This window comes from Acidithrix sp. C25, assembly GCF_904848545.2.
In genome coordinates this window covers 519,043-576,713 of sequence record NZ_CAJHCI020000007.1, presented here as the reverse complement: position 1 = coordinate 576,713, position 57,671 = coordinate 519,043, and the positions used below count along the sequence as shown (strand labels likewise).

At 47.6% G+C, this 57,671-nt stretch carries 51 protein-coding genes and 2 pseudogenes (1 of these 53 running past the window's edge); 22 read left to right on the top strand and 31 right to left on the bottom strand.

Going from position 1 to position 57,671, the window contains the following annotated elements; all coding sequences use genetic code 11:
• Window positions 1-368: 368 nt before the first annotated feature.
• The 3 genes from ACIDITHRIX25_RS84085 to ACIDITHRIX25_RS84075 all read left to right on the top strand — a co-directional run bounded on the left by ACIDITHRIX25_RS84085 (window position 369) and on the right by ACIDITHRIX25_RS84075 (window position 2,019).
• Window positions 369-536 carry a hypothetical protein gene (locus ACIDITHRIX25_RS84085; RefSeq protein WP_201732038.1) on the top strand — a complete coding sequence of 56 codons (168 nt, stop codon included), beginning with the start codon at window positions 369-371 and terminating at the stop codon, window positions 534-536.
• A gap of 678 nt (window positions 537-1,214) precedes the next feature.
• The gene (locus tag ACIDITHRIX25_RS84080; RefSeq protein WP_201732037.1) at window positions 1,215-1,391 is read left to right on the top strand and encodes a hypothetical protein; all 177 of its coding nucleotides are present in this window, start codon (window positions 1,215-1,217) and stop codon (window positions 1,389-1,391) included.
• Between the two features lie 127 nt (window positions 1,392-1,518).
• Entirely contained in the window at window positions 1,519-2,019 is a 501-nt protein-coding gene (locus ACIDITHRIX25_RS84075) for a transposase (protein WP_283770445.1), read from the top strand.
• Window positions 2,020-2,889: 870 nt separating this feature from the next.
• Here ACIDITHRIX25_RS84075 and ACIDITHRIX25_RS84070 read toward each other — a convergent pair.
• The 4 genes and pseudogenes from ACIDITHRIX25_RS84070 to ACIDITHRIX25_RS84055 form a co-directional block, all read right to left on the bottom strand.
• Entirely contained in the window at window positions 2,890-3,303 is a 414-nt protein-coding gene (locus tag ACIDITHRIX25_RS84070; protein ID WP_052607177.1) for a hypothetical protein, read from the bottom strand.
• A gap of 529 nt (window positions 3,304-3,832) precedes the next feature.
• Window positions 3,833-4,057, bottom strand: coding sequence for a transposase (locus ACIDITHRIX25_RS84065; RefSeq protein ID WP_283770453.1), 225 nt, complete (start codon window positions 4,055-4,057; stop codon window positions 3,833-3,835).
• Window positions 4,058-4,309: 252 nt separating this feature from the next.
• Window positions 4,310-4,546: a hypothetical protein gene (locus ACIDITHRIX25_RS84060; RefSeq protein WP_201732035.1), complete on the bottom strand. Its 237-nt coding sequence runs from the start codon at window positions 4,544-4,546 to the stop codon at window positions 4,310-4,312.
• Window positions 4,492-5,313, bottom strand: a pseudogene (locus ACIDITHRIX25_RS84055) (transposase); the annotation flags it as partial. The gene ACIDITHRIX25_RS84060 and the pseudogene ACIDITHRIX25_RS84055, both read right to left, overlap by 55 nt.
• A gap of 137 nt (window positions 5,314-5,450) precedes the next feature.
• Here ACIDITHRIX25_RS84055 and ACIDITHRIX25_RS84050 point away from each other — a divergent pair.
• Window positions 5,451-6,584 carry an IS630 family transposase gene (locus ACIDITHRIX25_RS84050; RefSeq protein WP_249685821.1) on the top strand — a complete coding sequence of 378 codons (1,134 nt, stop codon included), beginning with the start codon at window positions 5,451-5,453 and terminating at the stop codon, window positions 6,582-6,584.
• A 187-nt stretch (window positions 6,585-6,771) separates the two neighbouring features.
• Here ACIDITHRIX25_RS84050 and ACIDITHRIX25_RS84045 read toward each other — a convergent pair whose 3' ends face one another.
• A complete protein-coding gene (locus tag ACIDITHRIX25_RS84045; RefSeq protein WP_052604058.1) occupies window positions 6,772-7,122 on the bottom strand; it encodes a hypothetical protein in 351 nt (116 codons plus the stop codon).
• 446 nt (window positions 7,123-7,568) lie between these two features.
• The gene (locus ACIDITHRIX25_RS84040) at window positions 7,569-8,672 is read right to left on the bottom strand and encodes an AI-2E family transporter (protein WP_052604059.1); all 1,104 of its coding nucleotides are present in this window, start codon (window positions 8,670-8,672) and stop codon (window positions 7,569-7,571) included.
• 181 nt (window positions 8,673-8,853) lie between these two features.
• On the opposite strand from ACIDITHRIX25_RS84040, the gene ACIDITHRIX25_RS84035 reads away from it, so the two are divergent.
• Window positions 8,854-10,026, top strand: coding sequence for a lysylphosphatidylglycerol synthase transmembrane domain-containing protein (locus tag ACIDITHRIX25_RS84035; RefSeq protein WP_052604060.1), 1,173 nt, complete (start codon window positions 8,854-8,856; stop codon window positions 10,024-10,026).
• Between the two features lie 399 nt (window positions 10,027-10,425).
• Here ACIDITHRIX25_RS84035 and ACIDITHRIX25_RS84030 read toward each other — a convergent pair whose 3' ends face one another.
• Complete coding sequence (locus ACIDITHRIX25_RS84030) at window positions 10,426-10,725, bottom strand: helix-turn-helix transcriptional regulator (RefSeq protein WP_052604061.1); 300 nt, start codon at window positions 10,723-10,725, stop codon at window positions 10,426-10,428.
• A gap of 941 nt (window positions 10,726-11,666) precedes the next feature.
• Between ACIDITHRIX25_RS84030 and ACIDITHRIX25_RS84025 the strand changes: the two genes are divergently transcribed.
• Window positions 11,667-13,262: a Ppx/GppA phosphatase family protein gene (locus ACIDITHRIX25_RS84025; protein ID WP_052604062.1), complete on the top strand. Its 1,596-nt coding sequence runs from the start codon at window positions 11,667-11,669 to the stop codon at window positions 13,260-13,262.
• Here the strand turns inward: ACIDITHRIX25_RS84025 and ACIDITHRIX25_RS84020 are convergent.
• Complete coding sequence (locus ACIDITHRIX25_RS84020; RefSeq protein WP_152625784.1) at window positions 13,231-13,776, bottom strand: Rv1352/Rv1906c domain-containing protein; 546 nt, start codon at window positions 13,774-13,776, stop codon at window positions 13,231-13,233. The two genes, ACIDITHRIX25_RS84025 and ACIDITHRIX25_RS84020, sit on opposite strands and share 32 nt — an antisense overlap.
• A 1,344-nt stretch (window positions 13,777-15,120) precedes the next feature.
• On the opposite strand from ACIDITHRIX25_RS84020, the gene ACIDITHRIX25_RS84015 reads away from it, so the two are divergent.
• The 6 genes from ACIDITHRIX25_RS84015 to hutG all read left to right on the top strand — a co-directional run bounded on the left by ACIDITHRIX25_RS84015 (window position 15,121) and on the right by hutG (window position 22,899).
• Entirely contained in the window at window positions 15,121-16,164 is a 1,044-nt protein-coding gene (locus tag ACIDITHRIX25_RS84015; protein ID WP_052604064.1) for an aminotransferase class V-fold PLP-dependent enzyme, read from the top strand.
• 527 nt (window positions 16,165-16,691) lie between these two features.
• On the top strand, window positions 16,692-18,227 hold the full coding sequence (hutH, locus tag ACIDITHRIX25_RS84010) for a histidine ammonia-lyase (RefSeq protein ID WP_249685819.1): 1,536 nt from the start codon (window positions 16,692-16,694) through the stop codon (window positions 18,225-18,227).
• On the top strand, window positions 18,194-18,928 hold the full coding sequence (gene hutC / locus ACIDITHRIX25_RS84005) for a histidine utilization transcriptional repressor HutC (protein ID WP_213333480.1): 735 nt from the start codon (window positions 18,194-18,196) through the stop codon (window positions 18,926-18,928). The genes hutH and hutC overlap by 34 nt, the downstream gene beginning before the upstream one ends.
• A 65-nt stretch (window positions 18,929-18,993) precedes the next feature.
• A complete protein-coding gene (hutU, locus tag ACIDITHRIX25_RS84000; RefSeq protein WP_052604068.1) occupies window positions 18,994-20,712 on the top strand; it encodes a urocanate hydratase in 1,719 nt (572 codons plus the stop codon).
• A complete protein-coding gene (gene hutI / locus ACIDITHRIX25_RS83995) occupies window positions 20,712-21,944 on the top strand; it encodes an imidazolonepropionase (protein WP_201732032.1) in 1,233 nt (410 codons plus the stop codon). Before hutU ends, hutI begins: the two co-directional genes overlap by 1 nt.
• Window positions 21,925-22,899, top strand: a complete 975-nt coding sequence (gene hutG, locus ACIDITHRIX25_RS83990) for a formimidoylglutamase (protein ID WP_201732031.1) — start codon at window positions 21,925-21,927, stop codon at window positions 22,897-22,899. Before hutI ends, hutG begins: the two co-directional genes overlap by 20 nt.
• A 27-nt stretch (window positions 22,900-22,926) precedes the next feature.
• Here hutG and ACIDITHRIX25_RS83985 read toward each other — a convergent pair whose 3' ends face one another.
• From ACIDITHRIX25_RS83985 to ACIDITHRIX25_RS83975, 3 genes are all read right to left on the bottom strand, one after another.
• Window positions 22,927-25,248, bottom strand: coding sequence for a [protein-PII] uridylyltransferase (locus tag ACIDITHRIX25_RS83985; RefSeq protein ID WP_201732030.1), 2,322 nt, complete (start codon window positions 25,246-25,248; stop codon window positions 22,927-22,929).
• A 256-nt stretch (window positions 25,249-25,504) separates the two neighbouring features.
• Window positions 25,505-25,843: a P-II family nitrogen regulator gene (locus ACIDITHRIX25_RS83980; protein WP_052604072.1), complete on the bottom strand. Its 339-nt coding sequence runs from the start codon at window positions 25,841-25,843 to the stop codon at window positions 25,505-25,507.
• Entirely contained in the window at window positions 25,840-27,189 is a 1,350-nt protein-coding gene (locus tag ACIDITHRIX25_RS83975; protein ID WP_052604073.1) for an ammonium transporter, read from the bottom strand. Before ACIDITHRIX25_RS83975 ends, ACIDITHRIX25_RS83980 begins: the two co-directional genes overlap by 4 nt.
• Window positions 27,190-27,424: 235 nt before the next feature.
• Here ACIDITHRIX25_RS83975 and ACIDITHRIX25_RS83970 point away from each other — a divergent pair, with 235 nt between their 5' ends.
• Window positions 27,425-27,631, top strand: coding sequence for a hypothetical protein (locus tag ACIDITHRIX25_RS83970; protein WP_052604074.1), 207 nt, complete (start codon window positions 27,425-27,427; stop codon window positions 27,629-27,631).
• Between the two features lie 135 nt (window positions 27,632-27,766).
• Here the strand turns inward: ACIDITHRIX25_RS83970 and ACIDITHRIX25_RS83960 are convergent.
• Window positions 27,767-28,248 (bottom strand): annotated as a pseudogene (locus ACIDITHRIX25_RS83960) (IS1595 family transposase); the annotation flags it as partial.
• A gap of 71 nt (window positions 28,249-28,319) precedes the next feature.
• Between ACIDITHRIX25_RS83960 and ACIDITHRIX25_RS83955 the strand changes: the two are divergent.
• Window positions 28,320-28,757: a hypothetical protein gene (locus ACIDITHRIX25_RS83955; RefSeq protein WP_052604075.1), complete on the top strand. Its 438-nt coding sequence runs from the start codon at window positions 28,320-28,322 to the stop codon at window positions 28,755-28,757.
• A gap of 107 nt (window positions 28,758-28,864) precedes the next feature.
• Window positions 28,865-29,170, top strand: a complete 306-nt coding sequence (locus ACIDITHRIX25_RS83950; protein ID WP_052604076.1) for an SHOCT domain-containing protein — start codon at window positions 28,865-28,867, stop codon at window positions 29,168-29,170.
• Window positions 29,171-29,307: 137 nt separating this feature from the next.
• On the opposite strand, the gene ACIDITHRIX25_RS83945 is transcribed toward ACIDITHRIX25_RS83950, so the two are convergent.
• The gene (locus ACIDITHRIX25_RS83945) at window positions 29,308-30,147 is read right to left on the bottom strand and encodes a fumarylacetoacetate hydrolase family protein (RefSeq protein ID WP_160291681.1); all 840 of its coding nucleotides are present in this window, start codon (window positions 30,145-30,147) and stop codon (window positions 29,308-29,310) included.
• A gap of 689 nt (window positions 30,148-30,836) precedes the next feature.
• Between ACIDITHRIX25_RS83945 and ACIDITHRIX25_RS83940 the strand changes: the two genes are divergently transcribed.
• The 4 genes from ACIDITHRIX25_RS83940 to ACIDITHRIX25_RS83925 all read left to right on the top strand — a co-directional run bounded on the left by ACIDITHRIX25_RS83940 (window position 30,837) and on the right by ACIDITHRIX25_RS83925 (window position 34,241).
• Window positions 30,837-31,964, top strand: a complete 1,128-nt coding sequence (locus ACIDITHRIX25_RS83940) for a DUF1800 domain-containing protein (RefSeq protein ID WP_201732029.1) — start codon at window positions 30,837-30,839, stop codon at window positions 31,962-31,964.
• A gap of 5 nt (window positions 31,965-31,969) precedes the next feature.
• Window positions 31,970-32,113 carry a hypothetical protein gene (locus ACIDITHRIX25_RS83935; protein ID WP_201732028.1) on the top strand — a complete coding sequence of 48 codons (144 nt, stop codon included), beginning with the start codon at window positions 31,970-31,972 and terminating at the stop codon, window positions 32,111-32,113.
• Window positions 32,114-32,193: 80 nt separating this feature from the next.
• The gene (locus tag ACIDITHRIX25_RS83930) at window positions 32,194-33,429 is read left to right on the top strand and encodes a DUF1501 domain-containing protein (protein WP_052604080.1); all 1,236 of its coding nucleotides are present in this window, start codon (window positions 32,194-32,196) and stop codon (window positions 33,427-33,429) included.
• Window positions 33,430-33,614: 185 nt separating this feature from the next.
• The gene (locus ACIDITHRIX25_RS83925) at window positions 33,615-34,241 is read left to right on the top strand and encodes a mycothiol-dependent nitroreductase Rv2466c family protein (RefSeq protein WP_052604081.1); all 627 of its coding nucleotides are present in this window, start codon (window positions 33,615-33,617) and stop codon (window positions 34,239-34,241) included.
• A gap of 444 nt (window positions 34,242-34,685) precedes the next feature.
• Here the strand turns inward: ACIDITHRIX25_RS83925 and rsfS are convergent, their stop codons facing one another.
• From rsfS to ACIDITHRIX25_RS83910, 3 genes are all read right to left on the bottom strand, one after another.
• On the bottom strand, window positions 34,686-35,060 hold the full coding sequence (gene rsfS / locus ACIDITHRIX25_RS83920; RefSeq protein ID WP_052604082.1) for a ribosome silencing factor: 375 nt from the start codon (window positions 35,058-35,060) through the stop codon (window positions 34,686-34,688).
• A gap of 78 nt (window positions 35,061-35,138) precedes the next feature.
• On the bottom strand, window positions 35,139-35,744 hold the full coding sequence (nadD, locus tag ACIDITHRIX25_RS83915) for a nicotinate-nucleotide adenylyltransferase (protein WP_160291682.1): 606 nt from the start codon (window positions 35,742-35,744) through the stop codon (window positions 35,139-35,141).
• A gap of 4 nt (window positions 35,745-35,748) precedes the next feature.
• A complete protein-coding gene (locus tag ACIDITHRIX25_RS83910) occupies window positions 35,749-36,681 on the bottom strand; it encodes a TIGR03621 family F420-dependent LLM class oxidoreductase (RefSeq protein WP_052604083.1) in 933 nt (310 codons plus the stop codon).
• Between the two features lie 221 nt (window positions 36,682-36,902).
• On the opposite strand from ACIDITHRIX25_RS83910, the gene ACIDITHRIX25_RS83905 reads away from it, so the two are divergent.
• The 3 genes from ACIDITHRIX25_RS83905 to ACIDITHRIX25_RS83895 all read left to right on the top strand — a co-directional run bounded on the left by ACIDITHRIX25_RS83905 (window position 36,903) and on the right by ACIDITHRIX25_RS83895 (window position 41,036).
• Complete coding sequence (locus ACIDITHRIX25_RS83905) at window positions 36,903-38,252, top strand: class II 3-deoxy-7-phosphoheptulonate synthase (protein ID WP_052604084.1); 1,350 nt, start codon at window positions 36,903-36,905, stop codon at window positions 38,250-38,252.
• 313 nt (window positions 38,253-38,565) lie between these two features.
• Complete coding sequence (locus ACIDITHRIX25_RS83900; protein WP_201732027.1) at window positions 38,566-40,200, top strand: glycoside hydrolase family 25 domain-containing protein; 1,635 nt, start codon at window positions 38,566-38,568, stop codon at window positions 40,198-40,200.
• A gap of 404 nt (window positions 40,201-40,604) precedes the next feature.
• Window positions 40,605-41,036: an SRPBCC family protein gene (locus ACIDITHRIX25_RS83895; protein WP_201732026.1), complete on the top strand. Its 432-nt coding sequence runs from the start codon at window positions 40,605-40,607 to the stop codon at window positions 41,034-41,036.
• 459 nt (window positions 41,037-41,495) lie between these two features.
• Here ACIDITHRIX25_RS83895 and ACIDITHRIX25_RS83890 read toward each other — a convergent pair whose 3' ends face one another.
• From ACIDITHRIX25_RS83890 to ACIDITHRIX25_RS83820, 15 genes are all read right to left on the bottom strand, one after another.
• Window positions 41,496-42,182: a histidine phosphatase family protein gene (locus ACIDITHRIX25_RS83890; RefSeq protein WP_201732025.1), complete on the bottom strand. Its 687-nt coding sequence runs from the start codon at window positions 42,180-42,182 to the stop codon at window positions 41,496-41,498.
• Window positions 42,183-42,241: 59 nt separating this feature from the next.
• Window positions 42,242-43,663, bottom strand: a complete 1,422-nt coding sequence (locus ACIDITHRIX25_RS83885; RefSeq protein WP_052604088.1) for a vWA domain-containing protein — start codon at window positions 43,661-43,663, stop codon at window positions 42,242-42,244.
• Window positions 43,664-43,672: 9 nt separating this feature from the next.
• Entirely contained in the window at window positions 43,673-44,512 is an 840-nt protein-coding gene (locus ACIDITHRIX25_RS83880; protein WP_349632178.1) for an AAA family ATPase, read from the bottom strand.
• Between the two features lie 73 nt (window positions 44,513-44,585).
• Window positions 44,586-45,848 carry a glutamate-5-semialdehyde dehydrogenase gene (locus ACIDITHRIX25_RS83875; RefSeq protein WP_201732023.1) on the bottom strand — a complete coding sequence of 421 codons (1,263 nt, stop codon included), beginning with the start codon at window positions 45,846-45,848 and terminating at the stop codon, window positions 44,586-44,588.
• 163 nt (window positions 45,849-46,011) lie between these two features.
• Complete coding sequence (gene proB / locus ACIDITHRIX25_RS83870) at window positions 46,012-47,103, bottom strand: glutamate 5-kinase (RefSeq protein ID WP_052604091.1); 1,092 nt, start codon at window positions 47,101-47,103, stop codon at window positions 46,012-46,014.
• A gap of 160 nt (window positions 47,104-47,263) precedes the next feature.
• A complete protein-coding gene (gene obgE, locus ACIDITHRIX25_RS83865; RefSeq protein WP_052604092.1) occupies window positions 47,264-48,544 on the bottom strand; it encodes a GTPase ObgE in 1,281 nt (426 codons plus the stop codon).
• Between the two features lie 94 nt (window positions 48,545-48,638).
• Complete coding sequence (gene rpmA / locus ACIDITHRIX25_RS83860; protein WP_052604093.1) at window positions 48,639-48,884, bottom strand: 50S ribosomal protein L27; 246 nt, start codon at window positions 48,882-48,884, stop codon at window positions 48,639-48,641.
• Window positions 48,885-48,961: 77 nt separating this feature from the next.
• Window positions 48,962-49,267 (bottom strand): 50S ribosomal protein L21, encoded by a 306-nt coding sequence (gene rplU / locus ACIDITHRIX25_RS83855; protein WP_052604094.1) that lies wholly within the window; start codon window positions 49,265-49,267, stop codon window positions 48,962-48,964.
• A 23-nt stretch (window positions 49,268-49,290) separates the two neighbouring features.
• Window positions 49,291-51,186 (bottom strand): Rne/Rng family ribonuclease, encoded by a 1,896-nt coding sequence (locus ACIDITHRIX25_RS83850; protein WP_052604095.1) that lies wholly within the window; start codon window positions 51,184-51,186, stop codon window positions 49,291-49,293.
• A gap of 432 nt (window positions 51,187-51,618) precedes the next feature.
• Window positions 51,619-53,712, bottom strand: a complete 2,094-nt coding sequence (gene mrdA / locus ACIDITHRIX25_RS83845; RefSeq protein ID WP_201732022.1) for a penicillin-binding protein 2 — start codon at window positions 53,710-53,712, stop codon at window positions 51,619-51,621.
• A gap of 19 nt (window positions 53,713-53,731) precedes the next feature.
• Window positions 53,732-54,265, bottom strand: coding sequence for a rod shape-determining protein MreD (gene mreD, locus ACIDITHRIX25_RS83840; protein ID WP_052604097.1), 534 nt, complete (start codon window positions 54,263-54,265; stop codon window positions 53,732-53,734).
• Window positions 54,262-55,101, bottom strand: a complete 840-nt coding sequence (gene mreC, locus ACIDITHRIX25_RS83835; protein ID WP_201732021.1) for a rod shape-determining protein MreC — start codon at window positions 55,099-55,101, stop codon at window positions 54,262-54,264. Before mreC ends, mreD begins: the two co-directional genes overlap by 4 nt.
• A 17-nt stretch (window positions 55,102-55,118) precedes the next feature.
• Window positions 55,119-56,147, bottom strand: coding sequence for a rod shape-determining protein (locus tag ACIDITHRIX25_RS83830; RefSeq protein ID WP_052604099.1), 1,029 nt, complete (start codon window positions 56,145-56,147; stop codon window positions 55,119-55,121).
• Window positions 56,148-56,295: 148 nt separating this feature from the next.
• Window positions 56,296-56,703, bottom strand: coding sequence for a nucleoside-diphosphate kinase (ndk, locus tag ACIDITHRIX25_RS83825; RefSeq protein ID WP_052604113.1), 408 nt, complete (start codon window positions 56,701-56,703; stop codon window positions 56,296-56,298).
• A 67-nt stretch (window positions 56,704-56,770) separates the two neighbouring features.
• Window positions 56,771-57,671, bottom strand: partial view of a bifunctional folylpolyglutamate synthase/dihydrofolate synthase gene (locus ACIDITHRIX25_RS83820; RefSeq protein ID WP_201732020.1) — the 3' portion only. Its footprint extends 386 nt past the window's final position; 901 of the gene's 1,287 nt are visible here — the last part of the coding sequence; its start codon lies beyond the right edge, outside the window; its stop codon occupies window positions 56,771-56,773.

Genomic DNA, 57,671 nt, shown 5'->3' with positions numbered 1-57,671 from the left:
CAACTAGTCAAACTCGATTAAGAGGCAGTTCAGTCAAACACTCTAAAGCACTAGTAGGTGCTTGCATCTAAAAGGAGTATCCTTATTTTACTAATAACAGCTTCTTTTTAATCCTTTGGATAAAGGATCATCACTCCTCGAATTCTCGCCCTATTGAGTTCTTCTTATTTTAAATGAGCAGATGCTAACCATCCTGACACCTAGGGTCGCCGCACAATCTAGGCAGCTCTGTATTATATAGCGGCATAATTGTGACGCTAAGATCTCAGTTGAAAGTCACAAGTGAAAGATGTTAAGTGAAAGCGATGTTATCATGACCGACCTAATAACTCCGCGACTCCAACTACACGCGATCGATGTGGCGGAGGGTGAACGTATCGTGTAGCGCAGTACGGGACCTTCTGACGCTTGGGCGCAAGATTATCCATTTGACGGTGACGTTATCGGGGTCGGGATGTTCCTCCGAGCAAGTGCGATATCCGCAGAACAACGACCATTCGGTTATTACCGAATTTCTCGTCTCTCAGATGGGTTAGCAATCGGAGGAATCGGTTTCAAGGGAGCGCCCCCACCGGAAGCTTTGTCGAAATTGGCTATGGTTTTGCACCCTCAGCCCGTGAACACGGTTTGGCCGCGGAGGCAATCATGATCCTTTTGAAAGTAGCCAATGAAAATGGACTTAAAAGGGGCTCTCCTAACCCTCATGTGGGTCACCAAGACCCCATAACCGATAAGTAACGCCAGCACGATAAGAACTTTTGGGTCTTTAAAAGCATTGAATGAAACGTGCACGGTTTGTGACCTCTAAATTTGAAGTTACTAACACACAGATTTAGGAGATCTAACCGTGCACGCTAACTCTCTAGTCAAGCAGTTGCTTGACGTTAAAGGTGTCATTGTCAACGATATTTTTATCTCAAAAGATGAAATTGTTGTAGATGTCAAACTTGCACGATCCAAACTCGCATGTCCACCGTGTTGTTGAATAAGCCGTAAATTCAAAACAAAATACCGCTACGACATCAGAACTTGTCAACTCACGCTGGAGACATCTTGACATGGGAATACGTCGTACTTGGATCTCTTGTGCCCTACGGAGACCGAAATGCCCCAATCATGGAGTAATCACTGAGTCAGTGCCATTTGGGTGACCGGTATCTGAATCTCGCTTCACGAGAGACTTTGAACATCTAGTTGCCGGCTCAACCGCAAAGATGGATAAAACAACAGTTACGAAGCTCACCCGGATTGCTCAGAAAACAGTTGGTACGATCTGTGAGAGAGTAGTAGCCAAAGAGATCGATCCAAAGCGACTAGAGAAGCTCTCAATAATAGAGGTAGATGAGATTGCCTATCGTAAACACCATAAGTACATAACCCAAGTTATTTAGAGCCCGTAACAGATCATGAAACTGGAAAGATCGTCTATGGAGCAGAAGGAAAAAGCGCTAAGAGTCTAGATGGGTTCTTATGTGAGCTTGGTTCGCAACGTTCCAAGCTCTCACACAAGTAGCAACAATGGACATGGGACCAGCTTTTGCTAAAGCTTTCGCTGATCGCACACCAGATACTCAAATCGCACTCGATCCTTTTCATGTCGTTAAATTGGGCACTGAGGCCCTGGAGGAGGTAAGATGCGACCTATGGCGCCAACTGAGAAAACTTCCTACTCCAGATTACGCCCGTAGGTTTGTGAGTGCAAGATGGGCATTACTAAAGAATCCTGGTGATTTGACTCAACGCCAAAATGAGACTCTACGTCAAATAAAGTCAACCGCTGCAATACTTCTAAAGCCCTTAGAGATGAAAGAATCCCTAAGAGGGATATTCGGTAGTGGATTATCCAATGACGAAGTAGCTGAGTTCTTGGATTCCTGGTGTGCTCGTGCTTCACGATCACAGATACCTAGCTTTGTCAGATTATCAAAGACAATTCGAATCCATAAAGCTGGAATTATGGCTGCTATTGAGCCCCCTAGCTTGAAAAGGGTGTCTCCAATGGAAGGCTTGAGGGTCTAAACAATATATTAGATCCGCCATTGCTAGATGCTATGGTCTTCACTCTGCAAAATCAACACTTGGCTTGGTGATGCTTTCATGCGGTCCGATTGATCTCAAGCTCCCCTACGAAAGGGTTGCTTGATCCACATCTATGTTAGGAGAGCCTTAAAAGGGTTACTGCCAATACAACTCCAGACAACATTGCTTCGCAGCGCTCCCTACTAAGTGCAGGATTCAGCCTTGAAAGCGTTGACTCTGAACTGTGCCATTTTGCGGTGACCTTCTAAGAGCTAGGCACTTTACAGTTGGGATGATCACTGAAACAATTCGTTTTCCGAACGTACAAGGGCACAATTGATGGCCCTGGTTGTTCCCAAAGCACTCTTAGTGTCAAATTTGCTTTCACTTGTGACGGACTACGGTTCAGCGATTTAATACCCATTGCCACCGCTTAGATATGGTTCGAAATACGAATATCCCTTTCAGGGCGTATTTTGCATCTCGCAAAAGCAGGGAAATCGGTAGAGTTGACTTCCTGGTTACCGATTGACCCCACATGGCTAACACTTGGGTGATTTTAAGGTTCTTCATCGCAACGTCGCTGGAGAACCTAGTGTTGCGCCATTCCTCTTAGGAGACGTGCAAAAAATAGCAATCGGTGCTTGGCATCCGTAATAGTATTTTGAGTCCGGGCTTTTGCAGCAAAAATTTCGAGGAAACTGCTCCGGCTAACAAACGCACAGAAGCATGAAATACAAATCCATGCCCGCATCACCCACCTGCCAGTTGAAGTAATTGCGAACGCCTTCGAAATACACAAGGGTCAGACTCCCAATTTCAACGAAGGTCGAAGACTGAAGTTTTGGGGGCTTCAATCAGCCGAAGTGACTACTTAGAGACTAAGTGAACTATATCGACAATTACAAGGTACGAAACGAGTCCCATCACCATTAGGTAAATAGTTGTCATTTGCCACTTGTAACGATAACCAATAGCCCAGAATCTACGGATACCCCGAGCATCAAAGGCTAAAGCTATAACACCGACCGGTATTCCAATCGCGGGACCAACTCCAGCCGTTGCCCCTACTCCAAACAAGGGAAGGACAAAAGGGAGTATGACATAGCTCAAGATGCAACGAAATCCTGAGATAACCATCGAAACACTAAAGAGCTTTTGAGCAGCTTCTTGCTGGTTACTTGTCTTATCTACCGCCTTGATGCGTAGGAATTTGTTAACCGCGCCATCTACTGATGTTGGCTCTGAACTGCGGTCCTCAAAGTTTTCCTTTGTGCTTGCCATACCTTCGATATCCCATCAAATGATTAGTAACGTGTAAACGCCTTTGCCTACTCTCACAACAACCTCAGCTGAATTAAATTCGCTTCTTGATCCATCTCTTACTCTGATCATGCACCGTCGATCGCCAATCTGGCTCACCGAATGACCTAGCGGCATAAGAGGCTTCCCGTCGCATAAGCAAAGTTGTGACAACTTTTCTATTATTACAGAATAGTGCGCCTTCCCCATATGTGCCAAAATTAGTGCCTTGTCAAGCTCACCTTGGTAGCGTAATGCCTACAGAACTTCCAGCTAGCCACCACCGAGCAGCTATTTTGATCAAAGAATTGAACCAACGGGAGCGCAATCGGTTTCCGTGAGGGAGCGGTCAAGCGACCTCGTTCTTTCTCGGTCTACCTGATTTACCTCTTGGGAGTATCTGGTTCTCTATGTACTTTCCCACCGTCTCTAATGGGTTCCCACCGCAAGACACTACCGACTATGAGGGTGGCCAAAAGCACTTCCCCCACATGGCATCTCGGACTTCCGGCTAGTTTTTTAGCTTTGCTCTTATGGCTGAGAGCGTCTTCATAGACATCGGCAATCTTGAGAGAACAACTTTAGCTGCGTTGGTTATCGACAGGTGAGCATGATCGCCCTCTGTCTCAAAAGCATCGGAGATGGAATCAAAACGAGTACACACTTCAAGAATCGCGGGTTTGATCTCGTCAATTACTCTGTTTGTCATTACATAACGGCGATATTTAGCCTGAATCCACAGAAATGGACCAGCTTGAGCCCTTCGGTGTGACTCTGAGTCGGTTTTTAGGAACTGATTTAGGTTTGACGGAGGGTCTATGGCTTAAATCTGGTTTCAGAGTGCCAAATATGACCTAATCCCTTTGTGGTTGAGCCTGTTTGGTCATTTTTGAGATTGTGAAATCTCATTTTGGGTATAGTGACCTAATCCCTTGTCTTCTAGAGCAGTTCCTTCAAGTAATATTCAGTGTGTTAGGTAACCAGATGTTCAGGTGATGGCGATCTCAAACTTTCTGATCCGATCAAGAGCCTCTAAGAACTTATCCTTATAGTGCCAGTGTTCTTCAAGATGCAGTATTACTTTTCTAGCTGAACGAGTGATATGTCCTGCGATCTGAAAGTAACACCGTCGAAGCTTTGGTGTGGTTATTACAGTTTCTGTAATAGCACCTATTCGTGCCAGGTTGTGTGCAGTTGCACCGTGCCAGGTTGTGTGCAGTTGCACCGTGCCAGGTTGTGTGCACTTGCACCGTGCCAGGTTGTGTGCAGTTGCACCGTGCCAGGTTGTGTGCAGTTGCACCGTGTCGGGTTGTGCAGTTGCACCGTGTCGGGTTGTGCAGTTGCACCGTGTCGGGTTGTGCAGTTGCACCGTGCCAGGTTGTGTTCAATTGCACCAATGGCTAACCAGACCAGAGCTAACCAGACCAGAGCCAACCAAACGGCATTAGCGTTCATGTATCTGGATGGAACATGATTCCATCTAGAACCTCCTTTGAGATCCTTGATGACTAGTTCGATCTGGGCATGTACTCGGTGATCAGCCTCAAGAAAGAGCGTTTCGCCTTGTCGATCGGTAATAAATGCGTGATAGTCATAGTCTCTAAATAGTGCCAGCTGAGACCCTGGAGTAGGCTTGACCCTTCGTACGATAAGACGAACGTCTTGTCTATCTCTTGCAAATGCGCGATATTTCACTTCTGCTACATCAGCTCCACCTTCAAGCCAGTAGGGAATTGAAGTCCAGGCATCCTCTTGGATATCGGAGATGATACCTTTTAGTCTCTTGGACATCCGTGTTGTAATGCAAATGCGAACATCACCCGCACTAGCTGCGTCTCTAACGGCTCTTGAGAAGAACCCAGAGTCAAAACGCATGGTTATTTCACCAGTTGCTCCAGCGGCTCTGGCATTGTTGATTACCTGGGTTACAAACTCCCCGGCACCACGGGCGGTATTGGCATTGCCTTCACGTGTCACTATTCCAAGAATGTCACCTGTCTTGCCAACAGCTGCTACTAGTGTCCCCTCTCATAATTTCCCTGAAACTGAGGAATTAATCCCTTCGTAAGGTTGTTCTCCTTCGTAAGGTTGTTCTCCTTGGTAAGGACATAACCTTGCAAGGGAGAACGATGCAAAGTCACACCATTTCAGAGGAGCCAAACATTGATGCCAACCAGAGCAAGCCGCCCAAGAAGAGATCTGGACGACAAGCTTCGGTGGTTCCGCTCAGTCCCAAAGAACGTAGCGAATTAGAAGCAGTGGTAAGAAAGTCCACAGCTCCCATAGGACAGGTGGCAAGGGCCAGCATTGCCCTATGGAGTAACGAAGGGGTTGGAACCAACGAGATCGCGCAAAGACTTCAGATATCTACAGAGACGGTATGCAAATGGAAGCGGCGTTTTATCAACTACGGAGTGGAACTTCTCGATGACGCACCGAGAAGTGGAAAACCGAGAAGCATTGATGACGAAAAGATCGCCGAGATTCTAAGGATCACTTTGGAAGAAGAGCCCCCGCTTGCTACCCAGTGGTCGACGTCTTCAATGTCCAAGCGGATCGGGGTATCACCAGCGAGCATCTCACGTATCTGGAGAACCTTTGGCCTCAAGCCCCATGTCTTGGGATACTTCAACATCAGTACCGATCCGGCCTTTACCGAAAAGGTCCGCGACATAACTGGGATCTATCTCAATCCCCCTGATGCTGCACTGGTACTATGTATTGACGAAAAGACACAGATCCAGGCGTTGGATAGAACCCAGCCACTGCTTCCCATGAGACCTTTTGTTCCAGAGCGGCAAACACATGACTACAAACGCAACGGCACAACAAATCTCTTTGCAGCACTTGATGTTGCCTCTGGCAAGGTGATCACCAACACCACAAAGGCTCATCGGGCGATCGAGTTCATAGCCTTTTTGGATCAGGTGAAAAAAGAAGTTCCAAAAGAACTCGAAGTCCATATCATCCTGGACAATTATGCAACGCATAAAACCGATGCTGTACGGGCCTGGCTCATAAAAAACCCCAGATTCCACTTCCATTTTACACCCACCTACTCCTCGTGGATGAACCTGGTTGAGAGATGGTTCTCGGAACTGACTACCAAAATGCTCCACACATCCACCCATAAGTCACAAAAGCAACTCGTTGCTTCGATCAACACCTGGGCAGAGCGCTGGAACCAAGACCCAACACCATTTAGGTGGGTAAAGACAGCTGACGAGATATTCGCATCGATGGCAAAGTATCTGGGGAACTAGAACTCAGGGAACTTATGAGAGGGGATACTAGTGGGTGATACCCCCTTAGGTTGGTATAACCAAAGTAAGCTCCTTCTTTTTTGTTTCCATATACCTGACATACTGTGGAATCAACATCAATGGTAAGCGGCTCATCACCTCGACCTGCTCCAGCGAGCCAGGCTCGTTTTAGCAACAAAGCTGCAACTCATTCAACATCTGCGATGTCACTGGTCTCAAAACTACGCAAGAAGACACCAAACCTAGAAGGTGCTGGCATTATCTGACCAAGAATCACTTGTGCATTTGGGCTTTCAAGGATTGCAGTGTCATCAATGCAATCACCACCGGCCAAGATAGATGCGACGATAGCCATAGCTTTTCTGCCAACATTTGCTCGTCCAGGACGATCCTCTAGGTCAATGTGTAAATCAAAGAGATCCCTAAGGCCAAGTCTCTCAGCAAGGGTGATAGGGAGTATTAATCCACTGTTGGAAACTGCGTTCGAATCGTCAAAGGTGACTATCAAACACTCTAAAGCACTAGCAGATGCTCGCATCTAAAAGGTGCTCCTTGAACTGGTTGTTTTTTGACTATTACAACCTAAAGTTTACCAGTTCAGAGCACCTTTTCTATGCCAAAATCAAAGTCGATCGGCTAAATTTTCGGTGGATCCAGGGTTAGGTTCATGGTGGGAGTCGCCAACTCTACGAGGAGTGCCAAGGGATGCAAAAGCTATATCCCGAGTCAGCTCGAAAGGTCAAAAAGAAAAAGGCAATCTTTGGATCGACCTCTTGGTGCTTATTAATTCGAAGAGAACGCCAGATAAACTCATGGCTCAGCTGACTTTTTAAAAATTGACGCTTGATTCACTGAAGTGAAATATATTATCTCTCCAGCAAGTATCAAAGATAAACCAACTAGTCGAACTCGATTAAAAAGCAGTTTAACTGCTTCATTTCATTCAAGTCAGAGATATCGTCAACACCTCTTTTATGTAACCCTTCAATCAACGAAATCAGCTCCAAGGTCAGTCTGACTCGTATCAGATTGGCGAGCCTGGTACCTAGGCGCAATAATTTTCCAAACCTCAGCAGAAACGACTTGAATCATCGCAGCTACTGGAATTCCAATTAGAGCGCCAAGAAATCCGGCAAGATCCGCGCCGACCAAGACCGAGATGAGAACCCAAAGTGGATTCAGCTTCACCGCCTTAGCCATAATTATCGGATTGAGAATATGATTTTCCACCTGCTGATACGCGATAAAGACGACCAAGGATACTAAACCAGCTATCGGTGAATGCAAAAAGGCAATGGCTACTGTTGGCACGCCAGCAAGCAGCCCACCTACTAACGGTAGAAGATCCACGACTGCCACCCAAAGGGCTAAAAGCAAGACGAAAGGCACTCCGAGAAGCCACAGAGTAACTCCGACGATAATTCCTGCAATTGTCGAAGTTGCAACATTTCCAAAGACATAACCGGCAACCGCACGCTCACTCGCCTCGATCGTTCGGATAACTGTAGTGGATGTATTTTTACTCAAGAGTCCAAGAACCCCACGAATTATCACGGGACCTTCGAGCATGATAAAGACCGCCAATAGCGCAATCGTAATAAAACCTGTTATTCCTGAAAGCACAGTTCGAGTTGCAGATATCACTGGTCCAGTGAAATTGGTCAGAGCAGATGTAATCCTAGATGTGTTTTGAGCCACCCAGGATTCAATATGCAGTTGCTTGATTAGCAAGCCAAATTGACCCTGACCATTTTGAGCTTGAGACACTAAGGTTGGCAGCTCGTGGACAAAGGTAACTCCCGCCTGATAGAGAGGCTTCGTAAAGATATATAGAAGCCCAGATATCGCGGTCAGGCCTATAAAGACTACAAAAACTACCGCGATCGAGCGGCGCATGCGCAACTTTGACAGTCCACGAACTATTGGCTCTAGGACAATCGCTAGGATGCCAGATATTAGAAAATCCAATAACAGTCCTCGCAGCACAATTGCTAGATAGATGCCTAGTCCGGTCAAAACAACGATCAGATCAATCAATAGGATCCGCCGCATAAATTCAGCGCGAGAAGAACGTATCTCGAATTCCATGAAAACCTTAACCTTCATTTTGATAGATACTTATTAAGCTAAAAGCAACGCATTCGTTAAACTATGTCAACTTCTCTCCAATGAGAATCTAGCCATACGAATTCACGAGGGCGCCAAACTATAGCAAACGGAGCAGACAATCGGCGATTTCAAAGACAATGATCCAATTGATCACTCCTCCATGGCCAAAAAATGGAGGTCTCGTCTTCGCCTGCGTCGTTTTGCCATCAAGGGCATCAAAGGGGCGCTGCTACTGCTTGTTCTTGAATACCTCGTCCTACCCCAGCTAGCCGGGGCGAGAAAGTCTCTCAGCGTACTTGTTAACGTGAATGTAGCGTGGATAGGAGCCGGTCTCGGTCTCGAAATCGCAGCGCTAATCGCATACGCGAAGCTGACACAATCGGTATTGCCCACCAAGGTGCTCTCCCTTGGCAAGATCTTTAGAATAGACCTGGCATCCTTGGCAGTTTCACACGTGATACCTGCGGGAACCGCTGGAGGCACCGGAGTATCCATGAAACTCTTTACTGGCGGTGGCATACGAGCAACTGACGCCGGTTTCGCAATTGCAGTCCAAGGAATCGGTTCCGCGGTAGTTCTAAACCTAATCCTTTGGGTAGCTCTTATCATCTCAATTCCAATGAGAGGGTTCGACGCAATCTACGGAATCGCCGCCGGAATCGGCGCCGTTGTCTTCACCGTATTTTTCCTACTCCTGATTTTATTTACTCGAGGAGAGACAAAAGTTGAAAGATTGATCGATTGGGTTTCACGACGTATCTCATTCCTGTCCAAGGAAAAAGTAATGCCGATCCTACAGAGAATCGCCACTCGAATTCGCGATCTAGAATCCGATCCAGATCTCCTAAAGCGTGCAATAGTATTCGCGCTATTGAACTGGCTCCTAGACGCAGCATCGCTTTGGGTATTCATGGCTGCCTTTGGATATTACGTCAATCCAGACTCACTATTGGTCTCTTATGGATTAGCTAATGTTCTAGCAGCCATCCCAATTACCCCAGGAGGGTTGGGCGTTATTGAGGGTGTCCTCACCTCGACACTGGTGGGGTTTGGCTCGCCTCGCGCTATTGCAATCCTTGGGGTAATTGGATATCGATTAATCAACTTCTGGCTGCCGATTCCCGTTGGAGGCCTCCTCTATATCGGCGCAAATCGAAAGAACGGACCTACCACTGGAACATTACCAACGGTAATAAACAATGAACTACCCAGCGCAGAATCCAATGATGAACTTGAGGCTCGTTCCACTTCGATAAGTTCAAAGAAATTCATCGAAGCAATCACCAGGTCACATCTATTCCGCTACCGCAAGATAACGAAAGCTACCGATTGATCAACTTTTACACAAGGAAGCGGTTACAGGTTTAGAGAAATCGTCCATCTAAACACTACTATTTGGGTTTTGTTTTGGGCTAATCTCTTGGCCCAATCTCTAGAGCGCGAGCTAGAACTTTCACTAAAAAATTAAGCGGTTCGTAATCTTCCTTCGTCCGCTCGTAGCCGCTAACAAACTTTCCGACACATCTCTCCAGTCTCTGAACTGTACACCTCTGGACCATGCAGCTCTATAACGCTTTTCACCTGCTGGCGGGGTGTGTCTGAAAAACTCAATCGTTGAAACAGACAATAGGGCACCAAAATTTAAGCACACAACCATCCAAAGTCAAGACTCACCATGACCAGGGAGTACATGAGTGTCCTTATTCACAATGTAGCCATGCTGGCCATCGAGTCAACTTTCGATCATCTCTTCATTGAAGATGTCAAGCAAAGCGCCGACCTCTTTCGTAGCTTCATTGGGGTGGCGAAAATGCATTGATGCATTAACTTTGTAGTAGTTACGTCTACCAACTCTTGTCACCTCGACATAGCCATCCTCTACCAGGTCTGCGAGAATCATCTGAGTCGCTCTTTCGGTAATTCCAACCGCCTTCGCAATGTCTTTCATCAACGCATCCGAACGCGAATCAACTGCCAAAAAGACATGACCATGATTCGTCAGAAAGGTCCATTTTCGTCCAACTTTGTCCACTTGCTCACTCCTTGATGGATGTCATAATGACCGACTCCGACTAAACATTATTCCGGAATCAAAAATATTCCAAAGCCTGATGGAGCCAATTAATTTCCAAACGAAGTGGAGATTTTCCCAAAGGCGAAATCGGGTATAAAAAGTCATCGAAATAAACACTTCGCAAAGCAAACTTGTGATAAAGCTCACCAGGGCATCGCCTAAAACTTCCAATCCATGGAGAGCAATCCGTCAAAATGGGACAATAATAATTGAGACTCATTCAAACCGACCAATTAGCCAAGCAGGAAAAAGAAGGTTACTAACAGCGCTAAGGGCATGTTCTTGATCGTTTCTCTGTTGCCACGATATTTTGCGGCCACCAACAAACCCGAGATTGAGCTACCACCACAGCACCGAGTCTCAAAGAGATGACGCTTATCGTCGGCTATTCGCCACCTAGAGCGCAGGTGTAAAATGCATAGGTAGATGAGTGAGTGAGTGAATGAATGAAACCGCCGAAAAGGCAATTCAACTGATGGCAGCGAAATTCACATCATGGCAACCAATGTTTCCACAAGCCCGTTGTATATCATTTGGTTTCTCGGGCCAGAGCACCCAAAGTGGCAAATCGCAAGAACCAAATTGAACGAACCTAGCCTAAAACTGCCTACCTCGATTAAAAATTGGAATTGGCATTACCAATGAGATCCATAAAATCCCTTCTACCACCCGAATGAGGCGGCCATCACCATAAACACTCTAATAAAAGCAAGCAACACTAGTCGACCGAGTTGATAGATGGGAGTCGTTCTTGAATTAGTTAGCCATGATGGCCAAAAGGATCGGGGCACCCAAGGCAAACAAAATTCTCATCGATCTTGTCCACTCGGGAGAAGGTTCGCAACTAATTTTGAAATAGAATAAACCTTTTAAAAAATATCGCCTAAGTTGTCTCAGTAATGAGCGAACCAAGTTTCCTAAAGATCAACCAAATAGCGCCCACAGAGAACACCGGTGTAATTGTTGCCGCCCTCGATATGGGGTCTAACTCATTTCACCTAGTTGTGGCACGAGGTCATGGTCACAATAACTTTGAAGTTCTACTCAAAGAAAAGGTCATGATGCGCCTCGGTGATGAAGTCGCGCAAAACAAAGTGATATCGAACGAATCGGCAAAGTTAATCAAAGAGACGGTTGCTACTATGGCAAGCCTCGCCAGCGGTGTAGGCGCGAGCGAGATGGTCGCTTTGGCTACCGCAGCATTCCGAGACGCTAGAAATGCGGGTATCATCGTTGACGACTTAGAGGAGACCCTTGGCATTAAAGTCTCGGTAATCTCTGGACAAAAAGAGGCGGAATTAATCTGGAATGCGCTCACTCATGGGGTTGACTTCAATGGCGAAATGGTCATCGGCGCCGATCTCGGAGGTGGGAGCATGGAAATCACTGCGGGAACTCAAGATGCACTCGCCTATGCCAAAAGTTTCGCGGTAGGTGTAGGTCGCTTGACCACCCAATTTTCTAGCTCCAAAGCACCATCTGGCATAGATTCAAAATCTCTTCGGAGCCATCTTGAGGCAACCCTAGCCAATGAGCTACTTACCGTAAAATCAGAAATCGTCCCAACGACTCTTATTCTTTCTTCTGGAAGCTTCCTCAATATTGCCCGAATGGCCCTCCTTCGTACATCTCGGGCACAGTGGGAAAACACTTCAATAAATCAAGCCGAAATCGCTATATCACAGCTAAGATCGATCTGCTCGGACCTTACAAAGCTCGATCAAAAGTCTCGAAGCAAACTCTATGGCATCGACGAAAAGCGAATTGATCTACTTCCAGCCGGGGCAGAGGTCTTGGGACTCCTCTTAGACACACTGAAACCCGCTCGAGTTATCACATCTGAATGGGCACTTAGAGAAGGGATCATCCTACGAGAACTCTCTCAAAGAAGCGAAACAGAGTTCGAGGGATCACCTGAGTCGATCAAGCTTGCGTCGCTTACATCTGTGGCCGCCAGATATGGCTGGAACGAAGGCCATTCACGCCAAGTCGCAAACCTAGGTTTAGAGATCTTCGACCAGACTAAGGGCCTTCACAACCTCGGGGATTCAGATAGAGAACTTCTCTACCTAGCAGCCCTGGTTCATGATATCGGAGAATACATCTCAGTCGAGGGCCATGATCGCCACGGTGCCTACCTGTTGGAAAACTCACGACTTCCAGGTTTCAACAAAGATGAGCGAAATGAATTGCTCTCAATAGTCAGGTACCACAGACGTGGAACTCCAAAATCTGATTACGGGCCCTTTGGCGAACTCACCAAAGCCCGAGCAATCGTAGTAACAAAACTAGCTGCCATCTTACGTCTTGGTGATGCACTCGATCGCTCACATAGCCGCATCGTTGAAAAGTGCCGAATCGTGACCAATTCGACACAAGTCCTTCTTTTCGTTACATCACCGACAAAGATAGAACTTGAAGAATACGGGCTCAGGCGCAAACGTCAACTATTCGAAGACACATTTAATCGTGAAGTTCATCTAATTCAAGAGTAGCCATCTCCAAAGACAAGCAATAATCACTTAGTCGATGATCACTTGGTAGATCCAAATAACAACCTGAGCCTCCAGAAGTCTGATATGTTCCCGGGGCTATATTGATTCCCACCGCCCAGTCCCCATCACCAAAAGTAGTCAAAGGGGCACCAGTAGCTGCCAATGGACTCCAAGTACCACATCCCTGGGTCTGAAAACCAACGTCAGAAGCCAAAATAGTAACCACGCCGTGACCCGGTGGCGTTCCGTTCGCCAAAACACTAGAGAGCGATCCGCTCAAATCACTCGACCGCTCCCAATAACAACCTGAGCCTCCATAAGTCTGATAGCTTTCCGGGGAAATCTGCTTGCCGACGACCCAGGTGCCATCCGAAAAATTCGATCCCAACGATGCAGCTGCTGTCGTTTGAGACTGCGTCGCCGAAGTTGAAGCACCCAATGTACTGGAAGTAGTAGAAACAGGCGAATTTCTAGAACCAGTAGTAGTTAGTGGCTTATTCTTAGAAGCACTCACCTTAGATGAAGGAGTTGGTTTATTCTGATTGGTTGCAATAATGGCTAATTATGACCAACGCAGCGCCACCGATAGTCATCTTACGCTGGCGATTTTTTTAGGGCTGACATTAGAAATATCTAAATTCCAATCACTCGTAACCATGTATTAGAAAACCATTGTAACAAGTTGAATAGAGATATAAGCTCTTTTATAGATAGAGTTATCGATTCTTTTCTAAAAGTCTCAGTGCCATTATGAAACTTACTATTGAGCAGCAACCAAAGATATGAGTCCTGGAGTAGAATCAGAAAGATTTTGACTCCGAGGAGATACTCTGAAAGATTTACGCATTTTTATTCTTGCATTCCAAAATCAAGATATAAGCCCGCCTCGAACCCATTTAACTTCCAAGATGCCAAAACCAAAAGAATATCCCCGTTAAAAATGCTGTATGTCGTCTATTTCACAGGAGGATCAGCGTCAAACTTTGCCCCCTTGGAATCAGTCGGTTCTGAATTTTAAGGTACAAGCCACCCAGGCAATGACGACTAAATGTGCCTATTATGCGTCCCATAAAGTAGATTAACAAGATATTAAATCGTTAGGATATCATCGTAAGGTGATTGTTCAACACAAAGCTACCATTGCCATTGGTCCAGGGAATAGATCGAGCCAACTTTATTTTCACTTACACAATCGACACCAAGCAATCTAATCCGAATCAATAACGACCAGATAGATTCAAGACAAAATTACCTACAATCAAGAACAATAACCTTTCGATTTCAAGGCGTAGCGATAAACTCGCGCCTCTGGCTATGAAAAAATAAATCACTCAAAATTCTCGATTGTCTGTAATCCATCAGCTTTGGCAAAGCACGAGAATTCGGCCAATTTAGCCGCCAGCCAATCACCTAAAGCATTAAGTCCCCATCGTTAAACAATTAATAATTAAGGTACATCCCTATGGCCCAAAGGTTCCAGCGGCGCTCGTCGAAGTGCGATTCAATAGCGACATCCACCGCGCGGAGTCTTCATGGGCAATTCAAAAAACAGATCTAGAGTGCTTTAGTCTTGGCAGATCACCATTTTGTCGATAGAATCCCTTATGCCACAACGAAGCAAATCTCCAATTCTGATAGGCCTTATCATCCAGCGGTAAACCGGCTCTCCTGTCAATCATGAATCACATGGACATAACCTCTAGGCTGTGGAGAATTGACCCCAGCAACTTCAACCGATTCATCGAGAAGCTAACCTGTCAAAAAGTTATCTTTTACCCAAAACACAGGCCATCGTCGATCGCTCTTGCGTATTTTCTAGAAACGAGACAATAAAATTTCCAATAATCCATCGATCGAATTGGCTCAGAGCAACTTCCATCATTCCAATCACTACCTCGACACAGCAACTGTTGGATTGCCTCCGAGGACCACGACAAAAGCTATAGCCGAGACCCTAAAACTATGGGAAGAGGGGAACTTAGACATCCTTGCCTTTGACCAAGCCATAGAAGCGGCTACGAGAGATTTCGCATCGCTAGTAAAAACGTCACACAAAAACATTGGAATCATCTCTCAGGTGTCAACAGCAAGTGCACAAGTAGCGGCCTCGGTTAGCCCTGGTGGAACTGTTCTGCTCGCGATGGAAGACTTTACCTCTGTCCTTTTCCCTTTTATGACACGGGCCTCAATGGGCCAAATAAACCTCAGGATTGTTCCGCTTGTAAAGTTCATTGACTCAATCGATGACTCCATCGAACTCGCAGCCGTTAGCGCAGTTCAATCTAGCAGCGGTAAGGTAATAGACCTCACCGCACTCTCTGAGAGATGCAAGCTACATGGTGTGAGATCGTATTTAGACGCTACTCAGGCGATCACTTGGCTAGACATCAACTCAGAGCTTTTCGATGTCATCGCTGTGGGGGCCTACAAATGGTTATGTTCTCCTCGTGGAACAGGATTCATCTGCGTACAAGAAGAAGCCAGGAATTGGCTACAACCAATATTTTCAAATTGGTATGCGGGAGAAAATCCATGGACGTCCATCTACGGTCCACCACTTAGATTAGCTAGCGATACAAGACGCTATCAACTCTCGCCCGACTGGTTCGGTTGGGTCGGCGCGCAACATTCAATGGATTTAATCTCCAAGATCGGCGTAGCTGCAATTAAAAATCACAATCTGGAGCTTTCAAATGCATTCACAAATGAGTACGGTCTTGGCCCGACAGACTCCGCGATCGTCTCGATACCAGTTGAGCTGCAGCCACAACTCCTACACGAACGTAACTTGCGGACCTCGTATCGAAACAATAACCTCCGCCTATCCTTCCATTTCTACAACAATCTGAACGATGTTGAAGCAATGCTGCAACTACTTAGAGATTCAGCTAAATCACTCTAACAAAAACACTTCTAACAAGATAGGAGTGCCTTGGCACTAGGGATAGAACACGGATAGGAGTACCTGAACACAACAAAGACCCAGATCCGAACATAGCTCTTTGCTTGTCGCCGGATATGAATTACGCAATTGCACACTCCGAGGCATGTGGTTACCTTGCGATAGACCATATCCAATTAGAAAACTAGCCAGGCGTTTTCTCGCTCGACTTACAAAGATAAAAACAACGAGAATTCGCCCTCATGATATAAGCCCAATCAAAAGCCACAGGCTCTCGACCAACAGCGCTAAAGAGCTGGCACAAAAGCACCCAACTGCAACTTTATCAAGCCAAGGAGTGGGAACTTGATAAAAATTATTATGAATACATCTACAGAATCGATCCCGCAAGGGCGCTTAGCTACACGGAGATCAGCGATCTCGACCGAGTGGTCGAAACGAAAAAATAAAAAAACCGAAAAAATCCTGTCTAGACAACTTTGAAAGTGATACACTAAATTAAAGTTGTCTAGACAGGATTTTCAAATATGATCGAAATTCACCCAGGGAATCTATCGCTCGCCCAATTGCGGAGGATAAACCTCTCACATGAAGAGATATCTCTCGATACAAGTGCACTACCAAAAATTGCTAAAGCCGCAGATGCAATAGGTGCCATTGCTGCCAAAGGCGAGCCAGCATACGGAGTCAATACCGGCTTTGGACGATTAGCCACGACGCACATCGACTACGACCGCCTCGAACTTCTTCAAGAAAATTTAGTCCTCTCCCACGCAGTTGGAGTCGGATTGCCAATGGAAGATCCCGTAGTACGACTTGTAATGGTCCTAAAGATTGCAAGTCTAGCTCGAGGCCATAGTGGAATTCGATTCGAGGTAATCGACGCCCTTATCAAACTCTATAACGCTGGGGTAATGCCTATAATTCCATCTAAAGGTTCCGTGGGCGCCTCAGGAGATCTTGCCCCCCTTGCCCACATGGCGACGATCTTAATCGGCGTGGGCGAAGTGCGAATTGACGGAGTGCGCGCTAGTGCCTTGGTGGGTCTTAATCGCGCAGGTCTAAATCCACTAAAACTCGCTCCCAAAGAGGGGCTAGCGCTCTTGAATGGCACACAGGTATCCACAGCATTTGCTCTTCATGGACTATTTTCCATCGAGACATTATTTGCAACCGCCACGGTCGCCGGTTCCTTAGCTGTCGACGCCGCCGCCGGATCGACAGTTCCATTTGATGATCGAATTCATCAACTACGGGGCCACATCGGACAGATTGAAGTTGCTAAAAAATATCGTGAGCTTCTAAGCGGATCAGAGATTAACTTCTCCCACCAAGATTGCGCCAAAGTACAAGATCCATATAGCCTCCGCTGCCAGCCACAAGTAATGGGAGCAATATTTGATCAAATTATCCATGCCTCCAAAATCATTGAAATTGAGGCAAACTCGGTTTCTGACAATCCACTCGTCTTTCCTGACACTCTGGAAGTCCTCTCTGGTGGAAACTTTCACGCCGAACCGATCGCCTTTGCTGCAGACAACTTAGCAATCGCCGCCTCGGAGATCGGTGCTCTCGCCGAACGGAGGATTGCACTTCTAATCGACTCATCTCTCTCAGGACTGCCACCCTTTTTGGTGCGCGAAGGTGGCGTTAACTCTGGATTCATGATTGCCCATGTAACCGCAGCCGCCTTGGCGTCAGAGAACAAGTCACTAGCCCATCCAGCATCTGTCGATTCCCTTCCCACCTCAGCAAATCAGGAAGACCACGTCTCGATGGCAACCTTTGCCGCTAGGCGCTTGAGTGAGATAGCAAACAATGTGGCTGTTATCCTTGGAATTGAGATCTTGGTTGCAACCCAGGGGATCGACCTGCGGGCTCCACATAAGACCAGTAACGCTCTGGCCAAAGTGACTGAAATAGTTCGGCGAAAAGTGGCACATTACGAAATTGACCACTATTTAGCACCCGATATTGATGTAGCCAGACAGATGGTTGAAGAGGGTGTCATAGCAAACAGCTATCCCGGATGGACCACTACTTCCGGGCTGGATCTGCCTTGATCAACGAAGCGGGATATAGCTACGAAAAGATCAAAGCTTATCTCTTGAGCGAGATCGAAGGTGGTCGACTCGTCGCTGGCAGCAAGATACCTTCAGAAAATGAACTAGCAAGGCAGTTCGGGGTAGTTCGAATGACGGTAAATCGTGCAATTACAGAACTGGTCGGAGAGGGGATAATCTATCGAATCAAAGGCTCTGGGACATATGTCAGCGATGGCAGATTCGACACGACTCTAATCGAGATCGCGCCGATCTCAGAGACCGTATCTAAACGAGGGGCTAGCCATAGCGCCAAAGTTCAAACGGTGCGGCCCTTCCCTGCCTCGAAAGTTCTGGCTCGTGACTTCAACTTGGAGGAGGGAGCTCCTTTGTTTACCTCTGAAATCCTCCACTTTAGCGATTCCCGCCCAATTCAATATGAAGTGCGATATGTCAACCCTCAGGTTGCGCCTGATTATCTACTCCAAGACTTCGAAAGGATCACACCTACTGAATATCTAATAGCCGTCGCGCCTATCCAGCGAGTCGAATATGTAATAACAGCAATGGTGCCAACTCTCCACATAGCTAACGTTCTCGAGATGGTCCCACATGAACCAGTCCTAATGCTCCGAAGAAGAACGTTCGCCTTTGGCAAAGTTGCATCACTGGCCGAATTACACCACCCAAGCAGCCGCTTTGAATTCAGCGGCGTTATTTGATCGACAAAAAGACAATAACACAGCTAATTTAAATCAAACAGCGTCAACCAATAGGAGGACCAGCCATGTCAAACAACAATCCACTTCATCCAACAACCGACCGCTTTGACCCAAATCGACGAATCAAGGCACCCACCGGCAACAAGTTGACCTGTAAAAACTGGTTAAGTGAGGCCGCCTACCGAATGATTCAAAACAACCTAGATGACCAAGTGGCTGAACATCCCCAAGAGCTGATCGTCTATGGAGGGATCGGTCGAGCAGCTAGGAACTGGCAATGTTACGATGAAATACTCGAACGACTAGTGGATCTAGAAGAAGATGAAACCCTGCTCGTACAGAGTGGAAAACCTGTAGCTGTCTTCAAAACACATGCCGACTCCCCGCGAGTTTTGATTGCCAACTCAAATCTTGTCGGCCATTGGGCAACTTGGGAGCACTTTTCAGAACTCGACAAGCGCGGATTGATGATGTATGGGCAGATGACGGCTGGAAGCTGGATCTACATAGGCAGCCAAGGAATTGTTCAAGGAACTTACGAGACCTTCTTTGCCATTGCAAATCAACACTTCTTGGGAGACGCCTCCGGTCGCTGGGTCCTTACCGCTGGTTTAGGCGGGATGGGCGGCGCACAGCCATTGGCGGCGACGATGGCTGGCTTCTGCATGATTGCTGTTGAATGCGATGAATCACGCATAGATATGAGAATTGCAAGTAGATACCTCGATAAAAAAGCGATGGGGATCGACGAAGCAATTGAGATGCTAAATAGCGCGATAGCAGCTAAAGAGGTGATCTCCATTGGCCTAGTAGGAAACGCAGCCTCGATCTATAACGAACTTTACGATAGAGGTATCCTGCCTGATGTGGTAACCGACCAGACCAGCGCCCATGACCCAGTAAATGGCTATCTGCCAATGGGATGGACCCTTTCGCAGTGGCGTGAGGGCGCAAAGCAGGAGCCCGAGCGAGTCAGAGATGCAGCTGTAGCCTCTATGGCTCATCAGGTCTCGGCAATGCTAAAGTTCATGGATGCCGGGGTAGCAGCGGTGGATTATGGAAATAACATAAGACAGATGGCTCTAGAATATGGAGTAAAGCGAGCCTTTGACTTTCCTGGTTTTGTCCCAGCGTATATACGGCCCCTCTTTTGCGAAGGTTACGGTCCTTTCCGCTGGGTAGCGCTCTCGGGCGATCCCAATGACATCTATAAGACAGACCAAAAGGTAAAGGAGCTCATTCCAAACGATCGCCACCTCCACCACTGGCTCGATATGGCTCGTGAAAAGATCGCCTTCCAAGGGCTACCGGCAAGAATCTGCTGGGTCGGGGTCGAAGATCGATACCGTCTTGGCATGGCCTTCAACGAAATGGTCACATCAGGCGAGCTTTCTGCGCCAATTGTAATTGGCAGGGACCACCTAGATACAGGTTCTGTTGCTAGCCCAAACCGCGAAACCGAGGCGATGGCTGATGGAAGTGATGCGGTTGCAGACTGGCCACTTCTCAATGCGATGTCCGCCGTCGCTGGGGGCGCCACTTGGGTCTCAATGCATCACGGAGGAGGCGTGGGAATAGGTTTCTCTCAACATTCCGGCGTCGTGATTGTAGCAGACGGAACAGATGCTGCAAAGAGACGAATCGAAAGAGTTCTCTTCAACGACCCCGCAATCGGAGTCGTCCGCCATGCAGATGCAGGATACGAATCTGCAATTCAAAGCGCAAAGAAAAACAATATTCGACTGCCAATGATCGATCGTGCCTCCAAAAGCGGTTCAAGGTGATGACTCCAGCCAAAGTTCTAAGGAATGCCACCGTCGTGAACACCTCGGTAGAGGGTGGCTATGACTTTGAGAGAAATGTCACCCTGATCCTAAAAGATGGAGAAATCAAGGCGATCGTTGACGATCAAGGCCTCATCGAAGCACTCTCAGACTCTCCAATTGAGGCTGAGATTGATTGCCAAGGTCGCATCGTAACACCGGGATTGATCGACTGCCATAGCCATCTAATCTATGGCGGTAATCGAATTGACGAATTTAATGCCCGCATGGCTGGAGCCACCTACGCCGAGATCGCACTCGGCGGTGGTGGAATCAAACAAACAGTAGAGATGACCCGGTCAGCCTCTTTTGACGACCTTTACGAAGGTGCCAAGGCTCGGATGAAGACAATGGCCTCCTATGGCCTTACAACGCTAGAGATAAAATCGGGCTATGGCCTTGAATTTGAAACCGAGAAAAAGATGCTATCTGTCGCAAGAAAATTAGATGGATATCTTGGAATTACGATAACCTCGACATACCTTGGCGCCCACAGCATTCCAAAGGAGTTCGAAGGAGATGCTGGCGGATACTTAGACCAGATCCTAAACCACGATCTACCGGAGATGATAGCCCTTGGTCTCTGTGACGCTGTTGATATCTTTTGCGAATCAATTGCATTCGACACCCTGGCGACAAAGCAACTTCTAGGTGCTGCAAAGTCGCTAGGTGTTGGAGTGAAAGCCCACGCGGAACAACTCACATCGACAGATGGCACAGCCGTCGTCGTCGACTTGGGGGGATTAAGCGTCGATCACTTGGAGTATATCTCGGATGAATCAATTGCGAAACTCGCTAACTCAAAGACCGTAGCAGTGGTTCTTCCAGGCGCCTACTACTTTCTGAGAGAAAAAAAGGCCCCTCCTGTTGACAAATTGATCAAAAACAAGATTCCAATTGCCATAGCAACCGATCATAACCCCGGAACATCCCCACTCTACTCACTTTTATTGGCCATGAATATGAGTGCTGTCCTTTTTGGACTCACCCCCTCATATGCATTGCGATCTACGACCAAAAATGCAGCAATGGCCTTGGGCTTTAGGGACCGAGGTGAGATCGCTCCAGGTTTGCGAGGAGACCTAGCCATATGGGATCTCGAAGATCCAAACGAACTCACTTATCAAATCGGCGGCTCACCTTTATGGGGAAGAGTTGCCAACGGAGAGATCTATGTTCAGCATCGCTTCTAACCCTCCCCTTTCAGGCCGAGATGACCTCATCGAATCACCGATCGCTCTGCGTGCCCACCAAGTGATAACCGCTTGTTCAATCAAGGAGATGAAACCATCTTCAGTGGCACTAGTCGGCTTCGCATGCGACAAAGGGGTAGAGGCCAACCATGGACGAATAGGTGCAAGAAACGGACCATTTGCCATTCGCGAACAGCTTGGCAACTTAGCCTGGCATAGCAACCGGTCTTGTTACTACCTAGGTGACGTTATCACCAAGGACGAATCCCTCGAAGAGCTTCAGATCCAACTAGCCGACAAGGTATGCGAACTACTGGGCCACGATATTATCCCTATCGTTCTAGGTGGTGGTCATGAGGTCGCTCGTGGATCACATCTCGGCGTCATAAAAGCAAATCAATCAGACACCACTTTGACCAACTTAGCAATTGTGAACTTCGATGCCCATTTCGACCTTCGAAAGTCCAAGGTGGCCTCATCCGGTACGCCATTTTCTCAGATAGAACAAGATCGAAGGGGTCAAAACCTCGACTTTAGCTACTTTGTCCTCGGAGTCTCAGAACCTTCAAATACCCAAGCCCTCTTTGAGAGAGCTGCCGAACTAAACTGCTCGTACATTTTAGATTTCGACTTCGATTCAATAACCAACCACCAAGTCATAGAGATGGTCGAGCCTTTCGACGCAATTCATCTATCTATTGATTTAGACGTCCTACAAGCATCAGTAATGCCCGCAGTCTCAGCCCCAGCAAGCTACGGTGTCACTCTTTTTAGTTTAGAACGACTTATCCGAGCCTTACTTGCCACCAAAAAAGTACGTCTCGTAGAATTGGCAGAGCTAAACCCTACGTATGATATCGACAATCACGGAGCCAAAATAGCATCGCGGTTAATTCATACGATAGTGCATAACCTACCGAATTCACGGTGGAGCCCGTTATCGCAAGGATCCTAGACGATACCGAAATCTGATCCCCGAGGGCTAGGAAGCTCCCTCGGCAACCACCACGTCAAATAGAGACTTTGTGATCTCACCAACAAGGCGAGCATCGTCAATTGGTCTTCCCAATGAATCCACTACATAAAAGGTGTCGACTACGTCATCACCGATGGTGATGACTTTCGCATGCAGGATATCTAACCCTTTTGATGCTATCTCAAAGGTCAAACGGTGAAGAGTTCCAAGGCCATCGGGACCACAAACCTCTATAACTGTGGCCCGATCAGAAAAGTCGTCGTGGACAGTAACCCTTGGCGGTATCTTAGCGCTCTCGGCCACCTTGCGCTTTTTGGCAGCGCTCTTAGACTTCTCATTCAAACGCCCCTCAAGGTAAGTGGGATCGACCAGACATTTTCTAAGCTCGTTCTCAAACTTAGTCCAATTGGGTTCACGCCCATAAGGGCTAATCACCCTAAGTCGCTCTAATGCAATCACACCCTCGGAAAATACATCTGCCGACAGAATGCTGAGGTTCAATAGCGCCATCGTACCAGTCACCTTTGCAAAGAGGCCGACTTCGTCTGAGGCTGCTATCCAGATCTGGTTTCCTTGACTATGGATCAAAAGATCGCCATCAAATTTGGCTATCAAATCCAGTTCCAGCTCACCTAACTGATTTGAATCGACCTTGATCGAACCGCCATCTAAATAGGCTCGAGTGGCCTCAGTCAGCTTATTGATCAACTCCTCCTTCCACAAAGACCACGCGACAGGTCCTGTAGCCTTTGAGTCGGCCTCTGTCAAGACTCTAAGTAGCTCTAACGTTGTAATATCGACCACCTTTTCTGCAACGTCTAGAATCGTCTTTGGATCGCCAATATCACGTCTAGTAGCAACATCTGCTAACAAAAGATGGTGCTCCACAAGGCGAACCACGATCTCACAGTCTTTCTTCGAAAGACCCATCCGAATCGCAATTTCTGCTGCGAGTGAGGCACCCTGTGATGAGTGATCCCTATCGAGTCCTTTGCCTATATCGTGCAACAGTGCTGCGACTATCAATAGGTCTGGACGCTTGACATTACGACGAAGTCGACCAGCGCCAACTCCCGCCTCGATGAGGTGGCGATCAACGGTATAGGTGTGGTAGGCGTTCCTCTGTGGAAGATAGCGAACCCTCTTCCACTCCGGTATCACCTTATCTAAAAGTCCGTAATGGTCGAGGCGTTCCATAACCGCTATCGAAGCTTCGCCATAGGAGAGCAACGTGGTCAACGCCGTCAATGTAGCTGGCTCCCAAGGCTTATCGATAGTCCCAAGGCGTTCAGAACAAATCTCGAGGGCATCCACGCAAATGCCAAGACCCAAGGAAACCGATGCTGCCCCAATTCGAATAATCACCTGAGCATCAAAATCCGAAAGCGAAGCTGGGTCTATACAAATCTCACCGCCATGGGAAAAGACGCCTTTAGGTATCAACCCCCACGCGTCCCCAAGGTTCTTATAATTTACGCGTTTGGCATCTATGACCCTATAGGACTCCTCTAGTGCACGCGAGACAAAACGCCCTGCCTCTGAAATACGCCACATCAGTTCATCAGCGTCCCTAAAACCAAGTTGGGCACTTACGCTATCTTGATCCTGCAAAAAGAGTCGATTTTGCCCTCGGTCAGATCGCGCCTGAAGTACGTTTCGCACACGTAAAAGCAAGGTTGCGATCTCATCGACACGCCCTACAAAGACCTTGCGATCGGGGTCGGCTGCGACAAAATGGCGCAAAATAACGAGGTCTCGTAGCCCTCCATGTGCCTCTTTGATATCTGGCTCAAGCAAAAAGGCCAATTCACCCGACTCTACCCGTCGGGCTTCACCCTGTTGATGCATTATCACGCGATAGCGATCTAACCGAGAGGTAAATCGCTCCCAGATCTTTCGCTGTAGAGTCCTAAAGAGAACTTCGTCGCCATAGATCAATCGAGCATCCAGCATCCCCAAAAGAGCACGAGGATCGGACTCTGCGACTCGAAGTGCCTGAGCTACAGTTCGAACTGAATAGTCAAGGCCGACCCTTGAGTCCCAAATCGTATACCAAAGGGCTTCCGTCATGGCATCAACCGAGAGACGAGGCTTATGCAAAAGCAATATGTCAAGGTCAGAATTGATTGCAAGTTCACTTCGTCCATAGCCACCTATTGCAATGATCGCAACGCCCTGAAATCCCTCAGCCAGCCCAGCTACAAAGTGATCGGAGATGCCAGTCAGTTGGGCCATTGCCGTTGGATTTGACCAATCAGCTTGGCGCATCTTCGCACGTTCCGAGAGAAAGTTCTCTAAAAGAATTGACCGTGCCTCTGGGGTTCTCACTTTGGGCTCCAAAACATATTAAAAATGGGACGAATAAGCTTGAAAATCAATTGATCCCCTGAACTATTTGGCTAAATCTTACGACTCAGATTGAACCTAATCTACAAAGCGAGCCCAATCCATGCAAAGCATTTCAAAAGACCGCTCATGAACACCAAGATAAAAGGTGGAACGCTCAATACAGAGCGATCCACCTTTTATTCAAATACCCTGTATTACATACCTACTAAAACGTCTTCGAACTATCAAATCAGCTCTAAAGAGCGTCTGCTCCACGTTCGCCGGTTCTGACTCTCACGAGATCTTCCACGTTGACAACCCAGACTTTGCCATCTCCAATCTTGTCGGTCCTAGCCGCTTCCACCATCAGGTCAACGATCTCGGTTGCCGCTTCATCAGATACGACAACCTCTACCTTCAACTTCGGTACGAATTGCGTCTGATATTCAGCACCACGATAGACCTCGGTGTGGCCGCTTTGGCGTCCGTATCCCTGAACCTCGGAGACCGTCATACCCTTTACATCGGCCTTCGAAAGAGCATTTCTGACATCCTCTAGTTTGAAAGGCTTCACAATCGCAACTATCAATTTCATAGGATTTCACCAATCTTTCTAGTTGATACAATTGGCTCTTCCTTTGAGGCTACCGAAAGATGGGCCGAAGATGAGCCACTTCCGGAGAGGCTTCGAAGCAAAGACCCACCGAACTCATATGCAGATTCTGCATGGAGCGAAGTATCCATACCCTCAAGCTCATCGTCATCCTTGACCCTGAGGCCCATGGTCTTATCAATGATCTTCGCGAGGATCCAAGAGACCACGAAGGAGTAAATTCCAACTACCACAACGGCGATAGCTTGATGGCCAAGAAGAGCAAGGCCGCCACCGTAGAAGAGACCGTTCACTCCACCAATCGTTGAAGTTCCGAAAAAGCCGATCAAAAGCGCTCCGGTAATTCCTCCGACCAAGTGAACCCCGCCAACATCCAAGGCGTCATCTAGGCGAACCTTGAACTTAAGGCTAATTGCCAACGAACAAATGACCCCGGCTGCCAAACCGATAATCGTTGCGCCAACCACATTGACGAATCCACAAGCTGGGGTTATGGCAACCAGACCTGCGACCGCTCCAGAGGCCGCACCCAAGGTGGTTGATTTGCCACCTCTTATCTTTTCAACCAAGATCCAACCCAACAGAGCCGCTGCGGTTGCGGTATTCGTGTTCACGAACGCGTTAGCGGAGAGAACATTGGCTCCGAGTGCCGAACCGGCATTGAATCCGAACCATCCAAACCACAAGATTCCAGCGCCCAAAAGCACAAACGGTACATTGTGCGGTGGCATTGGCTCCTTTGGCCAGCCTTTTCTCTTGCCGACAACCATTGCTACAGCTAAACCAGCAGCACCAGCATTGATGTGAACTACAGTTCCACCTGCGAAGTCCTCGGCTCCGAGTTTAAAGAGCCATCCTGTTGGAGAAAAGACCCAGTGCGCTACTGGGGCATAAACAATGATCGACCAGATCAAAACAAATACCACAAATGGTCCAAAGCGAAGGCGATCAGCTGTAGATCCAGTAATCAGAGCGGGCGTAATGACCGCGAACATCATCTGAAATATTACAAAGACAAGAGGCGGAATAGTCTGTGCCGATGCTCCTGTATAGCCTGGTACCGCTTGGGTCATATGAGCTAATCCAAAAAAGTGCAAGGTACCAATAATCCCATAACCGCCCCAGTCTGTGCCAAATGACATCGAATAGGTAAGAAAGACCCAGACAATACTTACAATGCCAATTACAACGTAATTTTGCATTAGCATTCCAAGAACGTTCTTAGACCTAACCATGCCACCATAAAAAAAGGCCAGCCCTGGAGTCATGAAAAGTACCAAAGCAGAGCTTGCCAAAATCCAGGCAGTATCTCCGGAATTGTAGTGCATTTTCCTCCTTATTATCCACAATCCCGCTTGGTTAGCTCAACGACCCTGTCGAACCAAAAAAGCGATTGGTGCCAACTTATGAGCATGATGTTTCGGGATCAATTCGACATTGTTACTTCTCTGTTACGGCGTTGCACAATAGTTGGTGATTAAAACCCCTTCTCGCACTTTGGCCAACAATGCCTCAAGTTAATAGGTTTGCACACCGAAGTGTAGATAAAGCGAGGAGGTGAGTATGACATCACTTGAACTTGAATCAAAGATCTTCAGAATGGGCTCAGCGCTTGGCTGTGTTACCCTGGAAGGAGGCGAAACTCTTGCACCCTGCGAGCTAGTTTCTGTAAGTGCTGGAAAGCATGGAACACTTTGGGTATCCAATCTGGGCGAAGACATCTTCGTCGAAGTTGCCAAGGTAAGATCCATATCGCCAATTGCGATATAACAAAAGGCTTCATACTTATCAAGTTTCGTAAGCAAGAGCCATTTTGGAGTCAGATTCGCGAAGTAGCGGATGGGGAGACGCAAACACACATGTATTGAGAAGTCGCTCTACCAAGGACATTTCAAAGCATACTTATCAAGTTTCGTAAGCAAGAGCCATTTTGGAATCAGATTCGCGGAGTAGCGGATGTGGAGACGCAAACACACATGTATTGAGAAGTCGCTCTACCAAGGACATTTCAAAGTGCCTTCGGTTGAATCGGTATGCGAATTCCTCGAGGTAAAGTTGCTTATGTTCCTCACGTCCGTGGTATGTTCCGTCGATAAATTTCTTGGAGTTTTCAATTTAGGATCTTGAGCCATTTGAATGTTACATGTGCTTGTTCGTCTTTGGATAGAGTGAACCCGTGCGCTAGTCCAAGGTCTTTCAGCACATACCCCGTAACTTGGGTTACCATCACTTATCAGCTTGGTGTCGGAATCTAAACGTCTCACAAAAACATCTTTGGGTGATTTAGCAGTGGTATCTTTGATTACTTCCATGAAGCAATGAGTAGGAGCACTATTGCTAATCGATACTCCAATTAGGACATTGGTTTGTTTTGTTCCCTTTCCTCTTTAGCCCTAGCCCTCAGAGTCCTTGCCGGAAAATCTACTACAGTCATATATAGGGCGAGGATAGAGGAGTCATGAAAAAGGTATACCCAAGAGAACAAAAGGAACGAGTGCTGAGGAAGCTCTTAGAGCTAGGCGATGGTGGAAATGCTCCAGAGGGTGCTATTACCGAGCTTTCTAATGCTGAAGGAATTCCACTCAATACGCTCTACACCTGGAACGCGTCACTGAAACGAACTGGTGCCGTTGGCAAGTTCTCAGTATCTGGGAATCCGTCGCTTACGCTCTCGTCGAAAGCAAAGTACGAGATTGTTTTTAGAACTGAATCCATGACCGAACTCGAACTTGGTACCTACCTGCGAGAACTTGGGATTCTATTCGAGGATCTCGATAGCTGGAAGGTGGCCGATCAAGAAGCCAATGACCGCTCTAGTATCGCCGCAATGCATAATCAATCAGGCAAAATGAGACACGATGTCGATTCAGACAAGATATCCAAAGTCACTATTTAGCAAATTCTCAATACTTTCACATCTTCAAGATAAAAGATGAAAGAGTTAGAAGTTAGCTGCCCGTCAAAGTTAAGACGTTAGGACGGTCTAAGCGAAAAGAGGAATAAATGCCTTGGGATAATGGTATGTACGGAGGCGGACCGAACATTGCTGGTGTATTCGGGGTCTTTGTAGTTTTATTTGCGCTGCTTGGCTGCGCGGCTTATCTCCTTTTGCGCAACTTCTCTTTAAGCTATCAATCGCAGGTTAACACAAGCCCCCCATTCGACCCAGAAGACCCCAAGGTTATCCTCGATAAACGATTTGCAAGTGGAGCAATGACCGAGGAGGAGTACCGACGAGCCGCAGAAGTTTTAGGCTATCAAATTCCGCGCCGATACAATTCACAAGGCACCATCGACACAGCTAGCTGAAGTCGGTCCACCTCTAAAATCTCCCCAAAAAAGTCCCCAACCCCAGAAAACACCCCAAAAAAACAAGCCGATCGCTTTACCCCTGTGATCGGCTTGTTTTTTTAATTGTTCCATGAAATGGCGAAAACCAGTGGTGGCTATTGAACTATCGTGTTGGAGAGGCGGCCCAAACCTTCAATTTCAACGCTGACCACGTCCCCGTCTGATAGGAATGCCGGAGGATTTTTACCGGCCCCAACGCCATCGGGTGTGCCAGTAAAAATTAGATCACCAGGTCTTAGTGTTACAAATCGTGATATGTAACTGACGATCTCCTCCACGCCAAAGATCAAATTCGAAGTTCTAGAGTCTTGAGCCACCTCACCGTTAATAAAACTCCTAATCGAAAGGTCCTTACCAAAATCAACGTCCTTAGCAGGCGTTAGATAGGGTCCCACTGGCGTCGCGCTCTCAAAGATTTTGCCCTGGAGAAACTGTGAAGATCGCCTTTGAAAGTCCCTTATAGAGGTATCGTTTCCAACACAAAAGCCAGCGACATATTCAAAGGAGCGAGATGGGTCTATGTCCTTGGCACTTTTCCCAATTACAATTACCATCTCAGCTTCGTAATCGATCGATGTCGTAATCGCAGGAATAGCGATATCCGAATAAGCTCCAGTCAAAGAGTCGGAGTATTTCGCAAAGAGGGTTGGATACTTAGGAAGCTCATGGCCCATCTCTTGAACGTGCGCAGAGTAGTTGAGGCCAAGGCAGATGACCTTTGTCGGATCCAAGACCAATGGAGCCAAAGCAGACGGGTCAAGTCCCTCGTTAAGTTGGCCCTGACGGGCTCTTGAAATCACCTCATCGATCTCAACTTCTGACCTTAGGATTGCACCTACATCGTCAAAATCGCAAAAATAAAATGAATCATCCTCACGAACGGCGATGGCTCGCGTTCCGTCTTGCACCCATATGGTCGCTAATCTTTCCATCATTATCATCCTAAATAAGTTAATTGCCAACCTCGATGAATGAAAATCTAGTAGAAAACGACCACCCAAATGCTCGAAATGGCCAATTGAAGATCCAGGGCGCAGATGTCATCGAAAATGAGCGACATTATCCTTGACAACACCTTTGAGCCTCTGACTAGATCGACAGCTATAATCGATCCCTATCGTCGATACTCGATCACCAAATATCAATCTATAGCCACACGCCTAAAACCCTCGCAACTCAGATGGGCCTCACAAATAACTGAGGCTTTGGATCGGTCACCCCATCTAATCCAGGTAACAAAGCAGCCTTAGAAAGAATATAAAGAGCCGGTCTTGTGCAAAGGAGATCGCCAAGGATAAAAAGACCGACGGAGAGATATCTCAGATGCAGCCTCTAGTGGTCATTGGTCTCCGAATTTACAGTGAACACAGGGCCTCAGATATTCCTCATCCATACCAGCGGAAAAGGCCGATTCGAAAGCCATAGCCATCAATCGGTGAAAAGGCTAAGCCCTAAAAAGTTCACCTACACTCATCAAAGAGCCCCAAAAAAAATCTCGGCAAACTTGAATAGATAATCAAATCACAAAAACGTTTACAAATCACACTCAATTACAAAACAATTTAATAATAACTACATTGCATCATGGACTAATAAAGCCTCATTGAGTCAAGGATTGCAAAAATTGACAGCGACGCAAAGCTCTTACGAACAACTCTTTAGAAGGCTCGGCTTCGGTGCCAGTCAATCCGAGATCTCATCGGCGATGTCAATTGGCTACCAAGCAACTGTAAATAAAACTGTACAAACAGCACTGAACTCACCCTCAAACTTTTTTGCGCCACAGCCAGGACCGCTGACTTCATTCGAAGAACTCCACGCCACGCTGCGTTCCCGCAATTTCACGAACATCAAAGCGCTCACGAAAAAGATTCACGGCGAGGAGTTGCCTGCCGCAATAAGCTGGTGGTTGAATCAGATGGCCAAATCTCAAACTCCATTGGTCGAAAAGATGACACTGATATGGCACGGCCACTTTGCGACCGCAATCAATAAAGTCGGCTTGACATCTTTGATGCTCAACCAGAACAACACCCTTAGGCAAAATGGGCTCGGTTCAATGGAAAAACTAGCCACCAGCGTCGCGCAAGTCCCGGCAATGATGATTTGGCTCGACACCTATCTCAGCAAAGCAACTCATCCAAATGAAAACTTTGGGCGCGAGCTAATGGAGAGATTTCTAATAGGAGTTGGAAACTACTCACAGAACGACGTAGTCGCCGCCTCTCGTGCATTTACCGGATGGGGCTTCAACCCAACCACATTGGCATTCGTTTTGAATAACAAACAACACGACAACGGCAGCAAGACCTTCCTTGGGAACACCGGAAACCTCAACGGAACGGACATAATCTCGATCATTCTGTCAAAACCTCAGGCTGCCCAATTCCTAGCCTCGCGCCTCTTTAGCTTTCTGGCATATCCAATCAAACCACGTGACCCAATAGCAATAAGGTTGGCTTCGACTTTCAATCCCTCAACTGGATCAATTGCACCTCTGGTGGCTTCGATCGCTACGTCCCCCGAATTCATAAGCCCCCAAGCTGCAAGTGGACTTGCAAAGCAACCGTCGGAATACCTAGGCGGAATTATGAGGGCGCTAAAAGTCAACATCTCAACTGCGCACTCCAACATTTTAATGGAGATTCTAAACCTTTTGGGTCAAGTACCATTTAATCCTCCAAACGTTGGGGGGTGGCCCCAAAACGCCTATTGGCTCTCAACCGTTACCGCCTCCACGCGAGCCAAGTAGCAAATATGATGGTCACTGCCGGCGACATCTCCCCCGTCTCTGACCTAAAACCCTCAGAGAGGGTAGATGGTACCTGTTCATTTCTTGGGATCTCAGATGCCTCACAATCTACAAAACAAGCCCTTGCGGCCTTAGTAAAAAAACCATAAGCTCTGGTGGCAATGGCACTTTGCTCCCCAGAATACACATCCAGCTGAACCGCTTGCAATACCGAGCAAAAGGAAGCAAAATGTCAACTTCAGGAGAACAGATCCACCTCTCTAGGCGAAAACTCATAGCTATCACCGGAACTGTTGGCGCTGGAGCTATCGTAGCGGGTGGCATTTACAGCCAGAATCAGCCTCACCCATTAAATGTTGTCATCAAGAGCCCAGCAAGCTCCGACAGAGTTCTTGTCATTGCAACACTGTATGGTGGAAATGATGCAATAAACACAGTAATTCCTTTTGAAGACCCAACCTATCAAAGCTCCCGAGGACCTCTAGCTCTCACAACCAGCGAAGTTAGTCCACTTGGCGCACAGGGCCTTTACCTCAACGGTGCGATGGTCAACACCCTTTCATTATGGAAAGAAAAAAAGGTGGCCATTATCCCAGGGGTTGGATACCCAAATCCAAATCTTTCACACTTTGTCTCAATGGATATTTGGCAATCTGGCTCCACCGACAACAATACATCAACGGGCTGGATTGGACGATATCTCGATGAGATCACAAACACTGACCCAATGACGGCCCTCTCAGTCGGATCATCGGTACCCCCACTTTGTGTGGGCGCCACGACACAAGCTAGCGCTGTAGCCTCACCCCTTGCGAGCCCAGATCCATTTGCCAGCTACGGTTCGGCCTATCTGGATATGGTAACGTCCAAGGAGCTCAACGGTGTGGGTCAATTGAGCGCTCAGGCTTCAAGCACTCTATTGAAATTGAACAGGGACATCTTGGCCCTAGGGGAAATCTCACAGAACCCAGGAACTAAAGTAAGCCCTACAACGATATCCGGTCAACTTGCAACAGTTGCTGACCTTTTAAATTCAGGTACTCCGACCAAGATCTTCACCGTTTCACAATCCGGATTCGACACTCATGCCAATGAAAAAGGCACTCAATTTGAAGATTTGAAGATTTTTGATAGCGCGATCTCTGGCTTTCTCTCGACCCTTCACCCCAAAATCGCAGACAACGTCGTGGTGGTCGCTTACTCGGAATTCGGAAGACGAGTTCAGGTCAATGCGAGCGGTGGCACCGACCATGGTACCGCCGGAGTCGTCTTTGTCTACGGGAATAGCGTCAAGGGCGGGCTGGCCGGAGAATACCCATCTCTTACCAATCTATCGGACGGAAATCTAAAGATTACAGTAGATTACCGTTCAATTTACGCGACCTTACTCGAAAACGTCCTTTCGCACGACTCAAAGACGATTCTAAATGGCAACTACCCAAAACTAAATATAATCAAAACCTAGAACTTCATCGAAGGCGCACACGGATCGAAGCGTGCAACCTAACGGTGGTCCAAGAACTCAGTATCACTACGCCGAAGTATTGCTTTCCGTCTCCAGACAAACAGATGGTATTAGGAGCAATTTTGCCCTATTCTTGGGGAAGAGATGCTAGAACCAATTAAAAAAATAGCCACGAGGAGTTCACATTGTCACAGCCTAAAATCAACCAGATCAATTTCTTCTTTGATCCAATATGTCCTTGGACCTTTGTTGCTTCCCAATGGATTCGCAATGTCGCCAACACGAAAGGAATACCGTTAGTCTTTAGACCCTTTTCGCTGCAAATAAAAAACAGCGACAAGACTCCAACGGAGCCATTTATCTCATACTTTAGGGCATCTCAGCCAACCCTAAGAATGGCAGCAAATCTTAGAAAGACAGATCCCGAGCATAACTTGCCCATCTCAGAACTCTATTGGGAATTTGCAAAAGAATTTCACTTGAACAATAATAAATTCGAGATCAACCCAGTTGAAATTGCCCTTAAAATCGGCCTCGATGAAGCAACCATTAAAGCTAAGGACGATGAAAGCCTCGATAGCTTTCTAAAGAAGGAGATGGACTATGCACTCAGCTTCACTGGTAACGATGTTGGCGTTCCGATAATTGTACTCGAAAACGAAACCTCTCAACGTGGATTCTTCGGGCCAATTCTTGGCCGAGTGCCAAATGAACAAGAGGGTATTGACCTATGGAATAGCTTAATCCACGTAGCGGAAATGGACTTCTTCTACGAAGCTAAACGAATTCGAGGCTCCGTAGTTGTTTCATGAAAGCATTTCAACCGTGACTGAAACTTTTTATTCGTATGAAAATAGCTTACACAGCTATTTTCAGTAGATCGACAAAAACAGATCGATGGCGCAAATTGCTTGTAAACTTGCAAGTAATTTGCGCTTTTTCTAATTCAATTCTTAAAAGCCCATCCTAATAAATAAATCACTGACAGCCGTAAATAATTTAAAAATTGCCCTCAAGTATCCTGGAAAATAACCCAATTAAAGAATCAAGACGCAATCAATAGATATTCGACTAAAAAAGATCGATAAAAAGTCAATCACTGACAAGCAGGCTTTCACAAAGCCAAACTTGTCAATTAGGGCCTTCGGGTACTTTGAAATATCTGATCCGTGGCGACATTTATAGATTGTGTCGAGATAGATCCCAGAAATAAACCTTTAGGGAGTCTATAGCCAGAAACCTTTGACTGAATGATTTTAGGAGACGACTTGAATCCTCTTAGCATCCATCCACAGTCGCTCCAGTGAATAAAAGTCTCTTGTCTCGGGCATGAATATATGTACAACAAAATCACTGTAATCCATCAAGACCCAAGAAGTATCGTTAAGTCCCTCAATGGATCGAGGAGCTATGCCAAATTCAACCTTGATCTTGGCCTCGACTTCTTCTGCTAGAGACCGAACCTGACGCGAATTGTTACCAGAGGCGATTACGAAGTAGTCACAAACCGTACTAAGCTCAGATATATCTAATATCGTGAGCTCCTCACCTTTTTTGTCAGACAGTGCTTCGCCTGCCACTAAGGCGGCTCTTAGTCCGTCAAAGTCCAATTTTTTCTGATCTTCCAGCAAGAATCCTCCGAAGTATACCTAATAATCTATTCTAGCATCACCCATGCAAACCGATTCAAGATACTGCGCGACAATATCTCAGCTATTTCGATAGATCCCTGACCGAGCTATGTAATCTATGGTCTCCCTAGACAAAAGAAAATCTAGCGGACGCCCATCTCTAACTCGAGCCCTGATGTCGGTCGAAGAGACGTCAAGTGCTGGAATTTCCACAAAGTCAGTACGCCAATAACGTTTAATAGAAGCGTCGATCCGAGTTCCCGGTCTATTCACAATTATCAATGAGACCATCTCCGATAGCGTCTCAGATCGTTCCCATGTATCCAAACCTCCAGCGGCATCGGCTCCTACCACCAAAAAAAGTTCAGAATTTGGATATTGTCGAGCGACCTCACGCACCGTGTCGATGGTATAGGACTGCCCGCCACGTCTTATCTCCATGTCGCTTGCTTCAAGGCCCTCGACCCCTGCAATAGCAGCCTTGACTATCTCGTATCTAGTCGTAGCTTCAGTGAGCGCTCGGGTTCCTTCTTTCTGCCACGGAACATTTGCCACCACCATGAGAACTTTATCCAATCGAGCCTGGGCTTTGGCATTCACCGCAGCGACAAGATGTCCAACATGGATTGGATCAAAGGTCCCACCAAAAATTCCTATTCGGGTGAGATTTTTATCTATGTGCAAATCTCTATTCACCTTGTAACGCTGCCACCACTGGCGCAAACTCCTCTAATTCATTTTGATGAATTACCCAATAGTTGAAACCATATTCGCGACGCCTTGCCAAAATAGTCTCGGCAACCTGATCAACGGTCCCGCTCAAGACGATTGGAATCTCTCGCGCCTCTTTCCCTGATATGCCAAATGCCGGGGCCATAGAGTCAATCCAGTCATTTGCATCCGGACCCACCTTAGCTATGAAGGAGAGGCACTGTAGGTCAACTTCACCTATGCGATCGCCCATATAGGAGTTGACCCATTTAAGTTTCTCATCAAAAGCATTCGGTCCAACCTCAGCAACCAAGCTAGGCCCCACAGCTCCAGATGCCAAGTTTACGTTGACTCCAACCACATCACCATGGCGAGAAGCGACCTCTAGCATCTTCTTGCCGCCTCCGCCCACTATCAGCTTTGGAGCCATTCCTTCTGGGATTGTAATAGTGCTAGCATTCTCCAACTGGTAGTACTCTCCAAAATAGCTAAAGGCAGAGCCCAAAAAGAGCCCCTTCATCACTATCAAAGCCTCTTCAAGGCGTGCGATTCTCTTGCTCGGTGAATCCATTGCAATGCCAGCTCTCTCGTAATCAGCCTTCATCCACCCGGCCCCTAAGCCAAACTCCAGTCGACCGCTGCTAATCACTGAAAGACAAGCGAGTTCCTGAGCCAAAACGACCGGGTGGCGATAGTCATTGCAAAAGACAAGTGCTCCCAAGGAGATCTCTTTGGTTCCAAGCGCAATGGCAGTTAGAGCAGATATCGGTGACCACTGATCGCCCCCAAGATGGTCAGGTAAAAAGATCGACGAAAAACCAAGGGCTTCAGCTCTTTGAGCAAGCTTCACCAAAGATTCAATATCGGTCGTCAATTCCGAAACTTGAACGCCAAACCTTAAATGCCGCACGAGGTTACCCTTCAGTCGCTTTTGGCCATATCCTATAAGTAGAAAATATCCAAAGCTTTATTATTTCACAATTGGAATCAACATGATGAATCCTAATTCCATGTCGAGGAAAGTTCGGAATATCTTATTAGAGGGTCAATTGCAAACGCCTGAAAATGCCGGAGGGCTTACTCAAAGAGCGGTTGACAAAAATATGGAACTTGGGTTAGAGGTAAATTAATATGGAGACATCGGTGTGGACGCCTGACTCGTGGAGGAGACTCCCGATCGCCCAACAACCCGATTGGGACGACCCGAGCGAATTAGACGCGGTAGAAAAAGAACTGGGCAGCTACGCGCCTTTAGTTTATCCTTCTGAGATTCGAGAGCTCCAAAGCCAGCTCGCTAAAGCGGCTAAGGGTCAAGCCTTCGTGCTCCAAGCTGGAGACTGCGCGGAGTCATTCAACGACTTTTCAGCCGACGTAGTAAGAAACAAGTTGCGAGTCATCTTGCAAATGGCAGTAGTTCTAACTTATTCATCAGGGGTTCCAGTAATCAAAGTTGGCCGGATAGCGGGCCAATTCGCAAAACCAAGATCCTCTCCGATGGAAAAAATCAACGGCCAACTGCTTCCGGTATTTCGAGGGCATATAGTAAACGACGATGAAGCCTCGATCGACGCAAGAAGACCCGACCCCAAAAGACTCCTCAGGGCCTACCATCAGTCGAGTGCCACCTTGAACCTACTGAGATCGTTGACACGCGGCGGCTTCTCAGACCTCTCCAGGGTGCACACCTGGAATCAAGAGTTCGTCGCATCATCAGCCGAAGGCCAAGCCTATGACGCGGTGGCCACTGAAATTGAGCGGGCTCTAAAGTTCATGGCCGCCTGTGGTATCGACCTTGAACGGGAAGAAACCCTTAGAAAAGTCGACTTTTGGACGTCACACGAGGCTCTTCTGCTTGGGTACGAATCGGCTATGACCAGATATGACCGGACCTCTAAAACCTATCTGGATCTTTCGTCGCATACAATTTGGATCGGCGAACGTACTCGCGAGCTCAATCATGCGCACATGGAATTCTTTAGCGGTATCTCTAATCCGATCGGTTGCAAGATAGGTCCAAGTGCAACACCAAAAGAAGTCATTGAAATCTGTGAAAAACTAAATCCCATGAGGATACCTGGCAGACTTAGCCTCGTCTCTCGAATGGGCTCAGAAAAGGTCCAATCAGTACTTCCCAAGCTGATAAGCGCGGTTCAACAAGCAAACCATCCCGTCATTTGGTCCTGTGATCCGATGCACGGAAACACATTTGTCTCAGAAAATGGCTTTAAAACTCGAAACCTAGAGCAAGTAATTGACGAGGTTAGGGGATTCTTTCTAGTGCATCGCTCCCTTGGCACATGGCCCGGAGGACTCCACGTGGAGCTCACCGGCGAAGACGTGACAGAATGTCTCGGTGGTTCAGCCACGGTAAACGAAGAGGACCTAGATACCGCCTACAACACTATCTGTGATCCAAGATTGAATGCTAGGCAGAGTTTAGATCTCGCCTACCGGGTTGCGGAGATGTTAATAGGTGACTGACACAGCCGACATGTTGTCACCATGAACACTTGGATGGTCATTTAATACTGCCACTCCGGGTGCTATTTCAGACCACTGCGCAACGACAAGCTATACACGTGATGGCACAGCCTGCCCAAAAATCACGAATTATTCCAGCTCAAATGGATTAATCATCGATTTAAACCGCTAGTAGGTTCAGTAATGTGCGCTTTGGTCGATACAAGCAACATAATAAAAACATCTCTGGGTGAGGTTTAAAGCGCTCGACTTCCTTCCTCAACCATGACAAAAGCAATTATCAACTTAGAAAATTGGATGCGGAGTTTCCACTATGACAAAGCTAAAGTACGCAAAAGCAATTATCGGCTCGTGCGCGCTGGTGGCAGGCGCTGGTCTAGCACAGGCATCCCCACACCACGTCCTTGGCCGGCTAGCAAGCCCACAAAAGCTGTTTCACACAGCAAAGCTCACGGCAGCAACAACGATATCCGGATACCGCCTAATCAGCGCAAACGGAACCGTCTATACACACGGTGGGGATCGATTTTTTGGGGATGCCCATACCCTTTCGCTTGCTGAACCAATTGTTGGTTCAGCGCCCACTCCAGATGGCCTTGGCTATTGGTTGGTCGCTTCTGACGGTGGGATATTTTCCTACGGGGATGCGGCCTTCTATGGCTCAACCGGTGCAATGAGACTCAATAAGCCAATAGTGGGGATGGCCTCGACACCAGATGGCAAGGGATATTGGTTGGTCGCCTCTGACGGTGGGATATTTTCCTTTGGGGATGCAGCCTTCTATGGCTCAACCGGTGCAATGACCCTAAATAAGCCAATAGTGGGGATGGCCTCGACACCAGATGGCAAGGGATATTGGTTGGTCGCCTCTGACGGTGGGATATTTTCCTTTGGGGATGCGGCCTTCCATGGCTCAACCGGTGCAATGACCCTAAATAAGCCAATAGTGGGGATGGCCTCGACACCAGATGGCAAGGGATATTGGTTGGTCGCCTCTGACGGTGGGATATTTTCCTTTGGGGATGCGGCCTTCCATGGCTCAACCGGTGCAATCAAACTCAATAAGCCGATAGTGGGCATGCAGGCAACGCCAACTGGAGCAGGATATTGGTTGGTCGCCTCTGACGGTGGGATATTTTCCTTTGGGGATGCCAGCTATTACGGATCCCAAGGCGGTTCACAACTAACTTCTCCAATCATTGGAATCAACACCTCGAACCAAACTGTGGCGACAGCCTCTGGGGCTACTGGCTTTGACGTTAGCAACTTCCAATGCGCCAGCACGGCATCTCCAGCCACTGGCACGTTCGCAATCATAGAAGTAAATGGCTGGCCATTTTCCGCCACCAATCCTTGTATTACCAAAGAAGCCTCCTGGGCGGGAAACAACTATCAGCTCTACACATTCTTAGCACTTCCGATTTCAGGAAACACGTCGAATCCCACCTGGAACCCATCCACCCCAACTACCGATTATTCTGTCGGGCCAAAGAGCACTACTGATATTGCATCTCAGGCTTACAACTATGGATACAACGCCGCAAAATATTCCTATGCGGCTGCCTCGAGCCAAGGAGCAACTTCCAACATATGGTGGATCGACGTTGAGGGTGCCACGAACTATTGGAGCCAGATTCCGTCCCTAAACGTAGCCGCTATACAAGGTGCCGCTGACTACCTAAGTTCGACCGGCGTTGTGGTCGGCCTTTACTCAGGGAATGCAGGGATGTACGCACAGATCACGACTGGCACAACCAGCGGAGCCGGGGCGATAATAGCGGGGGCAAAAGGTGGTCCAATACCCCTATGGTTCTACTCTGCAAGCGGAAGCGCCGCGTGTACAGCCACCACGAATCCATCGGGAAACCTAAATCCGTTCGCCGGAGGTATCCCTTGGTACATTCAAAGTCAGCTTCCAAACGGTATGGACGTAGACTACTCGTGCTAGGTTCCACACAGAGGGCGATCTAAGGCTACCCATAAATTTAGGCGCAAAGCAACGGTCTAGCTTGCATTGATAATTCGTGCCATTAGTTACATCTTGGAAAAGATACTTCAGTGGAAAAACTTGCAAAATAAGAGATTCCAAAGGTCCAAGCTAGGTCGTTAGCGCCAAGTGAATTTCAACAGTGGACTATTGCTGGCACCACTAAAGACTCTAAGGCAAGAAATTAGCGTACCTATCATTGAGATGGACAACCTACCACAGCTATCGATTAGGGCAAACATTGCAGTTCAATCTTATGTCGCAAAGCAAAAGCAAGTGAGCCACCACCGCACTCTTTAATATAAAGTGCCAATAAGTCAATAGAACCCTCATTATCCTCCTAAGATCGCAGTCGGAGGAGTTAGATGAAAAATAGAGTTATATCAGAGTCCATAGAAGTTAACACAAGCGCGTCAAACGTCTTTGATCTACTGGCCCAACCCAAAAAGCATTCAAGCTTCGACGGCTCGAATTCGGTGAAAGGTAACATCTCTGGACCAGACCGTCTCTACCTAGGAGCCAAATTCTCAATGTCAATGAAACTTGGAATTCCTTACCGTATTACAAATGAGGTCGTTGAATTCGAAGAGGGGCGCGTCATCGCTTGGCGCCATTGGGGCCATCACATTTGGCGCTATGAACTTTTAGAGCTAGATGCCTCCAGATGCAGGGTCACCGAAACGTTCGACTATCGCAACGCTAGGAGCCCAAAGATGCTCGAACTAACTAAAGCTCCAAAAACGAATCAAAGATCGATAATTGCCACCTTGAATCGTATAGCAAAACTTTACTCTTGAGGACTCCACTGTTTGAGGCCGGACAATAAGCTCTCTGTGCGAGCGATTGGTTGGGTGGTTGATAGATGGATAGATTGATTGCGTTTATCCAGCAATTTTATGGATATTCATGGATTCTAAGACATTACAACTAATAACAAATAATAGGCGATAAGACTGGCATCTTTCGCAATTGATAGTCATTGGGCGCATTTAAAGATTCAATAGATGGATTTGCCTCATCCCGATCTTTGAAATGTGTCATTACCTAGGAATATCGGTACTCAAAATGATTGATTATGACTAGCGCCATTGCAATTGATAGTAGACACCAAATCCTCAACCAAATTTCGCCCAGTCTATTATAATAATGGCAAGTCGACACTTCACAAAGACTCTTACAATCTCCTTGTCTATCAAGCGCTGCGGATCACATGGATCTCTTCGCATCTCAATTAATCCTGTTGATCGCCACAAAACCTATCTGGCGTGAACTGGATATATCTCTTGGATATTTGCACCTAAAAAGCTCGAAAGACGAGGGGTTCTAGCCCCCTCAATTGAGTCACGACAGACCAAAAGCGAATGAACGCTTGCGGTCTCAATGACGTATTGTTTGAGAGAGGTAACTCCGGTTCCCTTGCATATTGCATAAGCACTAGATATTGGACCTCGGTGCGTAAATACAAAGGTCGGACCTTCGCGTGCGTCCTGTCCCGCCGCCAAAAGTGCGTTACTAGCCTCCGCCAAAAGTTCTCCCAAGCAGAGGTCTACCCTGTCGTACATTTGCACGATTGACTCGCCACCCGGGCCAATCGCAGAGTCAATTTTGACCTCCACCAAGCTCAGGTTCGCCCATGCCTTACCATCGTCTTCTCCTGGATCTATCTCACAAAGGCCACAGAGGCGTTCTATGACACTTGGATCGATCCCAATCGCTAACTGAGCAGTCTGAGTTGTTCGCAAAATCGACGAGGCCACCACCCTTGAAGAAGAGATTGTAGAGAATTTCGAAGACAAAAATTCCCCTAGCTCAAGCGATTGAGTCATCCCAAATGAACTCAAGCCTCTACAGCCAAGATGTCCCCCAACAACCATATCCAAGGTGGATTGCGACTCCCCGTGACGAATCAAGATAAGCTCGATGAACCCTTTAGCCTTTTCCATCGCCCTCAAATACTCCCGGTCAAAGATTTCTAGGTTAGGTTCATAATCTTCAAGAAAACCTAACCTAGACGATCCACGAACTCTTCAAGCTGACGCAAATTCCGACATTCAACTACGCTGTCACAATATTTAGCGTACTCAGAGATGATCGAATCTCCAGAATTCCAATAGTTAGAGGGCTCTGGATTCAGCCAAAAAAGAGCTCTTGCATTTCTCCTAAGCTTGGCCAACAATTCCGCACGCGAGGAATGGTAATTGTTTCTGGCATCTCCCAAGATGATTATGGTCGACTTTTTATTAATCGATCTACCATATCGCTCTTCAAATTGCGACAGCGCATTTCCGTAGTCGGTATGGCCATCGATGTGAACAACATTGGCCTTGGTGTTTATATCTCGCAAAGCATCTTCGATGGAGGAGGCAGCATCGAAGTAGGCCGTAACCTCGTCACAAGCGTCGATGAAGACAAAACTCCTCACCTTCGAAAATTGCTCAGAGAGGGCGTAGACGAGTTGCAGCGCAAAACGAGCAAAGGACGAGACGGAGCCCGAAATGTCAGCAACGATAAATATCTCTGGCTTAGAGGGCCGTGGTGAACGAAACTTCAACGCCATAGGTACGCCGCCATAACCCAATGATTCGCGAAAGGTCTTGCGAAAATCTAAGCCGCCCTTATGGCCAAGGCGTCGTCGCCGAGCCAAACGTGCGGCAAGCTTGTTCGCGAGAGGATTTATCGCGTGGCGAATTTTAGCTATCTCATCACGGGATGCCTGCATGAATTCGATATCTTCTGGAAGCGTAGGTCGCATAGTCTTAGCAACCGCTCTGGCACCACGATCCTCAACTAATAGCTGGCGCACCTCGTCAGCGACTGCAGAGCGAAGATTGGATAATAGTTCTTGTAGATCGTTTTCAACGACTGCGTCTGACATCTTGCCACCATCTAAGTCGCCAGATCGCGCCTCTCGTAACGCATCGTAGATCATCTCGATATTTAGTTGCTTTAGGGTCCTGTAGGTATAGTAGACACCACTTACTGCGCGTCCTGGCTCCATACCTGCATATCTAGCTACCGCTCCGCGTGCCAAACGCGACAGCCGAGCACGATCATTCTCCAAAAGCGCCTTTATGATCCAACTGCGCAGTTCACCTCCGGAGTCCCCTTGGTCGCGCGCCCCTTGAATCTCCGATCCCTTGGAGTCGTCACCCTCGCCCTCATGGTCTGGGGCCAGACCATGAGGGTCTTCAATCTCCAAAGAAGACCTTGATCTCTTTGAAAAAAAGACATCAAAGATAAGGTCGAAGACTTCACTATGGGACTCATCCTTTACCAAGGTGGCATAAAGGGCAACCCGAAAGGAGCTTCTGTCGACTTCACCTATTGCCGATATTGCCCTACCTGCATCAACCACCTCAGTCATTGAAACGGGAACACCAGCAAGGCGCAAGGTCTCTGCAAAGTCTACGATCTGATCAAACATAGCGCTAACCTAGGAGACCTTAGACAATACTTTTTCAATGTCAGCCTGATATTTCAATAAGACATTGAGAGTTGAGATCACCATTGGCTGTTCAAGTTCAGTCGCCCCTAGTGTCATCAAAGTGATAGCCCAATCTAGCGACTCAGAGATAGATGGATGTTTCTTCAAATCCAATGTTCGAAGCATCGCCAAGAAATCAGCTATCGAATTAGCCAACGCACTTGAAAGCCCAGGAACGCGCATAGTCAAAATAGCCTTTTCGCGATCACGGTCAGGATAGCCAATGTGCAAAAACAGACATCGTCTCTTTAGGGCTTCAGAGAGTTCGCGAGTATTATTCGACGTCAGAATTACAAGCGGATGACGAGTGGCGCTAATCGTACCATATTCAGGTATGGTGACCTGAAAATCTGAAAGTAATTCCAAGAATAGGGCTTCGGTCTCAACCTCGACCCGATCGATCTCGTCGATCAGCAAGACGGCGGGGGCCGATGTAACTATTGCCTTCAGCAATGGGCGATAGAGCAGGAACTCACTTGAAAAGATGTCGGACTTTACTTCATCCCACTCCGCCGAAGCACCCGAGGCTTGTGCTGACTGAATCCTAAGCAACTGCTTTGAATAATTCCACTCGTAGATGGCTTTAGCATCGTCCAAACCTTCATAACATTGGAGGCGAATCAGTTCGGCACCCAACGAGCTCGAGAGAGCTTTTGCCAACTCGGTTTTACCGGTTCCCGCTGGTCCTTCAACTAATATTGGCTTGCGAAGAACTATTGATAGAAATACAGTAGTTGAAATCGTCCTGTTGGAGAGGTACTTAGCCCCCAATAGGGCCTCATCTACCATTTCGATAGTCTTAAATTCCTGTCCGGTTGATATATAATCCTGATTCAATTGCATCTTTCTAAATATTATGTAATCAGGATCTAACCTGACCACTGCCTTCTATCACATACTTCTCAGTTGTGAGTTCAACTAAGCCCATTGGCCCTCTAGCATGAAGCTTTTGAGTACTAATTCCGATCTCAGCACCTAGTCCCAACTGATTACCGTCTACGAATCGTGTCGATGCATTTACCAAAACTGCAGCAGCGTCAACTCTTTCGCAAAAATAATTTGCATTGGCGTAACTCTCAGTGATAATCGCTTCTGAGTGACCGGTTCCAAAGCGCCTGATATGGTCGATCGCATCGGGCATATCATCAACTATCTTCACCGCTAGGACCAAATCCAGAAACTCATTCGCATAATCGTCATCCGTCGCCAAAAGTGCCCGCGGAACGATAGCCGTCGTATTGAGATCACCTCGCAATTGAACCGATGAGAGCCTCTCATCCAATGCGCTTAGAAGTTGGCGAGCAATCTTTGTATGTATCAAAACAGTCTCTACCGCATTGCATACACCGGGCCTTTGTACCTTGGAGTTCTCGATGATCTCGATCGCCATCTCAATGTTCGCGCTCTCATCGACATAGATGTGACAGTTTCCATCGCCATCAATTACATATGGCACTGTGGCATTTTCTTTTATAGCCTCGACCAAAGATCTACCACCTCGCGGGATCAAAAGATCAATCTTGCCATTCAACCTCATGAACTCACCAGCTGAGGCACGATCGGTGAAAGGAATCAAAGTTATAACATCTGGGCTCAATCCAACTTCACCAATTGCACCCCGCAACAGTGTTGCTATCACCCGATTGGAATTTATTGCAGCAGACGATCCTCGCAAAAGAGCGACATTCCCGGACTTAAGACAAAGTGCGCCCGCATCGGAAGTAACGTTGGGTCGGTTTTCGTATATAATCCCGACAACCCCCAATGGCACACGAACCTTTCGAACATTAAGTCCATTAGCCAATCGATAGCCGCTCGTTACTTGCCCTATTGGATCTGGCAATTTAATGATCTCTTTTATCTGTTGGGCCATTGCCAATACTCGATTGTGATCCAGCCTCAATCTATCGATAGCAGTCGAGGCGAGACCGAGCTCACTAGCCATTTTGAGATCGATCTCATTAGCAGCCAATATCTCATCACTATGGGCCAAAATTTCTTGTGCCATCATGGCTAGAGCAGCATTCTTGGTGCTTGTGGAAGCCGTAGCGACTACCTGGGTTGCACTCTTTGCGCCTTGGGCGAGCTCCTCTAAGGATAGATCTCTTTCTTCACTTGGTTCCATACCATTAAAGACTAACCTAAGCGGCCCGGTTCAAGTGGTCCAAATTAATATGGGCGAACTTAGGAAATCTCCAACATAGAGATCCAATTTCCAGCCACGTACTGCTCAAAAACAATTTAAACCAAAAATGAGCCATGGAACGGCGACAACATGGGAACTTAGGTCACTCAAGAACGATAAGGTCGTCCCTATGGATCAAGACCGATGAGAACTCAGAGCCGAGTTGACTCTTATCAGCATCCATAAGCCTCAAGAGATCGACGCCAGAGATCCGGGCCAGGCCCTTAGCGACCACCTCTCCAGAGAGTGCTCGCACCTCTATTGCTGATCCTACTTCAAAAGAATCGCCGACGTTTCTGACTCCCACATACAAGAGAGAAGAGCCACCTTGAGTAATCGCTCTACGTGCACCTTCATCTATCGTTACAAAACCATCAATTGGAAGCGCAAAAGCAATCCATAATTTACGAGCCGCCAATCGGCGCCTGCTCTTGGCCACCCAAGTACCTATTCCAGCAACTCGTTCAATAGCGTCATCTAGTGAGCTTGCATTTGAAGCCGAGGTGATCAAAGTCTCAACTCCCGACCAGGCCGCAATTCTAGCAGCCATCACTTTGGTCATCATGCCACCACTGCCGCGAGTCGTCCCTCTACCACCAGCCATGGCAGCCAACTCTCTTGAGACCTCTTCAACCTGTTCAATCAAGGTGGCGTCTTCAAAAATCCGTGGATCGCCAGAAAACAGACCATCTTGGTCGGTCAAAAGAACTAAAGTGTCGGCACCAACCAAACCTGCAACTAATGCCGCAATTCGATCGTTGTCCCCCAAGCGAATTTCGTCATCGGCGATCGCATCATTCTCATTTACAATCGGGATAACTCCCATCTCAAGCATTCTCGAAAGAGTAGCTTTAGCCGATAGGTATTGTCGCCGTTCCATAAAGTCTGAACCAGAGAGCAAGATCTGCCCCGCAAGCAAGCCCTCGAGGCTAAAGCGCTTGGCGTAATAGTCAAAAAGACGCCCTTGACCTACGCCAGATGCCACTTGGAGGAGATCCATCTCCGTCGGCCTATCGCCAGTCAAGCCAAGCATCCCTAAGCCAATAGCGATAGCCCCTGAAGTAACCACGACTACCTTGTGGCCCGACTTGGAAACCTTGACTATTTGCGAGCAGAGCGAATTCAATGTCGCTTCATTTATCTCAAATTCGTCCGTCGTAACAGATGACGAGCCAATCTTGACAACCAAATTCACCTTGGATCAAACCTCTACACTTTTACCAATCAAGTACCAATCAAGTAAGTCATAAATAGTGCGATCGGATTTCAAAAGCAGATCTAAAATCTTTCGCGATCGCATTTTGCAAAGTAGCAATAGTTACTCATAGCCATATTGGCGAAGGTTCTCGAGCCATTTAGTCGCGATAATATATAAATTCAAACTCCCCGATAGCCACTTCATCGCCATCGGTAGCTCCAGCTCGCACCAAAGATCGATATACCCCGAGATGATATAGTCGCGTATGGATATATTCTCTAGCATCAGGCGTAGTCACATCAGATAGAGCTACCGCTCGCTCTGCTGCACGCCCTGACACTCTGAATCGATTGGGCGCCTCACGATCGACACTATAGCCTTCGGTTGAGAGATTTATAACAATTTCATCGCTTGTAGCATCCATTGGCGTGACCTCTTTGGCGTTGGACACCTTCTCGGCTAAGACCTTTGTTAGCTCTGAAATCCCCATCCTTGTGACCGCGGAGATAACGAAATCCGCATCTACGCCGAAATAGTCACCTGGGTTCGCAATTATCTCTGGATCAAGGGTATCTGCCTTAGAGATGACTACTTCACAGGGTCGCTCTAAGAGATCTGGCATATATGCGCCAAGCTCTTGTTGGAGGATCTCGTATTGATCCAACACAGCCTTACCTTGGGATTCAAGACCATCTAACAAATAAACAAGAACGCGGGCCCGTTCGATATGTCGGAGAAATTCATGGCCAAGTCCACGCCCTTCTGAGGCACCTTCGATTAAACCTGGAATATCAGCGACAACATATTCAGAAAAATTAGAGCTGTCGCCCAAACGCACGACGCCCAAATTGGGCTTTAAAGTAGTGAATGGATAGTCAGCTATCTTTGGTTGGGCGCGACTCATAACCGAGATCAAAGTTGACTTACCCGCATTCGGAAAACCAACCAGCGCGACATCGGCACGAAGCTTCAATTCGAGGTTGAACCAAAACTCCTCGCCCTTCTCGCCTTGTTCTGCGAAGGTAGGAGCACGACGCTTATTGGCTAGAAATCGTGCATTTCCTCGCCCGCCTTGACCCCCCTTTGCTGCCACATAACGCATCCCGGGAAGAGAGAGATCACAAAGAGCTAAGCCTTCGAGGTCATGAACTACCGTACCGGTAGGAACCCGAACAACCAGCTCCTTGCCACGATGGCCATGGCGAGCTTTGCCCATTCCGTGAACGCCGCTCTCAGCCTTTCGAAAGGGTTGGTCGACGAACGTCAAGAGCGACACCATGTCGTCAGTGGCAAGCAAAACAACATTTCCTCCGTCACCACCGTCGCCTCCATCAGGGCCGCCCTTATCGACGTGAGCTTCACGGCGGAAAGATATTGATCCCGCACCACCGTCACCAGCCTTGACGTGCAGCTGGGCCTTGTCGACGAAACCTGACATACTATTCCTTTCAAAATGAATGAACCTCGGGTCTAACCGAGGTTCATTCATCAATTAGCGTCGGTCGCCATGGACCAAAATACCTCTAGTGGGTTTAGACGATGTCTACTAGACGTCGTCCCTTACGCTCGCCAAATTTGACTACGCCGTTAGCCATAGCAAATAGAGTGTCGTCCTTACCAAGGCCAACATTGATTCCAGGATGGAACCGAGTACCCCGTTGTCGAACCAAAATCGACCCTGCAGTGACGGTCATACCATCGAATACCTTCGCACCAAGGCGCTGGGCGTTAGAGTCTCTACCGTTTCTAGTAGATCCACCACCTTTAGTCTTTGACATTTCAACTCCTATCTATTATTAAGGTCAAAAAACGACCTAAAACCTTTCATTTGAGACCTTTTGGCCCAAAGAAATAGTTACTTTGCGATCTCGAGAACTTTGACCATTACATACTTTTGACGATGACCAAAGCGCCTGCGGTTGTTGGACTTATTCTTATATTTAAAGCCAACCACCTTGGGTCCTTTAGCGAAGCCTACAATTTCACCCCGTACCACAGAGTTAGCTGCGGCGGCACCGCTTACAACATTTTCTTCATCAACGACAAGGATTGGATTGAACTCAACGGAGTCTCCAATAAGACCATCTAGTAGCTCAAGTCGCACGGACTCGCCTACCGAAACTTTTTCCTGCTTGCCACCGGACTTAATAACTGCATACATAGGTTGAACAGTCTAGTGACTATCTAGAGAACTTCGACATCTAGAAATACCATCCCACGCCCCTTGCACGTAGGGCAGGCGTCTGAGAGCGCTTCGACTAATCCTTCAGAGACTCTCTGGCGAGTCATCTCTACTAAACCAAGCGAGGAGATGTCATATACTTGAGTCTTCGTCTTATCGCGCGAAAGCGAACCTTTGAGAGCTCTAAGAACGTCCTCTTTGTTGACCTCAACAGTCATGTCGATGAAATCAATAATTATGATTCCGCCAATATCGCGCAGTCGCAATTGTCGGGCTATCTCATCTGCAGCTTCAACATTCGTTTGGTGTATTGTCTCCTCCAGAGAGACCGTTCCTACGTGCTTACCTGTATTGACATCAACCACAGTCAAGGCTTCTGCGCGATCGATTATAAGATAACCACCTGACGGCAACCAAACCTTCCTGTCCATCGCCTTATGGAGTTGTTCGTGAACATGATGGACTTCAAAGAGCGGAAGTCCTGCTTCGGCTGGATCATAATACTCTACGCGATCAGCTAACTCAGGTGAGATGCTCCCCACATAGGAGTGAACCTCGTCATAGATATCTGCATCATCTATGATCACGCCTCTATAGTTTCTATTGAACTCCTCGCGAATTACTCGAACCGCAACGTTCGGCTCTGAATATAAAAGAGTTGGTGCATGTGCGACTTTAGCCTTGGCTTCAATAGCCTTCCACATCTCAACAAGTTGAGAGATGTCACGCCCAAGCTCATCAGCACTAGCGCCTTCTGCTGCAGTACGGACAATTACTCCAAAACCTTCCGGTTTCAGTTCGCCCAAAATACGCCGAAGTCGACGACGCTCGTCGTCAGGTAATCGCTTTGAGATACCGTAACTCTCCGAGTTTGGCACAAGAACGACAAATCGCCCAGGAAGCGACACCTCCTGGGTAAGACGAGCTCCTTTGGTCCCAATAGGGTTCTTGGTGACTTGGCAAAGAACTACTTGTCGCGGACGTAGAAGATGCTCAATTCTTACCTCGCGGGACGGAGCCTCAACTAAATCGTCACGGTCATAACGAACATCGCCCCGATATAGCACCGCATTTTTGGTTGTACCGATGTCAACAAATGCAGCCTCCATGCCCGCTAAGACATTTGTGACACGGCCCAGATAGATATTTCCATCTATCGCATTGGGATCCTGACCGACCTTAGAGACATAGTGTTCAATTAAGGTTCGTCCCTCGAGTACTGCGATCTGGACAAAATCATCGGCCTTGTGAACGCACATTAGGTACCGCCCTAGCGGCCGTCCATTTCTCGAGCGACCAATTCGTTGGTTGGCCCGGCGACTTCCACGAGTATCGGTCTTTGTCTCATTTGCCAGCTGAGAATCAACGCTATATCGCACTGGTTCATCTACGACGCCATATTGCCTTGACTTGGGGCCGCGCTTTCTACGCACAGGGTTTTGTGGCGCAGACGGCGATAGCTCCGTGCTTTCAGGGGTGGCTCTTGCGAAACGAGGAAGATGGGTTCGATGCTCTCGATCCTGATTTGGAAGATTCGAAGAGGGAGGAGCCTCATTTGATGCCTTTGGCGGAAGGACGCGCTTTGGTCGCCTGTCATTTGGCCTTTCGGTCTTAGGACTTACATTGCCTGGAACCTCGAGCGAGTCGCTCTGTGGCGGCTGGCCAGTCTGCCCTGTCGCATTCCTAGGACCCTGTGGACGTCGATTTCGGCTTCGCCTTGGTTGTGGGTTGGACGCCGAAGTCGCCTGCCCTTCTAATCTTGGCCTTTGACCATTCGAATTATTTGAACGAGATGGAGCGTTAGTAGCATCTTGGCTCGTTCGCTGATGCTCAACCGTTATCGGCGGTGGGATCAGGGGAGATTTTGAACTCTCCTCTGGATTATTACCTGTTGACATCTAAAACCTGCACTTCCTAAGTGTGATCTAGCGCCAAGGAACGGAAATCGAGTTAAACCTAATGTCGAAAATTCAGTGCTCGAAGGCCTCACGGTCCTCGATCGGTCAAACCTTTTACCTCCGTCGCAAAGACGCTCGGAAAAATTCAGGGTTCTCCCACGGGAATCAGATACTGACATTGTGCCGATAGAATACGAGAACCTTATAGCTATTAATGCCATAGGAATATACCGCACACCAATCAATTTCCAAAATTCGGGAAAATCCATTACATACAGTCTAGCCCACTCTTGAGTATCCCATTGAATGCGTAGTCGGTTACTTGATGCAACAAAGAATAAGTAAGCCTCAATCGAGCCGCCCAAAGTTCATTTGAAAGCTCCAGACTCTAGAAGATCTACAGATTGGAAGATCTCAAAAAACAAAAACGAACTAGCCCTTTTTCGTTGTGGTGGTTGTAGCTGGGGCAGTAGCAGAGCCACCAGTTTTTGACGCTCCACCCACGCCAGTAGTCGATGTTGTAGCTGTTGGGGTTGTCTTGATGCCATATCTAGCGTAGGTAGTAGCGCCGGCTGGAATATGAGGCTGGCCAAATGTGACGGGGGGAATGGTGTGAGTTCGAAGATAGTTAAAGATCGTACGAACAACAGGTGCCGCTCCACTTGTACCAAAACCACCGTGATCAACCACTACTGTAACAACATACTGTGGTTTGGGAAGTGGTCCGTAGGCCACGAACCACGCATTTGGCTCCAATCCTGTAACAGAAGCCGTTCCAGTCTTACCTGCCAATGGATAACTAGAAAGTGGAAAGCCAGAAAAGGTGCCATAAGCTGTTCCAAGGGGGTTCGAAATAACTCCAGCAAAGCCGGCTGACATCGCAGCTCTGTCCACAGCCGATAGGGGTACCTTGGCGGCAACCTTCGGAGCGAAGGTCTTGACCACCTTCCCATTCTGATTTACGATTCCGGCTACCATCTGTGGAACATACCTAGTACCGCCATTGGCAAAGGTTGCATAAGCATTCGCCATTTGAATTGGCGTAATCACGGTCTCACCCTGACCAAAGGCCATTTCCAATTGATCTGCTGTATACCAGGAGCTATAGGGATAAGCCTTCGGATACTTTTTATGCAATAGAGCCCTAAGAGCGGGTGAATCCACGAGGCCACTTGCCTCTCCTGGAAGATCAACCCCAGTTGGCGAGCCCCACCCATACTTAGCGGCCATATTCTGAATTGGAGAGGTGCCGTAAGTCTGCGTATTTGCATAAAACATGTAGCCAAGATTGTAAAAAAAGATATCGTCAGAGGCGGTGAGAGCTGTTGTTACATTGATCGATCCAAGGTGTTCAAAGCCAGAGTTGTGAAAGCTACACAGGCCGCTTCCAACTTTACAATTGGGGATATTGAAGATTCCCGTATCGTTATAGTAATAATATGGAGAGATCAAGCCAGAAGAGAGCGCCGCAGAGGCGGTAGCTAACTTAAAGGTCGACCCTGGCGTATATTCACCAGCAATAGCCCTATTGAAAGTCGGATCACCGTATTGGGGTAAGGTAATTTTGTTGTACGCCGCCTGAGATATGTTACCGACCCACACTGAAGGATTATAGGTCGGATACGATGCCATAGCAACGATAGCCCCAGTATTGACATTTTCAACGACAGCAGCACCGGAAAGATTCGTGAAGTATTGATGACGATATGGATCGTAGGTATGGCTCAACTTGGCAATCTGGCTTGAGAGCGCACTCTCTACTGCTTTTTGAAGGTTCAAGTCCATATTCAAAACCACGTTGTCACCCGGCTTTGGTGGAGTATTGGCAAGAGTTCCAACCACTTTGCCAGCAAAATTAACTTGCAAAGTCTTCTTGCCGGGAACTCCTCGAAGGTACTTCTCATAGCTTGCTTCAATTCCGGCCTGGCCAATCTGATCCCCGGCCTGATATCCGGCAGCCGCATATTGTGCCAATTGGCTGGCGGAGATCTGTCGCACATACCCCAAAACCTGAGATGCAGTGGTTCCCTCTGGATAGACCCGCTGTGTGCCAAGTGAGCTTGAAACCCCTGGAAATAGAGAAGGATGCTCCTTGATATAAATTATCTGTGCCTTCGTAACGTTATAAGCAACCGAAACCGGAGCATAAGGACTCTGTTGGGGACTGTTGTAAGCTGCTTGAATATTTGCCAAGGGAACACCTAGCTCAGTAGCTATATTCTTTAGAACCCATGGGGACTTGGTAACTATCGTTTGATCCACCGTCAAGGACTCGACGACCTGATTCCCAACGAGTAAATTCTGATTTCTATCCACGATTAGGCCACGAGGCGGCGATGTCACCACAGACCTAACCTGATTTTGAGTGGCAAGCGACCTATACGTCGACACTTGCAAAACTTGCAAGGTGTACAAACGAGCGATTAAAGCAACAAACAGAGCAAATACGGCGAAACCAACTGCTCGTATTCGCCTACGATCTGAGAGTGACCCCCGACCTGGCTCCTCTGAATCAAAAAAACTCATTCGACCCTTTTCTCAAAAGTCATAAACTTCGCGAACTACGTCGACTCGGTGGTCGATCTCCTGATCCCAAATTAATCAACCAGCGAAATAGCGGAACCCCTATCAAAGAGAAGATTCCACAGACCGCTGCAACAACAATCAGCGCCACCGAAAACTTAGCACTGAGCGTAGTTTTTAAACCTAAAATTCGGACTACAACCTCCAAGAAGGCCACTCCAACTGCCCCACCAACCAAAGAGATAAGAACCTCAGCTATGAGCGAATCCGGCATTGAAGTAACTTCTACGAGGCCTACACAGTATCCGATGGTCGCATATACCAGACTAGATACACCAAAGGGAATTGACGCAAACGAGTCCGCTATCAGGCCAAACACAAAGCCAGCAATAGCACCAGCCTCGCGGCCCTCGATCAATCCAATGACTATCGCGCCAGCCAATAAAAGATCCGGGTGAACCCCCTGAATCGTCAAAGTACCCAACTGGGAACGTTGAAGCCCTGCAATCAACAGAATTATAAATGGCAGCTTGAAATAATAAGAGCTACGGTTCATGGCAGCTTTACACCTGGCAGCCAGTGAAGCACTGAAACGTAATTCAAATTAGAAAGCGATGCTAAAGGTGTCAGCTCCACGTGCTCTTGCAGTCCGCCCGGAGGAGTAAAAGCCTTGTAGACCGACCCAACCGGAATTCCTGCCGGGAAGATCTCGCCGGACAATCCGCTGGTATACATAAATGTTCCGACAGGCAGGACTGTACCTGGATCCACAAGTTGAACGCTCAACTTCTGACCGCCCCCCTGCCCTACTACAAGTCCCAATTGAGAAGCGCTGCCAAAACGCACTCCAACGGAGAAGTTTGGATCGTTTAGCAAAAGTACAGTAGAAGAACTAGGAGACACTTGAATAATTCGCCCAACCAAACCCAGATTCGAGACAACTGGATTGCCAATGGCAACTCCATCAGAGGTTCCCTTATCGATCTCAACGCTCATCTGAAGATTCGTAGGAGTTACCGAGATAACCTGAGCCGGAGTACTAGGTATATTGCCAACATATGGTATCTTCAACTGCTTGGAGAGCTGAGCAAGAGACCTAGCCGCTCCAGCATCTACAACTCTTTGATTGCGAATCAACGCTATCTCATTTACCAACTTCTGATTGGTAGCCTTGAGAGACGAGTAGTCAAAAGCACCAATTATCGTATTGTAGATAGGTGTCACTAATGCAGTGGCACCTTGTCTTATCGGCGTAACTATGTCGCGAACGTATCCTCTCGCTCCAGTTATAAATGGCGGTGTCTTCTTATAGCTCACTGATATCAGTGAAATCGAAACCAAAATTAATATAACGAGAGTGATACGAGGGCGTCTAAATATTTGAGTAGCCACCTTGGCTTGCTGGCTCCCTATCGACTACTAGCTGAAATCAGCACTTGCTTGAGTGCCTCAAACTCCTCTAGACACTGACCAGATCCCAAAGCTACACATTGAAGCGGATTATTTGCCACAACGATAGGCATACCCGTCTCGGCGTGGATCCTCTTATCAAGACCTGTAAGCAGTGCGCCGCCGCCAGTTAGAACAATTCCTTGCTCCATAATATCTGCGGCAAGTTCTGGTGGCGTGTTATCAAGGGTGAACTTTACTGCATCAACAATCGCAGCTATAGGCTCTTCTATCGCCTTACGTATCTCCTGCGTGGAGACCAATATCGTCTTTGGAAGGCCCGTTACGAGATCGCGGCCCCTAATCTCTGCTTGAAACTCTTCTTCTAGAACAGTCGCCGATCCAAGGGCCATCTTCATCTCTTCAGCGGTCCGCTCACCAAGAGCTAAGCTATGCTCCTTCTTGATATAGGCAATTATTGCCTCATCTAGTTCGTCGCCGCCTATTCGAATCGACTTTGAGGTAACGATACCGCCAAGGGAGATTACTGCGACCTCGGTTGTACCACCACCAATATCGACCACCATATTGCCAGTCGGCTCATGGATTGGCAAGCCGGCACCGATAGCTGCCGCCATTGGTTCTTCGATGATATATGCGGGTTTACGAGCGCCTGCATATTCGGCAGCTTCTTGAACTGCCCGTTGTTCCACCCCTGTAATACCTGACGGAACACAAATGACCATACGAGGCTTACCAAAGCGCTTTGATTGAACCTTGTGAATAAAGTACCGAAGCATCTTCTCACAGATCTCAAAGTCAGCGATAACGCCGTCTTTTAGAGGGCGAATCGCTTGGATATTACTTGGGGTACGCCCAATCATCCTCTTAGCTTCGACGCCGACCGCTAGCGGCCGACCATCTTTGGTGTTAATTGCAACGACTGAGGGTTCGTTCAGAACGATCCCCTTACCACGAACGTAAACGAGCGTGTTAGCGGTACCTAGGTCAACCGCCATGTCCCTGCCAAATGAAATTCCGAATGCCATGGAATCCTCCGTGGTGCTATGTAAATAAAAAGAGAGGGTCTATCCGACTAGGGCCTCAAATGCCCTAAATGGTGTTCGCTGATAATATATGCGATATAACAAACAGTCTAATGAGCATTTGCACAAATCAAAACATCAACTACTGGTCCTAGCGAACTGGGAAGAAATTAGCCAGCTCACGGCGGGCTGAATCTGCCGAATCGGAGCCGTGCACGAGATTAGCTGAGATCGAAGTCGCCAAATCCCCCCGGATAGTGCCAGGTGCAGCTTCGGCCGGATTGGTCTTTCCCATCAACTTACGAACGATCTCCCAAGTCCCATCAGGTCCAGAAATCTCGGTTACAAAGACTGGCGACGAGGTTATAAATGAGATCAGCTCTCCGAAGAATGGCTTGCCTTCATGTTCCGCGTAATGTGCCTTTGCGGTAGCTTCATCTACCACACGCAATTCCGCTCGTACAATCTTCAATCCTGTAGCTTCGATACGGCGAATGATCTCACCAATTAGCCCTCGTTCCACTGCATCTGGCTTACACATAAAAAAGGTTGAATTCATAGCCCACAAGTTTACAAGTCCGAAGCCCATAACTACCTGAATCACAAAGATGCAATTCCTTGGAGCATCAAGATATAAGAAATTCTCGCGCACTAGCCGCGGTTCTAAAGGATCCACATACGACCACGGCACCAACGTCCCCGACTAAATTCATAGCAATCGATACGGCGCTCGGTACATTCTCCGATAGAACCACCTCTAATCCGACCTTAGTAGCAATCTCAGAAAGGTCCTGGATAGAAACCGAGCGCACATCAAAAGTACTACTCACCACTACCGTGCCGCAGAAACGCCTTATCTCGCGTAGATAACCCTCGGTATCTTTACCCTCCAACATGGCCACAACCGCCACAATCGGCTCCACACCCTCAAATTCGATGCAGATAGAGTCGCCGAGAGCCCTGGCCGCCTCCAGATTATGCGAGCCATCCACTATCACAAGAGGAGATCGGTATACAACCTCAATCCGCGCGGCCATCACCACCGACTCCAGAACCATACGCACAAGATCTTGCGAGATAGATCTGGCCTCTAACTCTTCCACCGCACTAATTGCCAAGGCTGCATTGAAGATTTGATGGCGTCCATGAAGAGATAGAAAAAGATCGTCCAAGAGCGAACGTCGCGTGACCAGATCGAACTGCCAACCTCCCAGGGCCGGTCGGAGATTTGAAACCAGAATATCCCGACCAACTATAGCCAATCCGGCATTCTGAGTCTCGAAGACAATCTCCATCAAGTCGGCATCCAAACTCGCGACCACACCAACTGAGCCTGCTTTGATAATGCCAACTTTATTACGGGTCACATCGGCCAGAGTTGGCCCAAGAAGCTCCAAATGGTCGTGACCAACAGACGTTATAACAGAAACGTCGCCATCGATAACATTGGTGGAATCCCAAGTGCCACCAATGCCCACCTCAACCACTGCCACCTCTACACCTTCAGCGTAAAAAGTTGACAGTCCA

Coding starts and splice junctions, on each gene's coding strand:
- ACIDITHRIX25_RS83885 (WP_052604088.1), bottom strand. CDS start 43,663: ATGTTTGATCAGATCGTAGACTTTGCAGAGACCTTGCGCCTTGCTGGT.
- ACIDITHRIX25_RS83900 (WP_201732027.1), top strand. CDS start 38,566: ATGACAAAGCTAAAGTACGCAAAAGCAATTATCGGCTCGTGCGCGCTG.
- ACIDITHRIX25_RS83890 (WP_201732025.1), bottom strand. CDS start 42,182: ATGGAAAAGGCTAAAGGGTTCATCGAGCTTATCTTGATTCGTCACGGG.
- ACIDITHRIX25_RS83955 (WP_052604075.1), top strand. CDS start 28,320: ATGAAAAAGGTATACCCAAGAGAACAAAAGGAACGAGTGCTGAGGAAG.
- hutU (WP_052604068.1), top strand. CDS start 18,994: ATGTCAAACAACAATCCACTTCATCCAACAACCGACCGCTTTGACCCA.
- ACIDITHRIX25_RS84035 (WP_052604060.1), top strand. CDS start 8,854: ATGGCCAAAAAATGGAGGTCTCGTCTTCGCCTGCGTCGTTTTGCCATC.
- ACIDITHRIX25_RS83875 (WP_201732023.1), bottom strand. CDS start 45,848: ATGGAACCAAGTGAAGAAAGAGATCTATCCTTAGAGGAGCTCGCCCAA.
- ACIDITHRIX25_RS83950 (WP_052604076.1), top strand. CDS start 28,865: ATGCCTTGGGATAATGGTATGTACGGAGGCGGACCGAACATTGCTGGT.
- rpmA (WP_052604093.1), bottom strand. CDS start 48,884: ATGTCAAAGACTAAAGGTGGTGGATCTACTAGAAACGGTAGAGACTCT.
- ACIDITHRIX25_RS83830 (WP_052604099.1), bottom strand. CDS start 56,147: ATGGCATTCGGAATTTCATTTGGCAGGGACATGGCGGTTGACCTAGGT.
- ACIDITHRIX25_RS84040 (WP_052604059.1), bottom strand. CDS start 8,672: ATGGAATTCGAGATACGTTCTTCTCGCGCTGAATTTATGCGGCGGATC.
- ACIDITHRIX25_RS84050 (WP_249685821.1), top strand. CDS start 5,451: ATGCAAAGTCACACCATTTCAGAGGAGCCAAACATTGATGCCAACCAG.
- ACIDITHRIX25_RS84025 (WP_052604062.1), top strand. CDS start 11,667: ATGAGCGAACCAAGTTTCCTAAAGATCAACCAAATAGCGCCCACAGAG.
- ACIDITHRIX25_RS83880 (WP_349632178.1), bottom strand. CDS start 44,512: ATGGTAGATGAGGCCCTATTGGGGGCTAAGTACCTCTCCAACAGGACG.
- ACIDITHRIX25_RS83935 (WP_201732028.1), top strand. CDS start 31,970: ATGATGGTCACTGCCGGCGACATCTCCCCCGTCTCTGACCTAAAACCC.
- ACIDITHRIX25_RS84080 (WP_201732037.1), top strand. CDS start 1,215: ATGGATAAAACAACAGTTACGAAGCTCACCCGGATTGCTCAGAAAACA.
- ACIDITHRIX25_RS83975 (WP_052604073.1), bottom strand. CDS start 27,189: ATGCACTACAATTCCGGAGATACTGCCTGGATTTTGGCAAGCTCTGCT.
- ACIDITHRIX25_RS83850 (WP_052604095.1), bottom strand. CDS start 51,186: ATGTCAACAGGTAATAATCCAGAGGAGAGTTCAAAATCTCCCCTGATC.
- ACIDITHRIX25_RS84070 (WP_052607177.1), bottom strand. CDS start 3,303: ATGGCAAGCACAAAGGAAAACTTTGAGGACCGCAGTTCAGAGCCAACA.
- mrdA (WP_201732022.1), bottom strand. CDS start 53,712: ATGAGTTTTTTTGATTCAGAGGAGCCAGGTCGGGGGTCACTCTCAGAT.
- ACIDITHRIX25_RS84075 (WP_283770445.1), top strand. CDS start 1,519: ATGGACATGGGACCAGCTTTTGCTAAAGCTTTCGCTGATCGCACACCA.
- ACIDITHRIX25_RS83970 (WP_052604074.1), top strand. CDS start 27,425: ATGACATCACTTGAACTTGAATCAAAGATCTTCAGAATGGGCTCAGCG.
- hutG (WP_201732031.1), top strand. CDS start 21,925: ATGTTCAGCATCGCTTCTAACCCTCCCCTTTCAGGCCGAGATGACCTC.
- ACIDITHRIX25_RS83905 (WP_052604084.1), top strand. CDS start 36,903: ATGGAGACATCGGTGTGGACGCCTGACTCGTGGAGGAGACTCCCGATC.
- hutI (WP_201732032.1), top strand. CDS start 20,712: ATGACTCCAGCCAAAGTTCTAAGGAATGCCACCGTCGTGAACACCTCG.
- hutC (WP_213333480.1), top strand. CDS start 18,194: ATGGACCACTACTTCCGGGCTGGATCTGCCTTGATCAACGAAGCGGGA.
- mreD (WP_052604097.1), bottom strand. CDS start 54,265: ATGAACCGTAGCTCTTATTATTTCAAGCTGCCATTTATAATTCTGTTG.
- ACIDITHRIX25_RS83980 (WP_052604072.1), bottom strand. CDS start 25,843: ATGAAATTGATAGTTGCGATTGTGAAGCCTTTCAAACTAGAGGATGTC.
- rplU (WP_052604094.1), bottom strand. CDS start 49,267: ATGTATGCAGTTATTAAGTCCGGTGGCAAGCAGGAAAAAGTTTCGGTA.
- hutH (WP_249685819.1), top strand. CDS start 16,692: ATGATCGAAATTCACCCAGGGAATCTATCGCTCGCCCAATTGCGGAGG.
- obgE (WP_052604092.1), bottom strand. CDS start 48,544: ATGTCAGGTTTCGTCGACAAGGCCCAGCTGCACGTCAAGGCTGGTGAC.
- ACIDITHRIX25_RS84045 (WP_052604058.1), bottom strand. CDS start 7,122: ATGCGAGCATCTGCTAGTGCTTTAGAGTGTTTGATAGTCACCTTTGAC.
- ACIDITHRIX25_RS83895 (WP_201732026.1), top strand. CDS start 40,605: ATGAAAAATAGAGTTATATCAGAGTCCATAGAAGTTAACACAAGCGCG.
- ndk (WP_052604113.1), bottom strand. CDS start 56,703: ATGAATTCAACCTTTTTTATGTGTAAGCCAGATGCAGTGGAACGAGGG.
- ACIDITHRIX25_RS83930 (WP_052604080.1), top strand. CDS start 32,194: ATGTCAACTTCAGGAGAACAGATCCACCTCTCTAGGCGAAAACTCATA.
- ACIDITHRIX25_RS83945 (WP_160291681.1), bottom strand. CDS start 30,147: ATGATGGAAAGATTAGCGACCATATGGGTGCAAGACGGAACGCGAGCC.